This window comes from Marinobacter nitratireducens, assembly GCF_000708045.1.
GTDB classification, from domain to species: domain Bacteria; phylum Pseudomonadota; class Gammaproteobacteria; order Pseudomonadales; family Oleiphilaceae; genus Marinobacter; species Marinobacter nitratireducens.
On sequence record NZ_ANIE01000007.1, the window covers coordinates 1 to 55,693 of the forward strand.

Below are 55,693 nucleotides of genomic sequence, written 5' to 3' on the forward strand. Positions count from 1 at the left end.
GAAATGGCTTAATTTATGGAATTGACACCACAGTCACTTGTTAGGATGTACCACGCTTTGCTACCGCTGAGGGCAACCGCCCGTTGACGAGTGAGAAGAAAAGGGAGCTTTCTTTAGAGAGAGAAACTTCCACTCCGACGTCGTTCACGTGGGGGCGAACCTTTTCCTTGGGATCGTGAACATAGGTTACCTGGCCATTCTTCTTGCTGGGGAAAATCCACCAAGCTTTTACCGTAACTGTGACAGCATCACCAACCCTCACCGGGGTGACCCCATCGCTGTACGTTACTGGTGACATCCAAGTGCTCCTAACGCTGAAATAAGCGGCGGCCCGACAGGGACGTCCGGTGGACGGCCTTTAGGCCTGGAACGAACTTAATTGACTTGTTAAAACCTGGCATCAGGAACCACCGGGCTTAGCCACCCGCACCGCAACGTTGCTGTGTTGCGATCCAGTTTCGGTCTCATGCTGTGAGCCGAAAAGATTGACCCACTGACCCTGAACCAACAGCAACTCGCCGTTGCCAGCACTGTTCCCCTTACTCGTAGTGTGATTGCCAGCATAGTTGAATTGAAATTGGTCCGGCGAGCCTGCAACTGGCTTGAGTTCGTAACCTATGGAAAACTCGCTTGAAGAAGCAAAGCCACTATCCTTGCTCGACACACTAACCTTTAAGAGACTGGACTCTCTGAGAAAACTTGGTAGTAGGTCGGAAGGTGCGCCATCGGTTTTGGTGGCCAGGCACTCACAGTACCGAACCTCCAATACCAGCGGTTTATTAGTGAGATAGTCTTCAGGGGCCGAGTTTTCGGCAAGGGCAATGCTGGGGATCAGAGATAGAAAGAGCAGATTAACCCACAGAGTAATGTGCGATGCGATCCGTTGCATGTGACCTCCTGTGTTTTCGTTTTAACGCTTGCAGCATGCGCGCCCACGGAATGTAGCCGAAGGCGCAATGTAGTGGGCGTCGCCGTGCCTGCACTGGTTAGTGGTAGGCTGTAAAAAAGTTTTACCCATGGCACAGATTATTCCGGCAACTTAAACCCTATAAACACCTACCTGCGCTCTTTAGCTATCAAAAAAATCATTATTATTGCGTAAATAACCGAGACCTGAATCATCTTGTCGGTCAAGGTTGAATACGTCCGCTCCGCGGCTTCCTCGAACTCGTCGATACCATATATTTTTTCTTCTCTAAACCTGAGCGCGGCTATTCTTCTGCCCTCTGTTAAACGTACCTGAACTTCATCAAAATAATCCACTCGGTACCAAAACGTTCTCGCATTCGAATTGGGAAGAGCGATAGGGTAATCAGTGCCATCACTATCAATATAGAAAGAGCCTTGCGGCGTCCTTCTTTTCCCATCTACAACCATTGTCTGCCAGTTTGAATATTCACCCCGATCTTCTGAGCCAGACCTGATAAACATCAAAAGCAGTATCAACACTATAAAAACAAATGAAAAAAGAGGCTTCAGTGAGTTAGAAGTCTTTTGGCTTGCTTTTTTTGACAGAACATAGCGGCTCATCCCGAGCTCCTCAAAAACCTCGATCACTAACGCCGCCAGCATGCGCGGCTACGAAATGGAGGCGAAGCCGCAATGTAGTAGACGTCGCCGTGACTGGCCTGGTTATGTGGCATTGTTTGATCTCAGCGCCAAGATGCCAGCTATTACCATTACTAACCCACTTGGTCCGAAAAAGGTGCCGTAACCTGTCATCCCTATAGCTGCTTGTCCACCAAGCAGCAATGCGCAGATGCCTTCGACAACGGGGCGGATTCCAAGCTTAAAAAATAGCATGGGTAGTAGAGCGATAAATACCGGGGCGATAAAAAGAGGTAAAACTTCAATGCCGTTGACCTCTACAAACGATTTTCTTGTTTTTTCAGTTGTTGACTCGCCGAAAGTGACCCCCGTGGCAGGCTCTATTGATACTTGAGTCCGTGTCTCCGTGCCTTGGTACACTGGAGCAACAAGTAGCGCGGTGAAACCCGCTACAGCTAAAAAAATTGATGTAAGCAGAGCGATGAATTCAGGGCGATTGGCAAATAGTTTTGTTGATTGAGTGCGGCGGAATAAGAAAAAGCCGAGACCGATAAAAATTAGAAGGGCGCCGCCGATAAAAGCAATCGCTGAGCTCACAAACAGAACCTTTAACATGATTCATCTCTTATGACGCATAACGCTTGGCTTTGCGGCGTGCCGGAGCGCCAGCGGAGGTGCGTCCGACAACAGCCACTTGTTATGTTCTCAGTTGCTTGAAGTACCATTCCGCTTGGCCCCACTCAAGGTCCTGTTCCATCCGCCAATCAAAAGGTCGAGGATGCCGATGGTGATCAGCTAAGTATTGAAGGTGTTGGTGGGCAATTTCTGGGTCGTAAACTCTCCAGACTATGCGTCGAGTTTTGTTCCAAGTTTCTCTGACAAGGAACAAAGCGTTTCCACCTGCTTTGATTTCTTCGTCTAATTTGTCACAGAACGGATCAACAATTTCTCTTTCTTCCTCCGAGGGCATTCCATTATCGATCGTTTCCTCAAAGTCGATGATCACCGAGAGGTGCCACCCGAAAATCTGCTTGTGCTCGAAGTCAATGAGTGCAGAATTGAGCATCCCAATACACGGCAAGCTGTCCTCTTTCCATTCCATCAGCGTGTAGGACTCCTCAGGGAGGACCACACGCACCTCATTTTCTTTGAGAGGCTCTTCCTTTTTTCTTCCAAACAACTTCCCTAGCACAACATTTCTCCTGGAACATAACGCCAAGCGAAGCGGCGGCCCGTCAGGGACGTCCGCCTTACGCGGTTGGTTAAGTATTTTGTCGTTTAACACTATTCTCTGGTGGATTTAGTTTGCCGATCAGGAAATCCTCCAACGCAGGAGCGAGGTAGTTTAGTTCCTTCGTAAATCCCAGAGTGGCCACTCTAGTGACTCCCACCGCTTCCCACCGTTCACGGAGGATACTGTCCTTACTGGAACCGGAAGGTGCTGCCTTGATCACGTGCGCCATCAGTCGACGGCTGATGCCGCGATCCTGATAAATGCCTCCACCACGGCTGTTGCCTAAGCCAACGTAAAGAACCTCATCACCCTTTAACAGCGCATAAACTCCACCGACCAGATAATTTGGTACAGGACCACGCCATTCCCAGGAAAAATCCCATTGGGGTAAAGGTGCCTCACTACCCCAGTGTTTAGAAAAGAAGCTTCGTGTGAGAGAAACCAAACCTTCCTTGTCAGACATATTTGCTCCTAGTGACACTTAACGCTATGCGAAGCGGCCGGTTTGGAGGCGCAACCGCACCGGAAAACCGGTCCGCTTGCGCTACTGGTTAGATGCAGCTTTATCGTAGTACTCCAGAAGTAAGCGATCTTTACGCGCACCAAAAATCTGGATCAGAAAGAAAACTGCAAAAAGACCAATAAAAACCGGCAACAGACCCAAAAACATGCCCTTCTCTATGCCTGACGAGTGGGCAAGGCGGACCAACGTTTCTACACCGGAGATCCCCACTTCCGAAACTGGTTCACCCTCCGTCAGGAAGACCTCCACACTGGTCAAACCCGTAACTTCTCGACTCATTTCAACAAATTCAAAATAGCTCCAGACTGCCACCGCAAACACGACAAGCAGACCTATAGATCCACTTAGCTTTCGCTTCTGATATTTTTTCCTGATGATTTCTATGTACTGTTCGTCTGTCATTCTTTCACTTGCATATAACGCTTGCAGCATGTGCGCCCACGGAATGAAGCCGAAGGCGCAATGTAGTGGGCGTCGCCGTGCCTGCACTGGTTAGTGGTAGGCTTTAAGTAGGTTTTACCCATTGCACCGATTATTCCGGCAGCTTAAACGCTATAAACACCTACCTGCGCTCTTTGACTATCAAAAAAATCATTATTATTGCGTAAATAACCGAGACCTGAATCATCTTGTCGGTCAAGGCTGAATACGTCCGCTTCGCGGCTTCCTCAAACTCATCGATACCATATATTTTTTCTTCTCTGTACCTGAGCGCGGCTATTCTTCTGCCCTCTGTTAGACGTACCTGAACTTCATCAAAATAATCCACTTGGTGCCAAAACTTTCTCGCATTTGAATTTTGAAGAGCGATAGGGTAATCATTGCCATCAACATCAATGTAGAAAGAACCTTGCGGCGTCCTTCTTTTTCCATCTACAACCATTGTCTGCCAGTTTGAATATTCACCCAAATCTGATGAGCCAGACCTGATAAACATCAAAAGCAGTATCAACACTATAAAAACAAATGAAAAAAGAGGCTTCAGTGAATTCGAAGTCTTTTGGGTTGCTTTTCTTGACAGAACATAGCGGCTCATCCCGAGCTCCTGTAAAACCTCGATCACTAACGCTGAACGAAGCGGCGCGTCTCACGCGTCCGCCTTCCGTGACTTGTTAAATTTTATCCCACTCTTTGGACAAATAATCGTTCCCGGAGTCTTTCAAAAACTCATCAGCAAAGCCTTTGATCGAGTTGAACATTTCATGGTCACCGAATGCTTTGACGGCAAACGCAAAGGCGAGAATTCCGCGATAAAAGTAGTTCCATAAATCAGCATGGTGTTCAGCATGCTTGGGGGATCCCGCCATCCCTCTCATATGGAATCGCGGCGGGTTTCCACCGAACATCTCCATGATGTGAGGAGATGCCGCATGAACATAACCTGAGTATGCTTTACTGAGAGTTCGAGTTGCCTCTCGGCCTGTACTAGGGTCTTGCACTCCTTCTACAGAAGCAATCCAAGAACGAATCTTCTTACGAGGTATCATTGGCCTTTTCTGTGAAGAGGACATTGCTGAATCTGAATCAAACTCTTCCTCAAAAAATGAGGAAAGGTAGGAATCATGAAGAGCGGTCCAGTCCTCGAAAATCACCCCAAAGGCCAAAAATTGAATATCTTCCTGTAGTTCATCTAGCATGCGCTGCATCGCAGCTTGCTCTTGAACAAAGCCGTATGCCCATAAAAGCCTAGCAGCGTGTAGACTGCTAACTAACCTTGCCAATTTCTGCACAAGTGCCTGGTGAACCGTTTTCTCGACATGTCGAAAGACAAATCCGTCGTTATACGGAACCTTTTCCGGTTGGGGCACTCGCTGTGCTAGGCCCTCCAACGTCTTCTCCATATGGGTCAATGTTTGATCGAGAAACGGATCTACACTCATATTAAATTTAACGCCGGCGTAACGGGCCGGTTTGGAGCGACAGCGAAAAAATGGTCCCGTTGACGCATTGGTTAAGGCTTTTGAAGGAAACTGGCATCCATAGCTTCCCTATCGTATTCGAGTAGATAATCGCCAAAGGCATCGTATAGCTCTTTTAGAAAATGCTGATTTGGACCAACGACATCCATTCCTCGGTCGTCGTATGGGAAAACCATGACATCTTGAGTCAGGTTGAATAAGTACACCGCCGCCATTGGGTTAGGCTTGATAAAGCCGAAGTCGGAGGCAAGCGCGCACCACAAGGCATTGATTAGATATTCTTTTGACGCCTTGAAGGCTATGTAGTGCCATAACGAATCAGCGTAATCCTCATCGCCGCGCCACTCTTCATCGAACTGAGTCCAATGCTCTTTATTAGTTTCTGGAAGTAAGCCAGCCTCTCTTAACTCCCTCAAAGTTGAAAGCCTAGACAGTAGCTTATTACCACCAAAAATCCTCACGCAAATGGTTATATCTTCACATGTACGAAAAACCTGCTGGCAGACTTCCATTGCCTTTTGGTGGGCTGTGAGGAACTGATTTAGGTAGTTTCCATCTCCCGACAGCTCAAACCGAAGGCCTCCTTCATACCTGTAGAAAAGAGGTCTTTCGAAAGCCTTACCGCCAAACTTGTCTTCGATCTGCTCTCGGATAATCATAGGGCCTTAACGTTCATAGCAGGGGCGCCGAAGGCGTCCCGCTGCCTGTGCTTGTTAAATGGCCCACAGCGTCGCGGATAAGCCGGGCGCAGACTTTGGGCTCGGCTTGTAGAATAAAATGCGGGCCAGCCAGCTCAACCACGTCAATATCTGGATAAGCTTGCCTAAACTCGCCGATTTGGTCACCCACAAGAAAGTCGTTTAACGGACGGATGTATGTGGCGCCGACATGAAATGACTGGCCGGTTGAGCGTAATTTAGAAATCTGACGCAGTCGCGCCCTTAAAGTACGAGATGAGACCAGCGCCAGAGACCTACGGAACGTTGCTAGAAGTTCGCCATTCGCGCCGCGCCCAAGCAAGAAAAATCTTATTATGAGAGGCGAAAGAATTGGCAGGAACGCCAGAGCCCGTATGGGCAAGAATGAAGCCAGGCGGGACAGGACACGCGAAGGGCTGACAAGGAATGACGCCACAAACACAACATGCCTAATATGAAGCCGGTGATCGTTTAAGAGAGATCCGACGATGCCACCTGAAAATGACTCGGCCACCAATACACATTCAATGCCTTCTAGGCGAGGTGCGATGCAAGCCGCCAAAGCTGCATAGTCCTGAGGCCCTTGATCCGGCAGGGATATAATCTCGATACCCAGATCACTCAGCTCTGGTAGTAGCGGCTCAAAAAGCAACCCGGTGCCATCCATGCCTGGAAGTAAAACGAGCTTCATGCTCCTCCCCATTTAACGCCAAAGGCAGCGGCGCGTCACACGCGTCCGCTGGCCTGATTGGTTAGGACCTCCTCGGCCCTTATCACTCGCATTTCTCATGGGAGCGAGGTCTCCAGTGCCTGATAATGCTTCCACATGACTTGGCTCACGTCCGCCACTCTCAAAGGTGTTACTGGCTCCCCTGGCAAGAAGCTGTATGTCGCTCCTGAGAAACTCCCTGACCACGAGTCGAAGTTTCGATTGAACACGCCGCCTTCGTGAAGACTATTCCTAGTATTCCTCATTACCTCAAACTCTTCTTTGAGTTCGTCAAAACCTGCCGGCTTCGCTCTTGCGATCAAGTCGTCAAATAGTTCCTTTATTTTGAATTTATTGCGGCCAAAGTGATTCCGGTATTTTTGGCGGAGATATTTCTCATACGTATTCCAGATACACAAGAACTGCCCCATATTACTAAATCTAATGAACTCCGAGAGTAGCTCTGGCTGAGACGCCAACTCATAGTATTTTTCAGCCACTTTCCCGGAAGGCTCTACAAGCTCTTTCTTTCCATCGAGAATTGAGTGAGGCAGAAACTGAAAGAAAACGACAGTAGTGAAATTCATCAACTCACGAGCAAACCAATCTTCTGCCCCAGCTTCTTTTATTTCGTCTTGGAGCGCTTGGATTTGGTTTAAGGTTTGGCCGATTGTTGACATGTCTATCGTCCTAACGACTTGGTCACGCGCTTGTCGCGTGCACCTACTTGTTATGGGTCTACGGTGCCTGGACATGCTTTACCCAGAAACCAGCAGAACCCCCTAGCACCAGTCCCGCTACGATTGTTAAAAAAGCAGGCACCGTGGATAAAACCAGAACTACCCCAAGGGCATATCCAGCGACACCCCCTGCCAGAGACTGAAGCAAAACCGGATATGCGAAAGCCTTACGATCAAACTCTGGTGCGGCTACCGCGCCGATAAACAGACCAAAGCAAGCGGCCCAAGTCAGTCTGTTCCAGTCTCCAAAGTAGACCGTGAGAGAACTCACGGAGAATATCCCTGAAAAGAACAGCATCGACAGGAATGTAATCTTCGCTGCCTTCACTGAATTAGCCCCCATAACGCCCCAAGCAGGGGCAGATTTTGCGTTTTGAGCGCAGTGATGCAAAATTTGTCCCACTGCCTTGGCTTGTTATGAGTCTAGCAGGCATCCCAGACCCAATATTTCCTGTTGTCCAGACTGAACAGATAGACGGATATATCTCCCGCCTCTTTTAGGCTGTTAAGTTTTCTGTCTGGAAGAGTATCCCATATCCATTCAACATCCTCTTTGGCTTGGTCACCTTCGATAAAACAATCCAGAAAATCTTCTTTGCCTGTAAAGTCTTGCTTTGATGCTATGCACTGAAATACAGGCTTTAGACCATTGATAGTTGGCCAAGCAGTATCTTGCCAAGTAGGCAATCCTGGGGTTTTGTAAGTAATGATCTTTGACGCCTCAGAGCCATCATCAAATATCATGTTAGGCTCGATTTCTAAGTCGATCAGCTTCCCAGCCTTAAGACATTCAGAGCAAATACAATCAATTTGGTTAACTCCAGAATAACCACCAGCATCAAAACATACCTTAACATCACAACAAATAGAGCAAGCCACTTGATCGTCAGTTAAAAAAGCAAATCTCTCTGGATATTTGAAGTATTCGAAGTCCACTTTTCTCTCACTCATAACGCTGCAGTCACGGGACCAACGGAGTGGAACAAACATGTGATAAACTGAGCGTAGCGAAGCACATGTTTGTGGAGCGTAGTTGGTTCCCGTGCACTGCCTTGTTATAGCTTTTTACTTATTTCAGATATTTCCCTTTCTGAGACCAAAGAAAACGTCTTCAAGGAATATTTTCTCGCCAAAACACGCGTATCTATCTGAACCAAAAAAGTAACATTTTCTCCACCATCAGTCACAGTAGAGTCCATTACTTTGGTGATACCACTACTAACTTCCTTATAGTTTGATCCATCGGGATTCATAAGGGCTAGAACAATGCCGTCTCGATCAGATAATTCTTTATCACCATTTGAATCCTCCTTAACTACGGACACATAAACAGCCAAAACCGGGTCATCGCCATTATACTTGTTCGATGCTTGAAGCTTGCAAAAGCACGTTATGAGGTAACTATTCTTTTCATACAACCATTTCGCATCCAGCTTTTCCCCAGCCAGAAAAAGTACATTGCGAATATCTGATCCACCGTAACCCGAACTAAAGCCCCTTGAAGGTTTATCCGAAGTTAGGTTAACTGTCTGAACTTCATGACCAGTCATCTCATCAAGATTACCAAGTCTTAGTTCTAGCGATTCTTCACCATTCTCTTCGTCTACCACTTCAACAGTATTTCTGTTTCCCCAACTGTTACTCATGATAGAAAGGGAGAAAACAGCTATAACTGCTCCTACAGCAGCAATTAGAATTAATAAAGAATTAATCCTTGAAACTATAACGAAAAATCGATTCTGCTCCATTTCTTCCTCTTGCTATAACAGCTTATTAGTTTGCATTCGTAGTAAACCGCATCCGTACCAGCGTGTCCAAAACGGCTTCACACCCCTGATAGCATAGATTTTTCATAGCCTTACCTGCTAGTGGCTGGCCGTTTTCGGATTTTTGCGCCCGTGAAAAGTGTGCACGCGGCTTATCCGTGCACGTTTCTGCAAGTTAAATACAGAAGGCCAAAATTTTCCCTTTCTGAAACAGCTACCTACAAAGGTGCTCTGTGAAAAGTGTGCAGAGCCATGCAAATTAAACCGCAAAAAATTTGGCGTTTTTGAGGGCTTTTCATTATAACTGTATGGATATACAGTCATTCAGCCACGGAGGGCCACTGTGTCGAAATCACCGTTTTTGCAATCTGTTCGTACAGAGATCAGGACGAAGCAATACAGCTACCGGACCGAAAAATCCTACCTCTACTGGATCCGTCAGTTCATTCTCTTTAATGATAAGAAACACCCGGAGTTGATGGGCAATCAGGAAATTGAACGCTTTCTGAATCACCTTGCCGTCAATCGGGGAGTCAGCCCGGGTACTCAGAATCAGGCGCTGTGCGCGATCATTTTCGTCTACAAGCATGTGCTGAAACGGGAGATTGAAAACCTCCAGTACACGATGACGAAAACGCCGCGGCGCATGCCGACCGTTCTGAACCCCGACGAAGTCGCTTCTATTCTCAGCAACATGACAGCCGAATACTGGCTCATTACTGCGCTACTCTATGGCTGCGGTTTGAGAATCAATGAAGCCCTCTCGCTTCGCATAAAGGACATCGATCTTAAAAGCCGCAACTTGCTCGTGTTCAACGGCAAGGGCCGAAAAGATCGCTACACACTGATTCCGGGTAACCTCAGAGAAAACCTCGAGCGGCAGGTCGCGCATGCGAGGTCAGTACATGAATCCGATCTGTCCGAGGGATTCGGACTTACGTCCGTGCCAGCTTCCCTTCACAAAAAATATGGACCGGTCATGAGGGACTTGGGTTGGCAGTACCTGTTCCCATCTTCAACAAGATGCCTTCATCCCATCGCTGGTTATGTTTGCCGCCACCATCTTCATCATTCATCGTACTCTCGGCAGTTGAGGAAAGCCGTTCTGGCGAGTGGGATCACCAAACGGGTCTCGGCGCACACCTTCCGCCATGCCTTTGCTACCGAACTATTGAGATCGGGAAGTGACATTCGGACGGTTCAGGAGATTCTCGGGCATAGCGACATCCGAACGACGGAAATTTACACGCATATCATTGGCGATCGACGTGCTGGAACTGTCAGCCCGTTTGATCGTTTGCCGGGTTCTTGAATGTAAATTTTTCCCTTTTTAGGGCGACAAGAACCAGGAATTTGAGGTTCCGTGAATGTTCGCTTCTGTTTAGCTAGGAACACCCATTAGCAAAAAATTCACAAAAGATTGTTTGCGTACACGTGTACGCTGAAGTACCGTACGACCTATGGCTAATACGGACACTTCTGCAATGACACACGCACAACAGACTATGGAAACCATCCACCACCGCATCGAGGAGTGGCTGAACAGCGCCACCCACGGAATTGGTGCTTTGCTCAGCGTGATCGGCACCGTTGCCCTGATCGCGGGCGCCAGCCAATCCGGAGATATCTGGAAAATTGTCAGCTTTAGCATCTTTGGCGCTTCGCTGATTCTGCTCTACCTGGCATCCGCCCTGTATCACGGCGCTCGCGAGCCCGGGCTGAAAAGGCTCTTCAAAACTCTCGACCATTGCGCAATCTTTCTGCTGATTGCCGGCACCTACACGCCGTTCCTGCTCGTCAACATGCGAGGCGCCACGGGCTGGACGCTGTTTGCCATCATCTGGTCCCTCGCACTGACCGGGGTTGTCCTCAAGGTCATTTTCAAGAACCGGTTCAAGCTGGCCCGGGTTGGCATCTACATCGCCATGGGGTGGCTGATTACGTTCGCGTCCTCAGATCTGGTCGCCAATCTCAGCGAAACGGCACTGAACCTCACCATCGCCGGAGGTATTGTCTACACCGCAGGCGTTGCGTTCTACCTGGCAGACCGCATCCCTTATATGCATGCGGTATGGCATCTGTTCGTGATTGGCGGCAGTGCCTGTCATTTCAGCGCCATCTATTATGGAGTTTTGCCTCACACGGCATAATCCAGACTCTCGCGGCCGGCCAATTCGGTGCCGGCCCTGCTACGGAAATGAATGGCTACCTCTTCCGCGCCGCCGCGAAAATTACCTACCACTCACGGCATACCACCGTCATAATTAATTGATTTTAAAAGCATAAGCGACCTGATTTTGCTGCCATTACAGGCGCAAAAATGCTGGATAGTAATTCGCAGTTACCGTCTTTGATTTTTCTCAAGAATCCTCTGCCCCATTGATTTGCACAATGAGCCCATAGCCAGCAAGCCACGAGCAACGAGGCTTCGGGTGTGCAAAACGAGGAGCATGAACCATGGCCAACAGCACCGCAGGCGCCAGTCCGATCGGCGCCAAACCAAAGACCAACGCCGACATCGAGCATTGGGATGTCGAAAACCAACAATTCTGGGAACAGGAAGGCAAGAGCATAGCCACCAGAAACCTCTGGATATCAATCCCCAGCCTGCTCATGGGGTTTGCCGTCTGGCTGATGTGGGGAATGATCACCACCCAAATGAAGAACCTGGGTTTCCCCTTCAGCATTGAACAGCTGTTCACGCTGACGGCCATTGCCGGGCTCTCCGGGGCGACTCTGCGCATCCCGGCCTCCTTCATGATCAAGATCGCCGGCGGCCGCAACACCGTCTTCCTGACTACGGCGCTTCTGATGCTTCCTGCGGCCGGTACCGGCCTTGCCCTGATGAATCCGGACACCCCATTCATCGTGTTCCAGGCCCTGGCACTGCTCTCCGGTATCGGTGGTGGTAACTTCGCCTGCTCAATGAGCAACATCAGCGCCTTCTACCCCAAGAGCAAGCAGGGATACGGGCTCGGTATGAATGCGGGGCTCGGTAACTTTGGTGTTACCACCATGCAGGTGTTGATTCCGCTGGCGATGACCGTCGGCATCTTCGGCGCTCTGGCCGGCGACCCCATGCAGCTTCAGAGCCCGAGCGGAACATTGATTGGTCGCATTGAGGCCGGCACAGACACCTGGATCCAGAACGCCGGTTTCCTCTGGCTGGTGTTCCTGATTCCGCTGGCGTTTGCGGGCTGGTTCGGCATGAACAACCTGAAGGTGGTCACCCCGAACCCCGGCACCCCGATGGCTGCCTTCGGCAAGATTCTTGGCCTTTACGCGGTTGGCATGCTGACATCAATCGCCGGCGTCTGGGCACTCGGCCTGCTGAACATGTGGCTGGCTCTGCCGCTGACCATTGTATTGACCGTTATCCTTCTGCGACTGATTCCCGGCGACATCAAACCCAGCATCAAAAATCAGTTCGCCATCTTCAACAACAAGCACACCTGGTCCATGACCGTGCTTTACATCCTGACCTTCGGCTCCTTCATCGGCTTCTCTGCCGCACTGCCACTGTCCATCAGTGTCATCTTCGGGAACATGATGGAAGTTGCCGCTGACGGTACGGTGACCCGGGTCGTCAATCCGGACGCTCCAAGCGCACTGACCTGGGCCTGGATGGGACCGTTTGTGGGTGCGCTGATTCGTCCTGTCGGCGGCTGGATTTCCGACAAGATGGGTGGTTCCATCGTTACCCAGATCATCTCGGTTGTGATGGTCGTCGCCTCCGTGGCTACCGGCTACGTGATGATGCTGGCCTACAACTCAACAGACCCGAACAGCTACTTCGCTGTGTTCCTGATCCTGTTCATTATTCTGTTCGCCGCCTCAGGCATCGGTAACGGCTCGACCTTCCGTAGCATTGGCTTTATCTTCAACCAGCAACAGAAAGGCCCGGTCCTGGGCTGGACCTCTGCCGTCGCCGCCTACGGTGCCTTCATCGCGCCCCGCGTGATGGGCCAACAGATCCAGGCGGGCACACCGGAGCTGGCCATGTATGGCTTCGCGGTCTTCTACGCCGTGTGCCTGGTGGTGAACTGGTGGTTCTACCTGCGCAAGAATGCCTACATCAAGAACCCGTAATCCCGTCAATTAAATGCCTTACCGCGGCTCTCCGGAGCCGCTTTTTTTCGCCCTCATTCACTGTCCATCGTCCTGCCGCCAATTCCGGACCAGTTCCAGACGCCAGATCCGTTCAGCATGGGAACCGAGGTACCAGAAGCTCGCGGCCAGCAACGCAAAGAAAATGGCTTTGTGGGTATTGTCCCAGAAGTACTCAAAAAACCGCGTGTAGAGGTTGATGAACAGGAAGGTCAGCCCGAATCCACGAGTCATGCCGTCGTCATGTCGCACACCGTGATAAATACAGGCAATGGAGACAACGGCGAAGAGCACGGACCAGTGCAGCAATTCAATCTGCCGGACCTCGAACCAGGCCTCACCATCACCGTAATTGCCAAAAATGGACAGGATCCACAGGGCGATAAACAGATACAGCAGCCCCATGACCCGTGTCGGTTTCAGGAAATCCTCTCGCGCCGGCCAGCGATGGAACAACGCACTGACGGCAAGCAACACCAGCCCGAACAGGACAAACCGCAACGGGTAGTTCATACCCAGATAATAGGCGCCCCACCCGGAGGCGTAGCCGGTTTCTGCGCCGAACCAACTACCAAGCGATAACAACGAGAAGATCCAGACCAGTTTGGAGGGAAACCCGAGACCAAGCGCCCCGTAAATCAGCGCCGCCAGTAGAAGAAGCAGGGAGAAATGGCCAGAACCGGTGTCGATTGCCACACCGAGGAACATGACGGAAACAGCCGTTGCCACCACACCCAGGAAAAACAGGGCCTCATTGCTGTATAACTTCTCAGGGTGTTTACGGCTGCGTCTCAGGCCCGCCCCGTATAAAAGCCCGGCAATGATCGCAAAGACCGCACATTTAACGGAGGCCGGGGCCGCAAATATGCGCTCGAACAACTCCAGAAGCCAGCGGTCCGCCAGCACTGCCGACACGGAAATCACGATGCAGGCGATGGCCATCCAGAACGAGTACTTGGCGACTCGTTTCCAGTCAAACGATGTGATGTCCAGACTGCCGCGAAGCTCATTCGCCTGTCCGCTGTCCAGCAACCCGGAGCTCTCCCACTCCCGGAGCGCCTGAACCAGAAGCTTCCCTTCCTTTTTTGATACCTGCATACACAATTCCCTGCTGTCGGTGAGACCAATGTCCGTTACCGGATTGTTCCACAAAGTCAGGAAACAACAAAAAAGCCCGCAGGGACAGAATCCCTGCGGGCCTCAGTCAGGCGGGAAAGATCAGCTAATAGCGGCGGCCTCCCGTCTACGCTCTTCCTCTTCAATCTGAAGGTCCACCGAAGACACCTGGTACTCATCGGCAAAGCCGGACTCAGGCTCCTTCAGCCACATCACACACAGAACCCAGCTGATGAAGGCACCCGCAGCGATGATGTAGAAGAACTGAGTCGGAGTCACAAAGGTGAAGATGGTCAGGTAAACCACCGCTCCGACATTGCCGTAGGCACCCGCCATGCCGGAAATCTGGCCGGTCAGGCGGCGCTTGATGGAGGGTATGATCCCGAAGGTCGCCCCCTCAGCACCCTGCACAAAGAACGAGGTGAACACGGTGATACCAACCGCGATGATCAACGGCCAGTTGGAGTTCATCAGTCCCATCAGGGCAAAGCCAACCGCGATGCCAAACATGTAGCTGAGCATCACAAACCGGCGATTGCCCAGGCGGTCTGAGACCAGCCCACCCATTGGACGAGCCACCAGGTTCACGAAGGCAAAGGACGCGGCAATCAGGCCTGCAGCCGTGGCGCTCAGGCTCCAGGTTTCTTCAAAGAACATGGGCAGCATGGAAACGACGGCCAGCTCGGCGCCGAAGTTCGCAAAGTAGGTGCTGTTAAGAGCCGCCACGCTGTTGAACGGGTATTTGTCGTCCTCGGGCACACCCTTCTTCAGAATGGGCACATTGACCCGCAGGATCTGGACAATCTGGTAGCAAACAATGGCGACGATGACGGCGTAGCAAATGATGGCTCCGGTCACCCCGAGGTATCCCATGTTCTGGATCCGCCACACCAGGATGCCAAGCACACCGACCAGAGGAATGGTCCACAGGATCAGCTTGATCATATCGCCCCAGGTGCTGACTTCCAGGGCAACGGCCTTTCTCGGCTTACGATGCACCGTTCCCGCAGGGCCATCGGTGATGGCAAACCAGTAGTAGACACCGTAAGCCGCCATGACAATGGCGCTCTGGGCAATGGCCCAACGCCAGCCATCCTCACCACCGTACATGTGCAGTGCGATGGTCGGCAGAGAAATGGCCGCCGCCGCTGAACCGAAGTTACCCCAGCCGGCATAGAAGCCTTCCGCGAAGCCGATGTCCTTGGGCTTGAACCACATCGCGGTCATATGAATCCCAACCACGAAGCTGGCGCCGATGGAGCTCAGTACCAGTCGGCTTACCAACAGTTGCGTCATGGTATCGCCGAAGGCAAAGGTCAGCGCCGGGATGGACATTAGCACCATCAATACGGAAAACACCCGGCGCGGGCCGAAGCGATCCAGCGCCATACCCACGATGATGCGGGCAGGAATGGTCAGCGCCACGTTGCAGATCGCAAACAGGCGGATATCGTCTTTCGTCAGCCAGTCCACGCTCTTGAGCATGCTGGATGCAAGCGGGGCCATGTTGAACCAGACGTAGAAGGTAATAAAAAATGCGATCCAGGTCAGGTGTAACGCCTTGATCTCGGCGTTCCTGAATCGGAACACGTCAGCGACTTTCATGTCAGCCTCCTTGGGCAGTCAATCAGAACAGGTAGCGGGCCGGCTTAGCGGCTGGGCAATATCAGGAGCGGACACTGGATTCGTCGGGCGAGAAAAGAACTCACACTGCCGAAGGTCATGTAATCCAGTTCGTCCACGAAATAAGTCAGGGAGCGGGCGATAAAGCCGCCGTCGGGCTCATGGCTGTGGCGTGCGATCACCAGCATGTCCGGACGGATCTTTTTCTCGGCGGCATAAAGCAGCATCTTTCGGGCGTCGCCATCGAGCAGCATGGTTTCGGCAGCCACTTCCTCCTTCACGCAGACCGCCAGCGCCTCCTCAAGGTGTTCCTTGAGTTCTGCGACTTCCTGCTGGAACAGGTCTTCATTTCCGGAGGTAATGTCGCGGGGGTTTTCGGCCACTGCGACCAACACGATCAGGGGATCAAGGGCACGGAACATGGTCATCGTTTGCGCCAGCGCCAACCTGGCATTCCGTGAGCCGTCATAGGCAATCATGATTTTCATGGGCTTCTCCCAGGACTGGTATCAGCCCCTGTGACCGGGGCCTGTATTGATATCTGTCAGCCATTAGCCCACATTCCACAGCGCCTAATAATTGAGCTAAATCAACGTTTGCAGCGCGTACCCCACGAGAGAAATCAAGTAGCTATCCCCACCCACGCATTTTCCGCCGCTTTTGTACCACCACGGCCTCCAACAGGAGGTACCTCCAATGCCCCGCATGAAAAACCCTTCGTTTTGATATGGTTAAAGCATCGTTAATGGCTGGGATGGAGACAGTAATGACCACGACTCCAACACAATCACAGCAGTACCGCGCACTGGGTTTATCGACGTTCTCATTCACCCTCTGCTTCGCTGTCTGGACCATTTTTTCCATCATCGGGATCCGTATCGCCGAGGATCTGGCACTGTCCGACACCCAGCTGGGTCTGTTGATGGCCACGCCTATCCTTACGGGCTCTATCAGCCGCCTGTTCCTGGGGATCTGGACCGACCGATATGGTGGGCGATGGGTCTTTGGCATCCTGATGCTGACCACCGCGGCCTGTGTCTACCTGCTGACCTTCGCCACCACCTATCCCATGCTGCTGGTGGGCGCCCTCGGGGTTGGCCTGGCCGGCGGCTCGTTCATCGTCGGGGTGGCCTATACCGCCGCCTGGTTTGAGCCCAAACGGCAAGGCACGGCTCTGGGTATCTTCGGTGCGGGTAATGTCGGTTCCGCGGTCACCAACTTCGGTGCCCCGTTCCTGCTGGTGGCCTTCGGCTGGGAGCAGACCGCACAGATATATGCAACGGTTCTGGCGGTGATGGGCGTTGTGTTCATCCTGCTCGCCAAAGAGGATCCGCTGGCTTCTGAGCGCGGTGGTGAGCGGGCAAAGTCGTTCATGGAACAGATGGAGCCGCTAAAGGAACTCCGGGTGTGGCGATTCGCGTTGTACTACTTCTTCGTGTTCGGCGCCTTTGTGGCCCTTGCACTCTGGCTGCCCCACTTCCTGATTGGCGTCTACGAACTGGACATCAAAACGGCGGGCATGATCGCTGCGCTCTACACCATTCCGGCATCGCTGTTCCGTGTTCTCGGCGGCTGGCTGTCTGATCGCTTCGGCGCCCGGCGAGTCATGTACTGGACCTTCGGTGCCTCTGTGCTGTGTACCTTCCTGCTCAGCTACCCGCCCACGGACTATGTGATACACGGCATTGAGGGCGACATCCGCTTCACGCTGGACATGAGCCTGCCCATGTTCGTGGCGCTGATTTTCACCCTGGGTTTCTTCATGTCCCTGGGTAAAGCCGCCGTCTACAAGCACATACCGGTCTACTACCCACTGCACGTCGGCGCCGTTGGCGGCGTGGTAGGGATGATCGGCGGCCTTGGCGGCTTTATCCTGCCTCTGACCTTCGGCGCTCTGAACGACCTCACCGGGGTCTGGCAAAGCTGCTTCATGCTCATGTTCGTGATTGTTGCCGCGGCGCTGATCTGGATGCACTACGCCATCAGAACGGCTGAACGGGTGGAGTGGGCTGCGAATGAGGAACGTACCGACCTGCCCGAACTGGCCTCGCCGCATCTGTTTTTCCCGTTGAGCCACCACCGGAAAGGTCCATTGGACCCTCCCCCGAACCCCTGATTTCCTCCCTCCGTGCAAGGAATAACTTGCGCCTCTGTTGCCCCCGTTTACGGGGGCTTTTTTCGCGTATAATCCAGCCCTGACGTCTGCTTAACCTATGGAAACCGGCCTGGCAAAGTGGCTGGTCAGCAATGAGGAATGGCAGATCATCCTGTCCGAGGCCTGAGCACCCCAAATATCAACGTTCAAACACGATCTGGAGAACCTGAATGTCCCCGGAAATGAATCCCGTTGCGGGTTTCAATCAGCTGCGCCGAATCGAGACCAGCAAATTGTTTCAGGGTATTGTGATTGCCATCATTATCCTGTCGGCACTGACCATCGGCGCCAAAACCTACGATCTGCCTCCGCTGGTTGAGCAGACTCTGACGGTACTGGATAACGCCATTACCGTGTTCTTCCTGATTGAGATCCTGTTCCGGTTCGCGGCCTGCACCGATAAGAAACGATTCCTGCTCGACGGCTGGAACCTGTTCGACACCCTGGTGGTCATCGGCAGCCTGATTCCGCTGGACAACTCCGAAGCCGTGCTGTTGGGCCGGCTCCTGAGAGTCTTCCGGGTACTCCGATTGGTATCGGTGGTGCCGGAGTTGCGCTTCCTGATCAACTCCCTGCTGAAAGCGATCCCGAGGATGGGCTACATCGCCCTGCTGATGTTCATCATCTTTTACATCTATGCCGCCATGGGCGCATTGTTTTTCTCAGAGGTCGATGAAGACCTGTGGGGGGATGTGGCAATTGCCATGCTCACCCTGTTCCGGGTTGCGACCTTCGAGGACTGGACCGACGTGATGTATGCCACCATGGAGCAATACCCACTCAGCTGGCTGTACTACCTCACGTTCATATTCCTCACCGCGTTCGTCTTCCTGAATATGATGATTGGCGCGATTCTGGAAGTGATGGGCGAGGAACAGAATGCAGCTCAGGCTCAGAAAGCCCATGACGAACGGGATGAGATTGCCCGCCAGCTCAAGGCCGTGCAGGATCAACTCCAGGAGCTGACCCGGCACATAACGGACCGGCAACCCTGATTGCGCGACAGGCTCAGGAGAATACGGGCTTGGTCATCGCCAGATGGAAAATGGCGGTGACCTGAACCAGGGCAATGACCGCAGCCGCAACACGTACCGGCGTTTTGACGGTCGTTTTCAAGGCAAAAACGCCGGCAATGATGTAGCCCACCAGAAGGAATATCTTCGCTGTCAGCCAACCATGGACAAACGGCATCCAGGGGGTCACAAACAACAAGCTGATGGCCGCCACCAGCAAGACCGTGTCGTTGGCATGGGGAATCCAGCGCAACGGTGTCTGCCGCCATCCGGGCCGCCCCACCGCATCCAGCAGCAATCTGAGAGCAAACAGGGTTACCGTCAGATAGGCTGCGGTCATGTGAAGGTGTTTCAGAATCAGGTAGGCACTCATAAATCTTTCCTAAGTGAATCAAGACGATACTGCCATTGTACGCCGATCTACCCGCTCGGGGGTATGTCAAACAAGCGCCTTTTTCTATAACATATACTGCAAATATATGTATTGTACCGGAGGCCACCATGCAGGCAATCCCAACATCCGCAGCCGAGCAACCGGCCAGCATCAGCCAGCTTTTTAGCTATCCCTTCCGAATTTTCTTTCTGTCCATGAGCCTGCTTGGGCTTGTGGTGATTCCAATCTGGGTGCTCCAGGTCAGCGGCACGATCAACCTGCCACTGGCACTACCGGGCCTGCTTTGGCACCAGCATGAAATGCTGTTCGGCTTCCTGAGTGCGGCGATTGCCGGATTCCTGTTGACGGCGGTGTGCGTGTGGACCCAGACCGAGAGGATGCACGGGCTGCAGCTGGTCTTGCTCTGGAGCATCTGGCTCGCCGGTCGACTGCTGCTGGCTTTTGGCGCCCCGCTGCCAGAGTGGCTGGTTTTCGGAGTCAACCTGGCCTTCCTGCCACTGGTCATGCTGGACGCCGGCTGGCGTATCCGAAAGGCGCGCCAGAAACGCCAACTCCTGATTCTGGTGGTGCTCGGCCTGCTCTGGGCCATGCAGATCGGTTTTCTACTCAAGCTCGACATGACGTTCAGTTACGGGGCTCTCATCATGGCCATGGCCCTGATCAGCATCATCGGCGGGCGCATCACCCCGGCCTTTACCGCCAACTGGCTGAAGCAACGCGGCGGGGATGCGTCGATCGTCCGAATGATTCCAAAACTGGACCTGGCCGCCTTGTTCAGCATGATCCTGTTGCTGGCGTCATTAATGACCGGTGTCCAGACTGCAACCGGCATCATCGCGATGGCCTCCGGGGCGCTGATGGTGGTTCGACTGGCGGGCTGGAAGGGCTGGCTGGTGCGCAGCGAACCGCTGCTCTGGATTCTGCACCTGTCCATACTCTGGGTCCCGATTGCCCTCTTCCTGCTTGCGGGCAGCCTGCTTGCCGGCTGGCCAACAAATGCCTGGAGTCACGCTGCTGGCACCGGCGCCATCAGCTGTCTGATTCTTGGCGTAATATCCCGCGTGGCGCTGGGCCACACGGGCCGACCTTTGGCGTTGCCCCGGGGCATGATCGCCGCGTTTGTCGCCATTCACCTTGCGGCTCTGGTCAGGGTACTGACCGCGCTTGAGGTCATCCCCTGGCACCCGGGCATTGGCAGCAGCACCGTGCTCTGGCTGTTTGCGTTTGGCATGTTCACGTTCCGATACACCCGTATCCTGGCATCACCAAGGCCGGACGGGCATAACGGGTAAGCCTGGCAACAAAAAAGGCAGGCCAGAGAGCCTGCCTTTTTTACTTAACGATCGAGTTCAGGCGGCCATTTGCTCCTCGGCCAGTCGCTGAAAAACGGCCCGGGCTTCCCGGAAACGTGCGGCCGGAAATGAAATACTGATGCCCTCCAATGCCGCCACCAACATTTCCAAATGGGAATCCCAGCCGGCACAGGAGATCGCAACCAGGTCATCGTCCGGAAGCGACAGCGTCAAACTCAGGAGTGTTCCCTGCCCCGTTGGCGTCAGCGTCCAGGTCAGCGGACGCTCGGGATCGTTACCGGCGCTCCAGGAATAGGCCAGCAAGCGATTGGGCTCCCAGGCCCGGATATGGCAATCAATGGGCGTACCACTGTTGCCGAAATCCAATTGAATGCGGCCACCCTTCCTGGGCTCCATTGAACCCGGCGCCAGCCATTGCCCCAGGTGCACCGAATCCGTCAGCATTCGCCAGACCATCTCCGGAGCATGGTCGATCCGTCGTTCAAGCTTGACTGATACCCGCTCGTCGTATTTTGTGATTTCGCCCTCAATGATCGAGCCGTCATTCCCCATGTACCGTCTCCCGGCGGATTACCCCTATGGCTACCGCGCCTGTTTTCCTGATAAACAAAGCCCCTGAACAGACACAAAAAATACATCTTTAAGGCCGGCAACACGCCATGGCTCATGAGCTGCACAATTCCCCAATTGGCCCCACGCTGGCAGGCTGGCCACCGGTCTGTTCAGGGGAACAGGCCAACCCTAACACTCTGCCCATCCGGGGTCTTTGATGGTCATCAAACCGACAATGCGCACAACCGTACGCCGACAAGTATCCACTAAAGGTCAATAGTGCGCTGTCAGATTCAAGCTACAGTATTAGGAAATCATTCTGTAACTGAGACACTGGCACTATGTACCCGGATCATTTTGAAAAAGAAGACCTGATCAAGTGTGGTCATGGCGAACTCTTCCCTGGCGATATGCGCCTGCCCATCGACGAGATGCTGATGGTCGACCGAATCACCCACATCGCAGGTGATGACGGAGAATATGGCAAAGGCAGCCTGGTCGCGGAGCTCGACATCAATCCCGATCTCTGGTTCTTCAAGGTCCATTTTGACGGCGACCCTGTTATGCCCGGCTGCCTGGGCCTTGATGCCATGTGGCAGCTTGTCGGCTTCTTCCTTGCCTGGAGTGGTGGTGAGGGCAAAGGCCGCGCCCTGGGTGCCGGTGAAGTGAAGTTCTTTGGCCAGGTACTGCCAACCGCCAAGAAGGTTACGTATTACCTGGATATCAAGCGGATGATCAAGCGTAAGCTCACCATGGCTATCGCTGATGCCCGCATGGAAGTGGATGGCAAGGAAATCTACACCGCCAAGGACCTCCGGGTCGGCCTGTTCACGTCCACCGACGACTTTTAATAGAAGCGGAGTTAGCAAGATGCGTCGCGTTGTTATTACCGGTATGGGGATCGTCTCCAGCCTGGGAACCAACCAGAAAGAAGTAGCCGAGTCTCTTCGGGACTCCAAACCCGGCATCGGATTCAGTCAGGAAGCCAAGGACAATGGGCTGCGAAGCCACGTGTGTGGCCAGATTGACCTGAACCTGCCGGAATTGATTGACCGTAAACTCTGGCGCTTCATGTGCCCGGCCTCCGGCTATACCTACCTGGCGATGCGCGAAGCCATCGAACAGGCCGGCCTGACCGATGAGCACATCAAGGCTGACACTACGGGTGTTATCTTCGGGCAAGGCGGCGCCTCCACCGTTGAGCTGCTGGACTCCATCGACACTCACCGCGAAAAAGGCATTCGTCGCGTTGGGCCATATCGCGTGCCCCGCACCATGGGTAGCGCCATTAACGCGTCCATGGCCACCGGCTTTGGTATTCGTGGCATCAACTACGGCATCACATCCGCCTGCGCCACCAGTGCACACGCCATCGGCCACGCAGCCGACCTGATTGCCCTGGGGCGTCAGGACGTGATGTTTGCCGGCGGCGGCGAAGACATCCACTGGACTCTCAGCCTGCTGTTTGACGCCATGGGAGCCCTGTCCACCAAATACAACGACACACCGGAAGTCGCTTCACGTACCTACGATGCGGACCGCGACGGTTTCGTCATCTCTGGTGGTGGTGGCGTTCTGGCTCTGGAAGCCCTCGAGCATGCAGAAGCCCGCGGCGCCAACATCATTGCCGAACTGGTCGGCTTTGGTGCGACGTCTGACGGTGCGGACATGGTTGCTCCGAGCGGTGAAGGCGCCGTGCGCTGCATGAAGCAGGCGATGAAGAATGTGGAGGGTGACATCGGCTACATCAACACTCACGGCACCAGCACTCCGGCCGGTGACGTGACTGAGCTGAAAGCCCTGAAGGAAACCTTCGGTGACAAGATCCCGCCACTCAGCTCCACCAAGCCGCTGTGTGGCCACGCGCTCGGCGCCGCCGGTGTGCATGAGGCCATCTACAGTCTGATCATGATGCGCGAAGGCTTTATTGCGCCCTCTGCCAACATTCAGAACCTGGATGAAGGTGCTGAAGGCTATCCGATTGTTCGCGAACGGATGGACAACCAGGACCTGAATCTGGTGATGAGCAACAGCTTCGGCTTCGGTGGCACCAACGCCACCCTGATCTTCAAGAAAGTCTGAGCGAACGGTATTCAGCCGGAGAAGTGCCCATCCAGCGCTTGAACGCCCGGCTGAATGCACTCAACTCGGAAAAGCCAAGCTGTTCGGCAATCTCTACCAGCGGCTTGGTTTTATCCTGCATATAGGTAAGCGCTTGCTTACGGCGAACGTCCTCCAACAGAGAGGCGAACGTCAGCCCTTCCCGTTTCAGTTTCTTGTGCAGAGTGTAACGGCTCATATGTAACTGCGACGCCACCATCTCAACACCGACTTTGCCACGAGTGAGCTGGACACTGATCAATGAACTCACCCTGGCACTCAGGGAAACGCGAGCGGCCTCAGGCCTCACAGGCTCCGATGCCATGCCAAAACCCTCCTTTCATTTTCTTTTGGCCAGACAAACCATAACAGCGTACATATGTTAGCTGAAGACAATCTATTAGACCTTTGAGCGAGGTCAAGTGCGCGACTCAGCGACTGAGGCACAATTCCCACCCTCTGAATACGGCCCCAGGCCCCACTATCCATAGAACACCCCGGAGCTGACATGATTTCCCCGGAATTGCTTGCACCCGCCGGTACCCAGGCGCACCTGGAGACCGCCTTTGCCTATGGCGCAGATGCCGTTTATGCCGGACAACCCCGGTACTCCCTGAGAGTAAGAAACAACAGTTTCAAAGACATTGCAGCCCTCGGCGCAGGCATTGAACGGGCTCACACTCTTGGCAAGCAGTTTTACCTGGTATCCAACATTGCCCCCCACAATACCAAGGTACAGACCTACCTGCGGGACCTGGCGCCAGCGCTGGAAATGAAACCGGATGCCCTGATCATGTCAGATCCCGGGCTCATCATGTTGGTCCGTGAAAAATGGCCGGATCAACCAATCCACCTGTCGGTGCAGGCGAATGCAGTCAACTGGGCAACCGTTGAGTTCTGGCGCCGCCAGGGACTGAGCCGGGTCATCCTGTCCCGGGAGCTGGCCCTCAGCGAAATCCGCGAAATCCGCGAGCGAGTGCCCGGCATGGAGCTGGAGGTGTTTGTCCACGGCGCTCTGTGCATGGCCTATTCCGGCCGATGCCTGCTCTCCGGCTACATGAATCACCGGGACGCCAACCAGGGCACCTGCACCAACGCCTGCCGCTGGAATTACAAGGAAGTACAGCATAGCCACGATCACACTGGCGACCTCATCGCCACCTCTGGCAGTGCTCAGGTCGAAGCCTTCGAACCTCGGGAAATGCTGCTTGAGGAGCCCAACCGGCCCGGTAGCTTCATACCCGCCTACGAAGATGAGCACGGCACCTATATCATGAACTCAAGGGACCTGCGGGCTGTCCAGCACGTGGCCGAACTCGCAAAAATCGGCGTTCATTCCCTGAAAATCGAGGGGCGAACCAAAAGCACCTACTACGTGGCCCGAACCACGCAGGTGTATCGCCGCGCGATCGATAATGCCGTTCAGGGCAAGCCCTTCGATATGGGCCTGATGGATGAACTGGAAGCGCTCTCGAACAGAGGCTACACCGAGGGCTTTTTGCGACGGCATTTGCCACAGGAGTATCAGACCTACGAGCAAGGCTCTTCTTTCCTTGGCACCCAGCAGGTTGTCGGGGCGATCAGCGATGACGACGACCGGTGGCTCACGATCGAAGTAAAGAACCGCTTTGCCCCCGGCGACCCACTCGAACTGGTCACGCCGGCCGGCAACCTGCGCTTCACCGCGCCAACGATGGAGAACCTGAACGGCGGCTCCCTGGATTGCGCGCCAGGCAGTGGCTATACCGTTCGCATACCCCGCCCGGAAAACATGCCGGATCGCCTGGACCACAGCTATCTGACCCGAATCCTGTCCTGACCGGTGACCACAAAGGGCATTTGAGAGTTTGCGCAACAAAGTCCGACTCCTTGTCGGCTACCCTGATTCGACACTTGAACAGGAGTCCCGGTATGAGCCTCCAGGCCAGGATATTGGCAAGCGCTTTATTGCTATTCCCATCATCCGTCGCATTGGCTGCCGATACGCTGGCCGATCGAGCAGAGATCGACAGCAAAACCGCCGCCTTCATGGCGACGGCCCAAAAGGGCAAGATTGAAAACGCCTACCAGTCCCTGGAACCCTTCCTGGGCGTGGACGCCGCGCCCTATCAGAGTTCAGCCAAGGAGGCCGCCAGCTACTTTACCCGCGTAATTGAGAGTGTTGGCCACCCCATTGGCACGGCCCATGTAAAAACGGAAGTCATTGGTGAGCACTTCACCCGCCAGACCTGGCTGCAGAAGTTTGAGGCCGCAGCCATTGCCTGGCGCTTCACCTACTACCAGCCAGACTCAAACGGCTGGAAGCTCGTCGGCGTCAGCTACTCCACCGAATTGGAGTCGCTCTACCAGACCGCAGATTAGCCATTGGTCAAAAAACGGCCTTTTCCTTTCCGCTAGGGGCGCCAGCCTTGGTGCCCGACACCGTGATTACGGTATAATCCCTACACAACCAATTTAATACCTGACTATTTTACTCTGGTATTGTATAATCGCTCGCCAGAAGCAGCGGTACCACCGCAACACCCTAATCAAAACATTCGATCGGGAGCCCGCAACTGGCTTCCGACACACCAAGGGCCCCCGGCCCGCGATGAGAGAATACGGAGCGACGATCATGGCGACCACCGATAAAGAGGTGAACGAGCTGATCAAACGGGAATACGAGCACGGTTTCGTGACCGAAATCGAAGCCGAAACGTTCGAACCCGGTCTGAATGAAGATGTCATTGCCCGCCTTTCCGCGATCAAAAATGAGCCGAAATGGATGCTGGAATGGCGCCTGAAAGCCTATCGTCGCTGGCTCGAAATGGATGAGCCGGATTGGGCGCATGTGGGTTACCCGAAGATCGACTACAACTCGATCTCCTACTACTCAGCCCCGAAGCGCAAAGAGGACATGCCGCAAAGCCTGGATGAAGTCGATCCGGAACTGCTGAAAACCTATGAGAAGCTCGGCATTCCTCTCCACGAGCGGGAGAAGCTGGCGGGTGTCGCCGTAGACGCGGTGTTCGACTCCGTTTCGGTGGCTACCACCTTCAAAGAGCCGCTGGCCAAAGCCGGTGTCATTTTCTGCTCGATTTCCGAAGCGATCCGGGACTACCCCGAGCTGGTACAGAAGTACCTGGGCAGCGTAGTACCTGCCGGCGACAACTTCTTCGCCGGCCTGAACTCGGCGGTCTTCTCTGACGGCACCTTCGTGTATGTGCCTAAGGGCGTACGCTGTCCCATGGAGCTGTCCACCTATTTCCGGATCAATGCCGCCAACACAGGCCAGTTCGAACGGACACTTATTGTCGCCGACGAAGGCAGCTACGTGAGCTACCTGGAAGGTTGTACCGCACCGATGCGCGACGAAAACCAGCTGCACGCGGCTGTCGTGGAACTGGTGGCACTGGACGATGCCCAGATCAAGTACTCCACGGTACAGAACTGGTACCCGGGTGATGAGAACGGCAAAGGCGGCATCTACAACTTCGTCACCAAACGCGGTGCCTGCATCGGCAAAAACTCCAAGATTTCCTGGACCCAGGTCGAGACCGGATCCGCGGTTACCTGGAAGTACCCCAGCTGTGTCCTGCGCGGCGAAAACAGCGTCGGCGAGTTCTACTCTGTGGCACTGACTCACAACTACCAGCAGGCCGATACCGGCACCAAGATGATTCACATGGGGAAAAACACCCGTAGCACGATCATCTCCAAAGGTATCTCCGCCGGTAAGAGCTCCAACGCCTATCGTGGCCTGGTGAAATTCGGCCCGGGGGCCGAAGGTGCGCGGAACTTTACCCAGTGCGACTCGCTGCTGATCGGAGATCGCTGCGGCGCCCACACCTTCCCGTACATCGAGAGCAAGAACAAATCGGCCATCGTGGAACACGAAGCCACCACCTCCAAGGTCAGCGACGAACAGATGTTCCTGTGTCGTCAGCGTGGTATCGACCCGGAACAGGCGGTGTCCATGATCGTGAACGGCTTCTGCAAGGAAGTGTTCAAGGAACTGCCGATGGAGTTCGCGGTAGAAGCGGGCAAGCTCCTGGAAGTCAGCCTTGAAGGCTCCGTGGGCTAACCAGAGCCGGCGCTACTGGCAACGAATTCATACAGATTCAGAGATAGAGAGAAGCAACAAATGCTGAGCATCAAGAACCTGCACGCCTCTGTTGAGGGCAAAGAGATCCTCAAAGGTATCAATCTGGACGTAAAGGCCGGGGAAGTTCACGCCATCATGGGCCCGAACGGCTCGGGAAAGAGTACCCTGTCCCAGGTGCTGGCAGGCAACGAGGCATTTGACGTTACCGACGGCTCGATCACCCTGAACGGCGAAAACCTTCTGGAACTTGAAACCGAAGAGCGCGCCCGGGAGGGCATCTTCCTGGCTTTTCAGTACCCCGTCGAAATCCCCGGCGTCAGCAACCTGCAATTTCTCCGCACGGCGGTGAATGCCATGCGCACCCACAAGGGTGAAGAGGAAATGAATGCGGCTGAGTTCATGAAGCTGGCCAAGGAAGTCTCCAAACAGGTCGACCTTGATCCGTCCTTCCTCAAGCGGGGCGTCAACGAAGGCTTCTCCGGCGGTGAGAAAAAGCGTAACGAAATCATGCAGGCACTTCTGCTGCAACCGCAGCTGGCCATTCTGGATGAAACCGATTCCGGCCTGGACATCGATGCCCTTAAAGTTGTCTCCGACGGCGTGAACGCCCTGCGCTCCGACGATCGAGCCATCCTGATGGTCACGCACTACCAGCGTCTGCTGAACCACATCGTGCCGGACTATGTGCACGTGTTGGCTGGTGGCAAGATCATCAAATCCGGCGGTCGTGAGCTGGCGCTTGAGCTGGAAGAGAAGGGCTATGGCTGGCTTGGCATCAAGGACGAAGACGCCGCCACGGACGCAGCCAACTAAGGAGGTCGCGGAATGAAAGCAGCACCCACTCTTCCTGCCGCGTTTCTCCACCCGGCCGGCCAGTCCCTGCCCCAGCCATTGCTGGAGCTGCGCAAGCAGCGGGGCACTGCCCTCGTGGACATGCCCCTGCCGACCCGGAAAACGGAAAACTGGAAGTACTCCAGCAAGTACCTGAAGCTGACCGACGATATGGGCATATCCCTGCCCGCGGACGAAAAAACCGGCAGCAGCCTGGCAGTTCCCGGCTACAAGGTCGCATTCCTTAACGGCGTCATGCTTCCCGAAGCCAGCGAGTATCCGGACCTCGAAGGAATCCGGATCCAGAGTTTCGGCGATCTCGACGATGACGAGGCTGCCCGCCTGGCGGAGCGACTGGACAGTAATCTCGACGGCAAAGCCGTGCAGCTTGCACAGCTGAACTCGGCCCGATTCGAAGACGGCCTGTTCATCAGCCTTGCCCCCGAAGCCGTCCTGGACCAGCCTCTGCACATCGTGCACGAGGTAACTGCGGATGCCAGTGGCTCTGCATTTCCGCGCATCTATGTGGACGCGGGCCGGCACAGCCAACTAACTCTGGTTGAAGAGTACATTTCCAGCGGTACAGCTGCGGTCCTGGTCAACACCGTTACCGAGGTTGAAGTCGCGGAAGGCGCTAGTGTCACCAGCATCCGCCTGAACATGGAAGGCGAGAATGTGCAGCACGTCGGCGCAACCGGTGTGCGCCAGCAACGCAGCTCCCGTTTTGAAAGCCATACCGTTGGCTTCGGCGGCCCTCTGCGCCGCCACGACCTTCAGGTCCGCCTGGAAGGCGAAGGAGCAGAGTGCAAGCTCAATGGCGTGGTAGTTACCCAGGGTAAGCAGCACTACGACAACCACACCACCATTGAGCACATAGCTGCTCACTGCAACAGCGAAGAGACCTATCGCAACATTGCCGCGGATCAGTCCCATGCAGTGTTCAACGGTCGCATTCATATCCATCAGGATGCGCAGAAGTCCAATGCGGATATGAACAACAAGAACCTGCTACTGTCTAACGGTGCAGAAATCGACACCAAGCCCGAGCTGGAAATCTACGCCGACGACGTCAAATGCGCCCACGGCGCCACCATTGGCCAGCTGGACGAAACCTCCGTGTTCTATCTGGTTTCCCGGGGCATCGGTCGTCGTCAGGCTAACGTATTGCTGACTATGGCATTTATCAACGAACTGGTTGATCAAATTCCGGTAGAGTCGGTGCGGGAAACTGCCCACACTCGCCTGAACCAGTTTTTCGATCAGACCTTCGAGGAGGCGTAAGTCAGTCATGACGGATCTGTCCGTGGCAAACACCGCCAACCAGCCGGCATTTGATGTAGACAGCATCCGCCGCGATTTCCCGATCCTCTCTCAGCAGGTGAACGGGAAGCCGCTGGTCTATCTGGACAATGGCGCCTCAGCCCAAAAGCCGGCTGCGGTGCTGGATGCCATGGATCGCTACTACCGCGAAATGCACTCCAATGTGCACCGGGGCGCCCATACCCTCGGCGATCGTGCTACTGCCGCGTTTGAAGGTGCCAGAGAAACTGTTCGCAGCTTCCTTAACGCGGAAAGCACCCGCGAAATCATCTGGACCCGGGGTACCACCGAAGCCATCAACCTGGTGGCCAACGGACTGGCTCCAAGGCTGCGGGCAGGTGATGAAATTCTCGTCACCCACATGGAGCACCATGCCAACATCGTGCCCTGGCAAATGGTGGCGGAACGCACCGGCGCGAAGGTAGTTCCCATTCAGGTCACGCCTGCCGGCGAACTGGATCTGGATTCGTTCCACAGCCTCCTGAATGACCGCACCAGAGTCCTGGCACTGACCCACGTATCCAATGTGCTTGGTACCGTTAACCCGGTGATGGAGCTGGTTGGCGAGGCGAAGAAACGCGGCGTTCTGACGCTGCTCGACGGTGCGCAGGCAGTGCCTCACTACCAGCCGGACGTACAGGCTCTGGACTGCGATTTTTACGTGTTTTCATCCCACAAGCTATTCGGCCCAACCGGCATCGGCGTGCTGTACGGCAAAGCTGAGCTGCTGGAGGCAATGCCTCCCTATCAGGGCGGTGGCGAGATGATTGAGCGCGTCTCGTTCGAACGCACCACCTGGAATGTTCTGCCGTACAAATTCGAAGCCGGTACACCGGCGATTGCCGAAGCCGTCGGCCTTGGCGCCGCCATTGATTATCTGGGCCGCCTCGACCGGCAGGCGATGGAGGCCGCAGAGTCCGCTCTGCTGGCGCGCGCTAACGACTTGGTAGCAACGGTTCCGGGCATGGAGATCATCGGTACTGCGGCGAAGAAAGTGCCCGTCATGTCCTTCAAGATCGCCGGACTGCATCCCAGCGATATCGGTACTCTGCTCGACCAGCAGGGCATCGCCATCCGGACCGGCCACCACTGCGCCATGCCGCTGATGGATTTCTACGGAGTTCCCGGTACAGCCCGGGCTTCCTTTGCGTTTTACAATACGCTGGACGAGGTGGAGCAATTGTTTACCGCCCTTCAGAAAATCCAGCGACTGTTTGCCTGATGGAGGTGGAATCATGACAGCAGAAGTCTTCACCCCAAACGATGTGACCGTGACCATGACGCCCACGGCGGTCCGGCACGTCCGAAAGCAGCTGGACAAAAAGCCGGAGGCCAAGGGCATCCGGCTTGCCATTACCCGTAGCGGGTGCTCCGGCTTCAAGTACGAAACCCAGTGGGTGGAAGAATCGGCTGGCGACGACCGTGTGTTTCACATCGACGGTGTCGACGTCTTCGTTAAAGAAGAACACCTGCCGATGGTCAATGGCATTGAGATCGATTTTGTCACCGAGGGTGTGAACTCCCTCTTCCGTTTCCGCAACCCCAATGCGACAGCAGAATGTGGGTGCGGCGAAAGCTTTACCATAGCCTGATACACCAGACGACAGCGAGGCCAGCTTGGGCATGCAAGAACGGGAAGTGGTTCTGACCAAACGTGAGGTGGAAGCCCGCCTGGTACCTGCCGGAACCGAAATCATGATTCCGGCCGATACATTTGTGACCATCACACAATCGCTTGGTGGCACCTTCACCGTGGCCGTCAACGGCAACCTGGCCCGCATTGAAGGCCATGATGCAGATGCCCTCGGCAAACAGCCACTGGAAAGCAGTTTCGAGACACCGGAAGACGGCACCGTCAACGAGAACCAGGTCTGGGAAGCCCTGCGCAACTGCTACGACCCGGAAATTCCGGTCAACGTTGTGGACCTGGGACTGATCTACGAGTGCAAGATTGAGAACGGCACCGAGGATGGCAACCACGTCTACATCCAGATGACCCTGACGGCCGCCGGTTGCGGCATGGGCCCGGTTATCTGTGACGACGTGAAGCGAAAGGTCGAGCATGTGCCCAACGTGGACAAGGTCACGGTCGATCTGACCTTCGATCCACCCTGGAGCAATGATATGCTCACCGACGAAGCCAAGCTCGAACTGGGAATGCTTTGATGACTGCAAGCGAACAGGATTTTCTGAACAATCCGCTGGGTACCAAGACCACATTGGAAGATGTGCTGGATGCCTTTGAATTCCTGGACGACTGGGAAGAGCGGTATGCCTACATTATCGATCTGGGCAAGCAACTGCCGTCCTTTCCCGACGATGCCCGCACCGAAGAAAACTATGTTCACGGCTGCCAGAGCCAGGTTTGGTTGATCCACTATTTCGACGAGGCAAGTGGGAAGCTTTATCTGCTGATCGACTCCGACGCCATGATTGTTCGCGGGCTTGCGGCGATCATCCTCGTCGCCCTGAACGGTAAGGCCCCCAGGGAGCTCCTGACGACCGATATCGACGAGCTGTTCGAGCAGCTGGACCTGTTCCGCCACATTTCCCCCACCCGGGGTAACGGCCTGCGGGCCATGGTCGGCAAGATTCGGGATATTGCGGCCGCTGAGGCAGCCTGAGGATTCAGGTTCAAGCTAGCCAAAGCGGCTCAGCGCCACGACTCACCAGATAATGGCCACATCGTCGCGCTGAACATTCACCCGTTCCCCCGGCACAGACATGCGCCCGTTGCTGAAATCCGGGTGCACGTTGTTCAGCGTCATCGTCAATCGGGCATCACTGAGCTCCGGCGTTCCATCGAGAGAGCCCCAGTGCCGCGCACTGCGATAAACGTGTAACTCGTCCCCAGGCCTCAGCCCTGCTGTTGCTCCGGATTCCAGTGTGACTGCGTCTCCCTCAACCCGGGTTATACGTGTCATGAAGGGCTGACAGGCTACCGCCTCATTCACCGCCGCCGCCATCTCACCGATCACGCCTTCAACCGCCTGCCCATATGCAGACGCCAGAAGTCCTCCTGAGCCCAAACCGTCGGATGTGCCTGCTCCGGCATTCCACTCAGCCGACGTGGAAAATCGTTGCCGGTAGACTGGCGAGCCACTGAACCCATCAAACACCATCAAGTCCGCGACAAACCTTCTCGATTCATCCACCGTTCCCACAGCGCGCTTAACGCCGTCCCAAACCGACGATCCCCAGGCCGCCGGGTCATTCATGCTCACATCCCGGATCACGCCCGCAACCACGAACTGCACCCCCAGCTCCCGGGCTATTCGAAGGATATTGGACAGTCGGTTGTCACCGCCCATGGTGGTCGGGGCATTTGTGAGATCGCCAAACAGGCTCAATGCACTGGCGCCAAACACCTGCAGTTGCCGAGTATCTCTTAGTCGCTGCTGGAGAAGCTGAGATAAATCCTGCCCGGCGTTACCGAGATTACCCATCCGGGCCTGGGCCGGATCCAGCAACGGGAATCCGGTTACCGCAACACGCTTTCTCAGCCTGGCTGACTCGCCCGCCTGGCAACTCTTTGCGCTCTGGGTGACGTCTGCCCGAACAACAATTCGCAAACGGTTGCCCGACTGGGATTCATTAACAACACGGACGTTGCGGGCCCTTGCCCTTGAAGCCACCTGTGTGCGGGAGTCAGTCAATACGCCGTTTTCCATCGTATCGCTGGTACTCACCCGCGCTTCGTACTGCAGGGACAGATCCCTGAGTGCCGCCTGTCGGGCTTCGGACCTGGCAGCGTCAAGGTCACCATCGCGAATTACGGCATGCCCGACACCCTCCATCATCACGGCGTGGGCCGTGCCGGAGAACACCAGCAGAATGACTAACAGGCGTCGCATCGCATTCATATTCGGTAACCTAGCCTCACTCGTTGCGCAGACCGCAAGGGCCCTGAGTCTCAATAGTCTTGATCAGTCCAGATAGTACAGGGAATCAACACCCTGACTCTGCACATCACCCATGCTGTCGTTGCCCCTTGGCATGGGAATCGGGCACAGATCCTGGACCTGATCGTCAGCCACCTCGGAGACACAGGCCCGGAACCGCGGCTCCAGCTTGAGCTCCATGACAGTCTCGACAACCCCATCACTGTGCTCATTAACCGCGACCATCTTGGCACCGCGAATATAGCTGTCCACATAGGTCCGGAAGTTGTCGTTTCTGAGCACAAAGTCATTCACCGTGGAGCTGCCGTAGATAACCGTGCCATATACCCGTTCAGCCAGATTGCGGTAGGCATCAAGTTGCGACGCACGGCGCGCCAACAATCGCTTCCGGGTATTCAGACGGTCCTTGGTCGCATCCTCATAGGTGCCAAACCCGGACACACGCACGGTGATCGGCTCCAGCTCGGTTCTGGCCTGCGGCTCCTGATCGTTGTTTTCCCTGGAACCGTTAGCCGCACAGGCCGTCAGCACCAGAAGCAGGAACGGTACAGTTATCCACCGAAGGGTCATTTTTCGTCTCCGAACATACATTTTCAGGAGATCATGAAAATTTCACGCCAGGTTTCGTAACCCTCTGATTATTGGAACGTTGACTTACACGAGCACACATCTCCCTCCGATTGGCGGCAAAAAAATGCCGTCACTTACACATTAAAAACAAACCGTTACCCCTTTTGTCATGTAGCTGAAAGCGTTCTGTCCTAACCTTTCCTGCACGTAATGTCGGAACAATCTGAATAAAACGCTCAATAAGGACCCTTCATGAACGGAAACCGTCTGACCAAACTCTCTCTGGCTATCGGCCTCTCGGTTGCGACCACCTCCGCACTCGCCAGCCCGCAGCAATTCATGTCTTCCCGCTCGTTTGCTATGGCGGGAACCGGTGTTGCCGTGTCAAGCCCGGTCGAAGCCACTGCGAAAAACCCGGCACTGATGGCGGGCTCCCACCATGAGTGGTCTGATGATTTCGGCCTGATCCTGCCCTCCGTCAATGCCCGCGCGGCAGACGAGGAAGAGACCGTTGATCAGGTAGACGATATTCAAGACACCATTGATGCTCTCGAAGTCGCTATCAACAATACCGATCAGGCAGAAGCCCAGAAGCAGGCAGGCATTCTCAGAGACCAGCTACAGGCTTTTGATCGTGACACCGTACGGGTGAACGCCGGTCTGGGACTTGCACTCGCATTCCCCCGCAAGGATCTGTCCGTCGGTGTGTTCACCAACGGCAACCTGACTGCCACCGTTCGAGGTGAATACGACCAGGACGATGACGCCACACTGCAGGCCATCGAAAATGGCGCTTTGGTCCCGGGTGCCACCGACAATCTCGAATCCCGCGGCAAAGTCCTCGCCTCTGCCGTTGCCGAAGTCGGCATCGCATTCGCCCGTGAGTTCGAACTCTCCAACGGTGAAAAGCTTCAACTCGGCGTGTCGCCCAAGTATGTGAACCTGCAGACGTTCCAGTACACAGAAACCGTCTCCGGCTTTGAAGATGACGATTTTGATAGTGATGAATCCCAGACCGACAAGAGTGGCTTCAACCTGGACCTCGGCGCTGCCTACAGCTTCGGTGAGGAGCAGGAGTGGACCGTGGGTGCCGCGGTCAAGAACCTGATCCCCATGGAGCTGGATTCCGCCGCCAGCAGACCGGCGCTGGGCGAGGAAGTCCGCACCCTTAAGCTGGATCCAATGCTGACCGTCGGTATTGCCCACAGAAGCGACTATCACGTGGTGACTGCGGAAGTGGATCTGACCAAGAAAGAAGCCTTCGGTTACGAAGACGACACCCAATGGCTGGCGCTCGGTGCCGAGTTTGATGCCTGGCGCTATGCCCAGCTTCGCGTCGGCGTTCGCCAGAACCTGGCCAGCAACGACGACAACAACGGAATCGAAGAGAAAACCCAGTTCACTGCGGGCTTCGGTCTGAACATCGTTGGTGTTCGTCTGGATCTTGGCGCCCTGTACAGCGATGCGGATGTGGGCGCAGCGCTGGAACTCGGAACCGCGTTCTGATCTGACAGCACCGAAGACAAAAGCCCGCCCGGCAGCATCCTGGCGGGCTTTTTTGTGCCCGCAGATTCAGCTTGAGGTTTGCCTCTGCATCCGGGGAACCGGATAATCCCCGAAACACACTCAAAGGACCCCATCCCTTCATGCAAACCTTTCTGGTCGGCGGCGCCGTGCGCGATAAGTTACTCGGTCTTGATGTTGAAGACAGGGACTGGGTTGTGGTGGGTGCCACGCCGGAAGAGATGCTCGAGAACGGCTTCAAGCAGGTTGGTGCAGACTTTCCGGTATTCCTGCATCCCAGAACCCGGGAGGAATATGCGCTTGCCCGGACGGAGCGCAAGCAGGGCCGCGGTTATCATGGTTTCAGTGTCTACAGTGCCCCGGATGTCACCCTGGAAGAGGATCTGAGGCGGCGCGATCTCACCATCAATGCCATGGCGATGAACGAGCAAGGCGAGGTGATTGATCCGTTCCATGGCCAAAAGGACATTGAACTCCGGCAACTCAGGCATGTCTCGGACGCCTTCGCCGAAGACCCTCTGCGAATACTTCGAACCGCTCGATTTGCAGCCCGTTTCCAGCCGCTGGGCTTCCGGGTGTGCCCCGAGACTCTGTCGCTGATGCAATCCATGGTGGCCGATGGCGAGGTCGACCACCTGGTTCCGGAGCGGGTCTGGCAGGAAATCCAGCGCGCCCTGCATGAAAAAGAACCCGGCACGTTTTTCGAAGTGCTGCAGCAATGCGACTGCCTGGGCGTGCTGATTCCCGAACTCGATCAACCTGATACCCTTCCGGCGGTCCTCGATGCCCTTCGCCGGATACATCGACAGAACGGCTCCACCGAAGAGCGCTTTGCCGCGCTGATGTCTGCACTGCAACCTGACGAATGTCTTGAGCGTGCGAGGGCCCTCAAGGCACCCAACGACTGTCGGGACCTGGCTCACCTGACAACGACCTACGCTCAGAAGACGTCGGCCGCTGGCAACGGCATGGGGCCAGACGCTGCCCTCTCTATGTTCAATCACGCGGACTTATGGCGTCGCCCGGAGCGGTTTTCATCGTTGATTGTTGTCCTCAACAACGTGGTGCCTGATTCTCAGAGGCCGGTCATAGAAAGACTGAAGCGAGCAGCCAAGGCAGCAACCGGCGTACAGCCGAAAGAACTGATCGAACAGGGCTTCAAGGGCAAAGCACTGGGAGAAGCCATCCAGAGTGAGCGCCTTGCACGTATACAGCAGGTATTCACTCACGCTTCAGGACCAGACAACCATGACTGATACCGCCCCAGTAGCACTGATCACCGGTGCCGCCCACCGGCTTGGCGCCCACACTGCCCGAAAACTCCATCAACGGGGCTGGAACGTCGCGATTCACTGCCGTAGCCGTCGAGAACAGGCAAACACCCTGGCCGACGAACTGAACACCCTGCGGCACGATTCCGCCAGGGTCGTGCAGGCTGACCTGAGCCGGGCAGCCGAGGTGGAAGCACTGGCGCAAGAGGCCATGGCACAATGGCAGCGACTGGACGCGTTGGTAAACAATGCCTCGGTGTTTTATCCCAACCCGGTGGCCGAGGCCACGCTAGCAGATTGGGACACCGTCATGCATACCAATCTTCGGGCACCGTTTCTATTATTGCAGGCCTGCCTGCCAGCGCTGAAACAGCACAGTGGCGCCGTGGTCAACCTGATTGATATCTACAGCGAACGTCCACTGCCCGATCACCCCCTTTACTGTGCGAGCAAAGCCGGCCTGGCCTCCATGACCCAGTCATTGGCCAAAGACCTGGCGCCCGACATTCGGGTGAACGGCGTTTCCCCTGGCGCCATCCTGTGGCCGGAAGGGGATGCAGCCATCGACGAAAGCTACCAGCAATCGATCCTCGCCAAGACCCCCCTGGCCCGCACAGGTACTCCCGACGACATCGCGGGCGCCATTGTGTTCCTCATCTGCGATGCGCCATTCGTCACTGGCCAGATACTATCAGTGGATGGCGGGCGCAGCCTGAACATGTAGAACGCACCGCTATAGCAAGACGCACAATTTTTGGCCCAATCCGCCTTTCCGGATACAATGCTCGCCTGCATTTTCATCCTGCCGGCACAAACTATTCCCTTTGTGCCCTTGAATCGGAGAAACACCATGCGCGATGTAGTCATTGTTTCCGCCAAGCGGACGGCCATCGGATCCTTTGGCGGCGGGCTCTCCAGCCTGCGCGCGGATCAACTCGGCACTGCGGTTATCAAAGCCATTCTGGAAGAAACCAGGGTCGCCGGGGAACAGATTAACGAAGTGGTTCTGGGGCAAGTGCTTACCGCCGGTTGCGGCCAAAACCCCGCCCGTCAATCCGTGATCAATGCCGGACTTCCTGCTTCGGTACCAGCGATGACTATCAATAAGGTCTGCGGTTCCGGCCTGAAGGCTGTACACATGGCCGTCCAGGCTATCCGCTGCGGCGACGCTGACATCATGATCGCCGGCGGCCAGGAGAGCATGAGCCAGGCGCCTCACGTACTACCCAACAGCCGTAACGGCCAGCGCATGGGCAACTGGTCCATGATCGACACCATGATTAACGATGGTCTGTGGGACGCTTTTAACGACTATCATATGGGGATCACCGCCGAAAACATCGTCGAGAAATATGGCATCAGCCGGGAAGAACAGGATGAGTTCGCGGCCGCTTCCCAGCAAAAAGCAACCGCAGCCATCGAGGCTGGCCATTTTGACGGCCAGATCGTTCCGGTCACCATCCCCCAGCGCAAAGGCGATCCGGTTGTAGTCGACCGTGACGAGGGTCCCCGCGCCGGCGTTACCGCAGAAAGCCTTGGCAAACTCCGCCCGGCCTTCAAAAAAGATGGTTCAGTCACCGCCGGCAACGCGTCTTCACTGAACGATGGCGCGGCCGCCGTCATGGTGTGCAGTGCAGAAAAAGCCAAAGAACTGGGCCTGACCCCGCTTGCCACCATCAAGGCACACGCCAATGCGGGCGTCGACCCCACCATCATGGGCACGGGCCCGATTCCAGCCAGCAAACGCTGCCTGGATCTGGCCGGTTGGAGTGCAAACGATCTGGACCTTGTTGAGGCCAACGAAGCATTTGCGGCTCAGGCCATTTCCGTCAACCGTGATCTGGGCTGGGACAGCAGCAAGGTGAACGTCAATGGCGGAGCCATTGCCCTCGGCCATCCGATTGGCGCTTCCGGCTGCCGGATCCTGGTCAGTCTCCTGCATGAAATGGTTCGCCGCGATGCCAATAAAGGCCTGGCAACCCTGTGCATCGGCGGCGGCATGGGTGTCGCGCTGGCTGTCGAGCGCTAATTTCCATGCTCCACGTGGTGCTCTACGAGCCGGAAATACCGCCAAATACCGGCAATATCATCCGGCTCTGCGCCAACACCGGCTGCCAGTTGCATCTGATTGAACCCCTGGGATTTTCCCTGGAAGATAAACAGATGCGACGAGCCGGCCTGGACTACAGCGAGTACGCCAGCGTCCGCGTCCATCCAGACTATTCGTCATTTCTGGACAGTGAGTGCCCGCAAAGGCTGTTCGGAATGACGACCAAGGGTAGTCGGCACTACCATGAAGTAGCGTTCCAGGACGGGGACTATCTGATGTTCGGCCCAGAGACGCGGGGCCTACCGGTCGAGGTACGGGAAGGACTCCCACCGGAGCATTGTCTTCGCGTTCCCATGCGGCCGGAAAGCCGCAGCCTGAACCTGTCCAATACCGCCGCGCTCGTTGTCTACGAGGCCTGGCGGCAATTGGGCTTTGACGGCGCGCTCTGACGCACGGCAGCACGGGCATAAAAAAAACCGGCCAATGCCGGTTTTTTTTATGCCGTCAGGATGTCACAGCCACTCAGTGAGTCTGTTCTTCCTTGGCTTCGCCAGCGGCTTCTTCCTGCTTGCGCTGGAGGGCCTGGGCATAGATCGCATCGAAGTTCACCGGAGCGAGCATCAGCGCCGGGAAGCTACCCTTGTTCACAACACCGTCGATCGCTTCACGGGCGTACGGGAACAGGATGGTCGGGCAATAGGCGCCGAGCATCTGGCCCAGCTGCGGGCCTTCAATCCCCTGAACCAGGAAAACACCCGCCTGCTGGATCTCGACAATGTAAGCCACCTTCTCACCGATCTTGGCGGTCACCGTCAGAGACAGCACCACCTCATACTGGTTGTCACTGACTTTGTCGTGGGAAGTGTTCAGATCCAGATTGACCTGAGGCTTCCACTGCTCCTGGAAGACGGCCGGAGAATTCGGTGACTCGAAAGACAGGTCCTTCACATAGATACGCTGAAGGGCAAACTGGGGTTGAGTCTGGTTTTCGCTGCCTGCTGCGGCTTGCTGATTATCAGCCATGTTCAGTCCTTTCGTTCTTGATCGTGGGCTCTGGCCCGTCATTATGAGGTACGCTGCCGGACCAGTTTACTGCCTGTCCCGGACGGCTAATGTGAAACAGTGCGGCAGATTTCACTTCAGATCAAGGCTAACCGCCCTTACTTTTTGACCAGCGGCAAGTTGCTGCTTTTCCAGTCTGCGATTCCGCCGTTCAGACGCACAACATTGGTGAAGCCTTCCGCGTTCAGCTGCTTCACCGCCATGGCCGAATGCTGCCCCATCTTGTCGGCAACAATAATCTGCTTTTCCTTGAACTTGTTCAGTTCAGAAACACGGCTTTTCAGACTGCTCAGAGGGATGTTGACCGATCCGGTGATCCGCCCCTCGCCGAATTCCTTGCGATCCCGGATATCCACTACCACAGCTTCATCCTTGTTGATCAGCGTAATGGCGCCCTGCGCAGAGATCTTGCTACCGCCACGACGGGACTCCAACACCAGAATGGCCACCAGAAATGCGACGAACAACGACGCCAGAACATAGTGGTTAACAACAAATTCGAACAAGCGGTCCATGAAACTACCCCGAAAAATAATTTGGCAGGATTATACACACCCGGCAGCGCTCACAGAAGGCAGTGGAAATGGCTTGTGAACGCCAAAACGGTTAGAATCTGCACTCCTGATTATCAAGACTTCTTTTACCTGACCGGATGAACTGATGACCGCGACGCGAAAGCCGACTGCACTGATTATTCTGGATGGCTGGGGACACCGTGACCCGGCTGACGACAACGCCATCAGCAATGCCAACACCCCGTTCTGGGACAAGCTTTGGCAAAACCAGCCGAAAACCCTGATCAATACGTCTGGCATGTTCGTTGGCCTGCCCCAGGGTCAGATGGGCAATTCCGAAGTGGGTCACATGAACCTCGGGGCTGGCCGGGTGGTCTATCAAAGCCTGACCCGGATCGATAAGGATCTCGAGGACGGCGCATTTCAGAAGAACGACGTCCTGTGCAACGCGATCGACAAAGCCGTCTCCGGCGGTCGAGCTGTTCACCTGATGGGACTGCTGTCGCCTGGCGGCGTGCACAGCCACGAAGACCACATTCTCGCAGCCGCTGAAATGGCCGCCGCCCGTGGAGCCAAAGAAGTCTATATCCATGCATTCCTCGATGGTCGCGACATGCCTCCCCGCAGTGCTTCACCGTCGCTGGAAAAAGCTTCCGCGAAGATGAAAAGCCTGGGCGTGGGCCGGGTTGCCTCCATCGTCGGTCGCTACTATGCAATGGATCGCGACAATCGATGGGATCGAGTTGAAGCGGCATACAACCTTATGACCCAGGGCACGGCAGAATTTACCGCTGCCGACGCAGTGACTGGCCTTGAAGAAGCTTATGAGCGCGGCGAAAACGACGAGTTCGTCAAGCCAACACGAATCCGTGGCGCCGGAGAATCCGAAGCCACCATCAACGATGGCGACACGGTGCTGTTCATGAACTTCCGTGCCGACCGGGCCCGGGAAATGACCCGTACCTTTGTCGAGAAGGACTTTGACGGCTTTGACCGCCTGAAACACCCGGAGCTGGCGGACTTCGTCATGCTTACCGAGTACGCGGCGGACATCAAGACCTCTTGCGCCTACCCGCCGGAGCAACTGGTCAATGGCCTGGGCGAATACATGGCCAACCAGGGCAAGACCCAACTGCGCATCGCCGAGACCGAGAAGTACGCTCACGTCACCTTCTTCTTCAATGGCGGTCTGGAAACGCCGTTCGAGAACGAAGACCGTATTCTGGTGCCCTCCCCCAAAGTCGCCACCTACGACTTGCAGCCGGAGATGAGCGCCCCAGAAGTGACCGACAAACTGGTTGAGGCAATCAAGAGCGGCAAGTACGACCTGGTGGTTTGCAACTATGCCAACGGCGACATGGTCGGCCACACCGGCAAGCTGGACGCTGCCATCAAGGCCGCCGAATGCCTCGATCAGTGCATAAAGCGCGTTGTTGAAGCACTGGACGAAGTCGGCGGTGAGGCCCTGATCACGGCTGATCACGGCAACTGCGAACAGATGACCGACCCCAACTCCGGCCAGGTGCATACCTCACACACCATCGGCCCTGTGCCCCTGGTATACACCGGCCATCGCAACGTCTCCCTGCTGGACGACGGCGCCCTGAGCGATGTAGCTCCGACGCTGCTGGCGCTCATGGGTGTGGAACAGCCCAGCGAGATGACCGGGCACAGCCTGGTCAAGATAAACTGATCGACAAGCCAGCCGTTTTGTTAAGACTACTGATCACTGCCGTGCTGGCCCTTTTCCTGGGGTCAGCACCGGCAATGGCCGAAGACGTCACACCAGCCCAGATCGAAGACCTCAAGGAACGCATCGAGGACATTGACGACTGGCTGGCCGATGCCGAGGAAGACCGTTCCGACCTCGAGCGGCAGCTTGTCAGTACGGAGCGAAAAATCAGCCGCCTGACCCGTGAACGCCGCACGCTCCGGCAAAAGGCGTCGGATCAAAAGCAGCGGCTGTCAGCGTTGGAATCCGAAGAGCGGGAGCTGACTCGAACCCTCAATAACCAGCGCGAAGGCCTGAAACAGCAGATTCGGGCAGCCTGGATGGAAGGCGACGCCCCAGCCGTCAAAGTGCTCCTTAACGAAATCAATCCGGATCAGGTTGCCCGGACCATGACCTACTACGAGTATCTCAGCCGAGATACCGTCCAGCGCCTGGAAGCCTTCCGCGCCAGCCTGCAGAAACTGAAACAGACCAAAGCCAGCGTGCAGGCGACCCGGGTTGAGCTCGCCAACTCCGAGGCTCGCATTGCCGAACGACAGTCAGAACTCAAGGACTATCGCCAACAGCGCGAGCGGACTCTGGCGGCACTGAACGCCGATATCAACAACCGGAAAAGCGAACGCAACGAACTGGAATCCGACCGCAAGCGCCTGCAGAAACTCCTCGACGAGGTGCAACAGGCCATCGCGAGCATTCCGGCACCGAATGAATCCCAGCCGTTTAAAAGCCTTCGAAAAAAACTTCCCTGGCCGGTTAAAGGCCGGGTGGTCAGCAGCTACGGCACCCCTTACGCCGACGGGAAACTCCGGCGCAGCGGCATACTCATCAACACCAGTGAAGACGCGGAAGTCCGCGCCATTCACTACGGCCGGGTGGTTTTTGCCAACTGGCTGAGAGGGTTCGGACTGATCACGATTATTGATCACGGCGATGGCTACATGACACTCTATGGCCACAGCAGCAGCCTGTTCACCAGTCCCGGAGACTGGGTGGCGGCAGGCGAGGCCATTGCCCTGACGGGCCGCACCGGCGGCACCAACGATCCGGCGCTGTATTTCGAAGTCCGTCACAACGGCAAACCCGACAATCCGCGCCGGTGGCTCGCCAACTGACGCGAGGGCTGACAAAAGACGGCCCGGGCGCCATACTGTCGGGAATAAGGGAAACCAGTCCAACTATTGGAATAAAAACGGGATAAGTGAATGAAACGGGTCAGAAGTATTGCCAACACCTCACCGCTGCGCACCTTGATTCTTGCCACCTGTTTCGCCACCGCTCCCGGACTGGCTCTCGCCCAGGCTAACGAGGCAAACAGCAGACAGCTACAGGAAAGCCTACAGAACGGTGAGCAGGTAGAAATCACCCTGCCAGATCCGGAAAAGCAGCTGCCCCTGGATGACCTGCGCAAGTTCACGGAAGTCTTCAGCCGCATCAAGGACGCCTACGTCGAAGAGGTTGATGATACCCAGCTCCTGGAGAGTGCCATCAAAGGCATGCTTTCTGATCTCGACCCCCACTCCACTTACCTCGCCCCCAAGGACTATGAAGAGCTTGAGGAAAGCACGTCTGGCGAATTCGGCGGCCTCGGCATCGAGGTCGGTATGGAGAACGGCTTCGTCAAAGTCATTTCACCAATTGACGACACACCCGCCTCAAAAGCCGGCGTTCAGGCCGGCGACCTGATCATCAAACTGGATGAAAAGCCAGTCAAGGGCATGGGTCTTGAGGAAGCGGTCCAGCTCATGCGTGGAAAGCCCGGGACCATCCTGACCCTGACGATCATGCGTGAGGGCGAAACCGGCCCTATCGAAATCGATGTTGAGCGCGATGTCATCAAGGTTACCAGCGTCAAGTCCCGGATGATCGATAACGGCTACGGCTACGTTCGTATTACCCAGTTCCAGGCCGATACCGGCGGCCAGTTCCGCCAGGCCCTGGACAAACTGGAAGACGAGCACGGCAGTGACCTGGACGGCCTGGTTATTGACCTGCGCAACAACCCGGGCGGCGTTCTTCAGGCCGCCGTCGAAACGGCTGACTCGTTGCTCGAAGAGGGTCTTATTGTCTATACCGAAGGGCGAATCCAGAGCTCACGCCTGCGTTTCAGCGCGAAGGCCGGTGACGTCATGGAAGGCACGCCCATTGTGGTGCTGATTAACGGGGGCTCCGCGTCCGCCTCCGAGATCCTCGCCGGGGCCCTGCAGGATCACCAGCGGGCTGTCATAATGGGCACTCAATCATTCGGCAAGGGCAGTGTCCAGACGGTTATTCCACTCGATGAAACCCATGCCATCAAGATGACCACCGCGCGTTACTACACGCCAAACGGCCGCTCCATCCAGGCAACAGGCATCGAGCCGGACATCCTCGTTCGCCCGGCCGAGCTGAAGGAAATCGACAGCCAGCCTTTCTTCACCGAAGCCGACCTGAGTGGCCACCTTGTGGGTCAAAACGAGAAGGATAAATCGGAGCGGGACGAAGGCCAGCAGTCGCAGGCTTCTGCAGCGGATCGGGATTTCCAGCTGCGCTCCGCTTTGAACCTGCTCAAGGGTTTGCGCATCCTCAACCAGAAAGGACAGGAAAGCGGCCAGTGAGATTTGTTTTCCTGCTAGCAGCCCTACTGGCAACGCCAGTTGTAACTGCCGGACCTGACGTCAATACCAGTCGAGGGGTGCCCCCGACCATCGCCATCATCATCGATGACATGGGGCATAATCGTGTGGAGGGGGAACGCCTGATTGCGCTGGATCAGCCCCTGACCCTGGCCTTCCTGCCTTATCGACGGTTCACCCGCAGTCTTGCTGAACAGGCTCACCGCAACAACAAAGAGATAATGCTTCACGCACCCATGGCCAACACCCACAACTTTGGCCTGGGGCCTGGCGGCCTCACCAGTGACATGGGGCGCACCGACACCATTCAGACCCTGCGCCGGGCACTGCAATCCATCCCCCACGTCACCGGCGTAAACAACCACATGGGCAGCCTGCTAACCCAGCGCTTCGAGCCCATGGAATGGGTGATGTCCGAGCTGTACAACTACCCGCTCTATTTCGTTGATAGCCGTACAATTGCCAGCTCCATTGCAGCAGACGTTGCGCAGGCTTACCAGATCCCCACCATGACCCGGGACGTGTTCCTCGACCACCAACAGACCGAAGCGTTCGTGGATAAACAGTTCCGGCGCCTGATCAAACTCGCCCGGGAGAACGGCACGGCCATCGCGATCGGTCACCCGCATAAGGTAACGGTAGACTACCTCGAAAAGCACTTACCAGAGCTCGACAGGCAGGGCATTGGCATCGCGACCGTCAGCGGTATCTGGGCGCTCAGAAACAACAATCAGGAAATGTTTGTGGAAGGCGAAAAGCAGGCGATTACGCCCATGCTGGCCCGCACCCCCCAGGATTCAGCCCCTCATCCCTGAGGGGCCTTCGCAGCCTCAGATATTGGCCATACCGCCATCCAGGAGCACACTCTCCCCCACCATGTAGGCGGAGTCATCACTCGCCATGTACAGGACCGTTTTCGCCACTTCATCGGCTTGGCCCAGGCGGGCGGCTGGCACCTTTGTCAGGAGCTGACCGGCCCACTCGGAAACCGCCTCCTCGGACATACCCAGCTTGCTGTAGATCGGGGTTTCGATCAGGCCAGGACTGATACAGTTAACACGGATACCACGGCCAGCAAATTCTGCTGACAGGGTTCGCGCGAGGGAACGGACCGCAGCCTTGGTCGCAGCGTAGACGCTCATGCCGGCAACTCCCTTCTCGATCAGGGTTGTCGAGGTGATCACCACGCTGGACGGATTTTTGAGAATCGGCAGAGCGCTCTGGATGGAGTAGATGACGCCTTTGAAGTTCACGTCGATCTGGTTGTTCATGTTGTCTTCGTTCACGTCGGAGAACGGCATTGGGCATGCAATACCGGCATTGGCAAACAGTACGTCGAGTTTGCCGAACTTGTCCTTGATCTGCTGAACGAGCCGAGCCATATCGTCCATTGAAGAAACATCGGCCTGGATCGCAAGCGCGCCATCACCGAGGCTCTCACCAGCACTCTTCACCCGCTCTTCGTTCTGCCCGGTAATCACCACGTTGGCCCCTTCGTCCAGAAAAAGCCGGGCGGTCGCGTAGCCAATGCCCGTTGTTCCACCAGTGATCAATGCGGTTTTGCCTGTCAGTTTGCTCATGTTCAAAATCCTTTTTTTGGTCATTGCATTAGACAGCCCCACTGGACTATCCCTAGTCGGCTCAATATTTGTACCGATCGGTACATAATTTAGTGAGTGCTATACTTAGTGTCAATAAAACTGTTGAAACAGAGCGAGAATATGCCCTTGGAGCGAGGTAGACCCCGAAGCTTTGACGAAGACGCGGTGCTCGATGCCGCCCTCGACGTTTTCTGGAAACATGGATTCCAGAGCGCATCGCTGAGTGAACTGACCAGAGCAACCAATCTTAGCAAGCCCAGCCTTTACAGCGCTTTCGGCGACAAGAAGTCGCTGTATCTGAAGGCTCTGAAGCAATACCTGAACAGGCTCGCAGGGAGCCATGGCGAAGCATTGAATGGTGAGAAAGACAGCAGGGAAGCCGTAGAGGCCTACCTTGGATCGATAGCCCGGATGCTCACCGATCCCGAGTTGCCGGGAGGCTGCTTCATCGTCACAGGCACTGCCGATATCGGCTGTACCATCGTACCGGAAGAAGTTGAAGACGCTCTCAGAGAGGCCTTAAAGGACAGCGAAGCAATGCTGAGGGAGCACCTGCATCAGGCCCAGCGCAAAGGAGATTTGCCGAAGAGCGCCAGCCCCGAGCATCTGGCAGCTCTGTTCTTTACCGTGATTGCAGGCATGGCCGTACAAGCCAAAAGTGGTGCCCGGGAAGACAAGCTAAAGGACATCATCAACACAGCCATGACCGCATGGCCTTGCAGTAAACCACCTGCAGCCTGACCCGAAGAGCTTAACGAATCAGGCTTGCAGATGGCTCCTGCTCAGTACTCCTGGAAGTAGCTACTGACCGGATCGGCCTTCAAATGACCCGCAATAAATTCCCAGTCGCCCGACTGGACAACCGAGTCAATGTGGCTCTGGTGCGCCTGTTGAGAATCCCAGGATTCCACCAGAGTAAAGACGGCCGGATTTTCCACGTCGTTGTAGACGGTAACCGAACTACAGCCATCAACTTGTGGCAGGCTCGATTTCACATCGGACATAATTCCCCGAAAGGAATCCAATTTCTCTTCCTTAACGTCAAAAGTGATGATCACGTTCACCGGTTTTCCCTCCCGTCACTTTCCATGTAGTTTGGTTACGGGGCCATAGTGGCAAGCGCAAAACCGGCATGTAAACACCTTAAGGGTCAACCCGATACATTTATTTTCAAGCCTGAAAATATCCTTCTACTCTTGAGGAAAACGGACTATCCAGAGCCCTGGAATTGGCAGAATAATGGAGCAATCCTGATACCGGCATTGTCGGATCGAATTTGATCTGCCATCAAACATTTTAGCCATCGACACACGGAGGTGCTCGTCCATGATCCTGGAGATAATTCCAAAAGCACTGTATTCGCGTCCTAACATCAGCCCTTTACTGATCGACGGACGCTCATCGGTGCTTCATAAAACGCTGGGCGGAGATCTGGTGGGGAAGGAAATCTATATCTCGACACCGCTGATCGTCTACATCCTCAAAGGCAAGCAGATCATTGAGCGCTCAGATCTCGCCGCGACGACCATTCCTGAAAACCACCTACTCTTTCTTCCCAAAGACCTTTATCTGGTTTCCGACTATGTTCGTGACGGTTGGGGCGAGTTTGAAGCCATCCTGTTCTTTCTGGACGAGCGAGTCATTGAGAAGTACCTACAAAGCAGTGCTGCGCACTACGATCAGCCCATAAGGTCCAGCACTCAGGTATTATTCACCACACCCGCCACCCCCCAGATTCTCCGTTTCATCGATGCCCTAAAACAGGTTTATGGCGACGGTCACCAGAGCCACGACTTGCTGGAACTCAAACTGCTCGAACTCCTTCATTTGCTCGCTATTCAGGACGGAAAACGCAGTTTCCTGACAGCCCTGACCAAGTTCAACAAACCCAACGGCAAGCGCGACATTCGCAGCTTCATGGAGAAGCACTACACCAGTAACTTGAAGCTGGAGGATTATGCCCAACTGACCGGCCGCAGCCTGTCGACATTTATTCGTGACTTCAAGCAGGCATACAAGGCAACGCCGAACCAGTGGATCATAGAGAAACGCCTGGAAAAGGCTCGCGAGCTGCTGACAGCAAAAAATCTGAGCGTGAGGGAAGTGGCCTCAGAAGTCGGCTACGACAACGTGTCGTACTTCATCAGGGCGTTCAAGAAAAAATATGGGGTGACACCGAAGCAGGAGCAAAGCCTGGGGATCGCCTAATCCCCAGGAGGTACCGGAGGGAAGTCCGGCCTCAAAGCCGGACTTCAATCCCCTGCTCCCGCATGGCTTCTTTCGCCTCGGGAATGGTGTGCTGGCCAAAGTGGAAGATGGAGGCGGCCAGCACCGCATCGGCACCGCCCTTGGTAACGCCATCCGCCAGGTGCTGCAGTTCACCGACACCTCCGGAGGCGATCACCGGTACGGACACGGCATCGCTGATCGCCCGGGTCAGCCCCAGGTCAAAACCAACCTTGGTACCGTCCCGATCCATGGAGGTCAGCAGCAACTCGCCTGCCCCCAGTTCAGTCATCTTCTTCGCCCATTCGACCGCATCGAGGCCGGTGGGTTTACGACCGCCATGGGTAAAGATCTCCCAACGATCCGGCTCGCCTTCGCCGCTGACTTTCTTGGCGTCGATGGCCACCACAATGCACTGACTGCCGAATCGCTCGGCCGCCTCCCGCACAAATTCCGGGTTGAACACCGCGGCGGTATTGATGGACACCTTGTCGGCACCGGCGTTGAGCAGCTTGCGAATGTCCTCGACGGTACGCACACCGCCGCCGACGGTCAGCGGGATGAAGACTTCCGCCGCCATCCGTTCCACGGTTTCGTAGGTGGTGTCACGGCTTTCGTGACTGGCCGTGATGTCGAGGAAGGTAATCTCATCGGCACCCTGCTCGTTGTACTTGCGGGCCACTTCCACCGGATCACCGGCATCCCGGATGTCCACGAAGTTCACCCCTTTTACAACACGCCCCTTATCAACGTCGAGGCAGGGAATGATGCGTTTGGCCAGAGACATAGTTGTGAACTCCGCTGAATGAAATAAATCGACTTACAGGCTGTCGCAGTAGGCCTGGGCCTCTGCCACATCCAGTGTGCCTTCGTAGATGGCGCGGCCGGTGATAGCACCGAGGATGCCCTTGTCGGCTACTGTGGCCAGTCGCTTGAGGTCGTCCATGTTGGTGACACCGCCAGAGGCGATCACCGGGATGCCACCCGCTTCCGCCAGCGCGGCGGTCGCCTCAACGTTCACCCCCTGCATCATGCCGTCGCGGGCGATGTCGGTGTATACAATGGAGTCAACGCCATCGCTGGCGAAACGTCTGGCCAGATCGGTGGCCATCACTTCAGACACTTCCGCCCAACCATCAGTTGCAACACGGCCATCTTTGGCGTCCAGGCCAACAATGATGTGCCCCGGGAACTGCTTGCACATGTCGGTGACGAATTCCGGCTCCTTGACCGCCTTGGTACCGATGATCACCCACTGCACGCCAGCCTTGAGATAGGCCTCAATGGTTTCCGCCGAACGGATACCACCACCGATCTGGATCGGCAGGTCCGGGTAGCGCTTGGCAATGGCCTGCACAATCTCCCCGTTCACCGGCTCACCGGCAAAAGCGCCATTCAGATCCACCAGGTGCAGGCGACGGGCACCGGCTTCCACCCAACGAGTTGCCATATCCACCGGGTCATCTCCGAAAACGGTGGAATCATCCATCCGGCCCTGGCGCAAGCGTACACATTTGCCGTCTTTGAGGTCGATGGCAGGAATAATCAGCATAAGACAGTGTCCGTGTTAATCGTTCAGATGCTCCGGCGTTACTTGCCGGACCAGTCAACAAAGTTTTTCAGGAGCTGCAGACCAGCCCGGGCACTTTTCTCCGGGTGGAACTGCACGGCAAAGATGTTATCCCGGGCGACAGCCGCAGCCAGGTCCACGCCGTAATGGCAACGGCCGGCAATGTCGGCGTTGCCCTCGGCTTCCGCGTAGAAGCTGTGCACGAAGTAAAACCGGTCACCGTCCGGGATGTTGTGCCACATGGGGTGATCAACGGTCTGGTATACCTCGTTCCAGCCCATGTGCGGGACTTTCAGACGCTCACCGTTCTCAACCAGATTATCCCCGAAATAACGCACCTGGGAGGGGAACAGGTTAATGCAGTCCACACCGCCGTTTTCCTCGCTTCGGGACATCAATGCCTGCATACCGACGCAGATACCGAGGAACGGGCGATCCCGGGAAACTTCCCGGACGAGCGTATCCACGCCAAGGCGACGGATTTCGTGCATGCAGTCGCGAATGGCGCCCACACCCGGAAGGATGACATGGTCTGCCTCGCGAATCTGGTCCGCATTGTCGGTAACCAGCACCCGGACGTCGGGTGCCACATGCTCTACCGCCTTGCGCGCCGAGTGCAGGTTACCCATGCCGTAGTCGATTATGGCAACGGTCTTCATAGTCTATCGCAGTGTCCTGTTGGCTAGCGGCTTACAGACAGCCTTTGGTGGAAGGCATGATATCGGCCATCCGCTCGTCTGTTTCGATGGCCATACGCAGGGCGCGGCCGAAGGCCTTGAAGACCGTTTCGATCTGGTGGTGGGTATTCTTGCCCTTCAGGTTGTCGATGTGCAGGGTCACCATGGAGTGATTGACGAAACCGTGGAAGAACTCCTCGAACAGGTCCACATCAAAGCCACCTACAGCACCACGGGTATAGGGTACGTCCATCATCAGGCCGGGGCGGCCTGAAAGGTCGATAACTACCCGTGACAACGCCTCATCCAGCGGAACATAAGCGTGGCCATAGCGACGGATACCTTTCTTGTCACCCACCGCCTGTTTGAACGCCTGACCGAGGGTAATACCGATGTCCTCAACCGTGTGGTGGTCGTCAATATGGAGGTCACCATTGGCGACAATATTCAGATCCACAAGGCCATGGCGTGCGATCTGATCCATCATGTGATCAAGGAAAGGTACACCGGTCTCAAAGCTGGACTTGCCGGTGCCGTCGAGATTGATCTCAACGGTGATCTGGGTTTCGAGGGTATTTCGTTCTACCCGAGCCTTACGTTCGGCCATGGGGACTCCGTTGCAATGGGGCGATACAACGCCGGAAAACATTTAATTCCGGATTATACCTTCTTAGCCCGCCGGAGTCCCACAAAGGCGTTAATCGCCCCGATAGCCAGGGCCGTCTCAGAATGCCTGTTTGAGGTTGCTCATGTAGGTGTCCACGAGGCTGTTGAACTCGTGCTTGATCACCGGGCTGATCGCCAGCTTGAGCAGACTTGGCAGGGGAACGGTCAGCTCCGCACTGGTTTTGAATTTCACTGCGGTAGCACTGTCGCCTTTGGCTGTCAGCGTCCAGGAACCACTGACGACGCCATTGCCTTCGCCTTTGACCGGCTCCCAGGTGATTTTCCCGGCGCTCTTGTCTGAGTGGTAGGTACAGGCGTAGACAGACTGAATCGCGTGCTTGTCCACACCCACTTTTTCCATTTCCCAGCGATAGCTGTTGTTGCCCAGGTCTGTCAGCTTATCGACCTTCGGAAAGTGACTGGCCGAACGCGGAACATCCGCCAGCAACTCGAAAACGTCATCGTAGCCCGCCGGTATTTCAAGCTCCCGGTTCAGCTCAATCGAAACGGTAATAGCCACAGCCAACTCCTTCTTATGGTTATACGTAGTAATGTAGTCGGAAAAAGAAGACGTGTATTCTGGCCCATCACTACGGCATTGTCATATTCCTGCGCTGTTAATTTGTAAACCCTGAGTTATCCTCTCACGTATCAGAGTCAAAGATTCAAAGCCATCCTGACAAGCGCCCGGGAACAAGGAAGCCTCAATCATGAAAGCTGTACGTTACCTGCTGATTGCCATCATCGCGGTGATCGTCCTCGCCGCAGCGGCTATCGCCATTGCCATGGCGGTGATCAACCCGAACGATTACAAACCACAGATAGAAAAGGCCGTCGAGGATCAAACCAACCTGGACCTGATCCTGGACGGAGACATCGGCTGGTCATTTATTCCTCTCGGCCTGGAACTGAATAATGTCGAGGCCAAGCTTGAAGACAACCGATTTGTCGCCCTCGAGCAACTGGTGGCCGAGATCGATTTCTGGTCACTGATTTCCATGTCGCCACAGGTGAACACCTTTACGCTGAACGGATTGGAAGCGAACCTTGAAGTGAATGAGCAGGGCCAGGGCAACTGGACCCGGATCATGCCCGAAAAATCCGCGGACGATGCGGGCACCTCGGGCACTGACGAGAGTGACAAGAGTGACGAGCCAGAAACAACCGCTTCTGCCGATAATGCCGAAAGCCGTGAGCCCCTTAACTTCAACGTTGAGAATATCCAGATCGGAGATGCCAGAGTTCACTACGAGGACAAGAGCACCGGCCAGTCTGTGACTCTCGAAAACTTCACGGTCAATGCCAGCAACATCACCCTTGGCAAGGAATTTCCACTCGAGATCGGCTTCCGCGTGGAAACAGCGAAACCACAGCTTGAAGTGGATGGCAGCATCAGCGCGCGCCTGGCCGCAAACGAAGCCCTTAATGATTTTGCCGTATCCGGCCTGAACGCGGTGTTTGATATGGCGGGCGAACCGTTTGGTGGCAAGTCAGTGACTGCGGAAATCAGCGGCTCGGCCGCAGCCAACCTGGACAGCGAAACCGCCAGCCTGAGCGGACTCGAAGCGAAGCTGGCAAACCTCACGCTGCAGACCGACCTGAATGTGAAGGGCTTCGGAGACAAAACGACGCTCAGTGGAAAACTCGCCATTGCGGAGTTCTCCCTCAAGAAGCTGCTGGACAGCCTCGGCCAGGCACCAATCGAAACCAGTGATCCCGATGTACTCAACGCTCTGGCATTCTCCACAGGCCTTGGCGGCGAACCGGGCAAAATCGCGCTGAGCGACCTGAGCCTGAAACTGGACGACACCACCTTCACAGGTTCAGGCAGCTACACGCTTTCCAACACCGGCGTGGTTTTTAATCTTCAGGGCGACAAGCTGAACGCTGACCGCTACCTGCCCCCGACCACCGAAAGCGAGCAGGACGCCAGCACAGAGGCACCCGAAAGCCAGCCCCAGACTGCTCAGAACCAGCCTGAAAGTGATCTGCTGCCACTGGAGACGCTCCGCACTCTGCTGCTGGACATAGACTTCGGCCTCGGCGAACTGGTGATCAGCAATCTGACCATCAACGAGGTAAAAGCCAGCACCACTGCCAAGAACGGTGTACTGAAGCTTGATGAGTTCAGCGGCAAGATGTACGAAGGCAGCTTTGGCGCCAACGCCACGCTGGACGCCCGCACCGACAATCCGACGTGGAACCTCGGCTCCGACGTCAGCAACATTCAGACGTTGCCACTGCTCACAGACCTCGCAGAAGTCGACATGCTTTCCGGCGGCGCCAACCTGAAGGTGAACGTGAGCAGCACCGGCAACCGCATCTCTGCCCTGCGCAACAACGCCGATGGCCAGATCAGCTTCAACCTCGCGGAAGGCCAGTTCCGCCGAATGAATCTGACCCGTATGGCTTGCCAGGGCATTGCCCTGGTCAATCAGGACAGCCTGACAACCACCGATTGGGGCACCACAACCCCCTTCAACGACATGCGCGGAACCCTGGATATCAACGGCAACATACTCAACAACACTGACCTGGTCGCCTCCCTGGCCGGGATGAAGCTTGAAGGCAACGGCACCGTCGATCTCTCCAAAACCGAGCTCGACTACGAAGCCGGCCTTCGCATTGTCGGTGAGATTCACCGCGATCAGGCCTGCCGCGTGACCGAGTACGTCGAAAACGTGGTGATTCCGGTGGAATGCCGCGGCAACTTCTCCGAAGACCCGGCCGGCCTGTGTTCGTTCGATGGCTCGCGCTTCCGCGACACCCTGAAAACCATCGCCGCCAATGCGGCCAAAGCCAAGGCGAAGGAAAAAGTCGACGAAGCCAAGGCCAAGGCCGAAGAAAAGGTCAAAGAGAAAATCGGAGAAGAGCTCGGGGACAAACTGAAGGGGCTGTTCAAGTAATGACCGACAGTGTCGCCAGCCGATTGCTGGCCTGGTACGACCAACACGGCAGGCACGACCTGCCGTGGCATTTCAACCGCAACGCCTATCGGGTCTGGGTCTCTGAGATCATGCTTCAGCAGACCCAGGTCACCACCGTGATCCCCTACTTCAATGCCTTTATGGAACGCTTCCCGGATGTGCACAGCCTGGCATCCGCGCCCGTTGATGACGTGCTGGGACACTGGTCCGGGCTGGGCTACTACGCCCGCGCCCGGAATTTGCAGAAAGCCGCGATCACAGTGGTTGACGACTTCGAAGGTGAATTTCCACAATGCCAGGAACAGCTGGAGAGCCTGACAGGCATCGGCCGCTCAACCGCGGCGGCCATTGTGGCTCAGGCCTTCGGGAAACGCGCCACAATTCTGGATGGCAACGTCAAGCGCGTGCTCGCCCGGTACCACGCCGTTTCCGGCTGGCCCGGCCAGACGGCCGTTCTCAAAAAGCTCTGGGAACATGCGGAGACACACACACCGGAGGAACGGATCCGGGACTACACCCAGGCCATCATGGACCTGGGCGCCATGGTCTGCACCCGCAGCCGACCGGATTGCGAGCATTGCCCGCTGAGCAGTGACTGCCAGGCCTATGCCCGGGGAGAGACCAAACTCTACCCCGGCTCCAAGCCGAGGAAGGAAAAGCCTGAGAAGAGCACCTGGATGATCATCCTGGAAGACAGCGAAGGCCGGGTCCTGTTGGAGCGGCGCCCACCCAGTGGCATCTGGGGCGGACTCTGGAGCTTGCCGGAACTTGATTCGGCCCTGGGCGCGGATGAACTGCAGGAAGCCTGCGAAAGCACCCTCGGCCTGACCTGCTCCGAGCCAGAACTGATCAGCGGTTTTCGCCACACCTTCAGCCACTACCACCTGCACATCCAGCCGGCACGATTTGGCATTACCCAAACAACTGTCGTTGCCGATGACGACCAGCGCCAGTGGTTTCATCGCGATGAAGCCCTGAGCCTCGGGTTACCCGCGCCAATCCGCACACTGCTGACCGAACCGGAACAAGCCGCCCTGCTCTGA

At 55.7% G+C, this 55,693-nt stretch carries 61 protein-coding genes; 30 read left to right on the forward strand and 31 right to left on the reverse strand.

All coding sequences use genetic code 11. The annotated features are described in order from the left end of the window. Positions 1-40: 40 nt before the first annotated feature. The 14 genes from D777_RS11125 to D777_RS11195 all read right to left on the reverse strand — a co-directional run bounded on the left by D777_RS11125 (position 41) and on the right by D777_RS11195 (position 9,119). The gene (locus D777_RS11125; protein WP_036132104.1) at positions 41-298 is read right to left on the reverse strand and encodes a hypothetical protein; all 258 of its coding nucleotides are present in this window, start codon (positions 296-298) and stop codon (positions 41-43) included. Positions 299-400: 102 nt separating this feature from the next. Further along, complete coding sequence (locus D777_RS11130; protein WP_036132106.1) at positions 401-889, reverse strand: hypothetical protein; 489 nt, start codon at positions 887-889, stop codon at positions 401-403. Between the two features lie 167 nt (positions 890-1,056). Beyond that, positions 1,057-1,530: a hypothetical protein gene (locus tag D777_RS11135; protein ID WP_150112641.1), complete on the reverse strand. Its 474-nt coding sequence runs from the start codon at positions 1,528-1,530 to the stop codon at positions 1,057-1,059. 102 nt (positions 1,531-1,632) lie between these two features. Then, complete coding sequence (locus tag D777_RS11140) at positions 1,633-2,163, reverse strand: hypothetical protein (RefSeq protein ID WP_036132112.1); 531 nt, start codon at positions 2,161-2,163, stop codon at positions 1,633-1,635. 82 nt (positions 2,164-2,245) lie between these two features. Then, positions 2,246-2,740 carry a DUF695 domain-containing protein gene (locus tag D777_RS11145; RefSeq protein ID WP_036132115.1) on the reverse strand — a complete coding sequence of 165 codons (495 nt, stop codon included), beginning with the start codon at positions 2,738-2,740 and terminating at the stop codon, positions 2,246-2,248. A 70-nt stretch (positions 2,741-2,810) separates the two neighbouring features. Beyond that, on the reverse strand, positions 2,811-3,245 hold the full coding sequence (locus D777_RS11150) for a hypothetical protein (protein WP_051669072.1): 435 nt from the start codon (positions 3,243-3,245) through the stop codon (positions 2,811-2,813). Between the two features lie 81 nt (positions 3,246-3,326). Further along, positions 3,327-3,707 (reverse strand): hypothetical protein, encoded by a 381-nt coding sequence (locus tag D777_RS11155; protein WP_036132118.1) that lies wholly within the window; start codon positions 3,705-3,707, stop codon positions 3,327-3,329. Positions 3,708-3,867: 160 nt separating this feature from the next. Beyond that, on the reverse strand, positions 3,868-4,341 hold the full coding sequence (locus D777_RS11160; RefSeq protein ID WP_036132121.1) for a hypothetical protein: 474 nt from the start codon (positions 4,339-4,341) through the stop codon (positions 3,868-3,870). 76 nt (positions 4,342-4,417) lie between these two features. After that, complete coding sequence (locus D777_RS11165; RefSeq protein ID WP_201443367.1) at positions 4,418-5,185, reverse strand: hypothetical protein; 768 nt, start codon at positions 5,183-5,185, stop codon at positions 4,418-4,420. Positions 5,186-5,256: 71 nt separating this feature from the next. After that, entirely contained in the window at positions 5,257-5,883 is a 627-nt protein-coding gene (locus tag D777_RS17680; RefSeq protein ID WP_036132124.1) for a DUF3885 domain-containing protein, read from the reverse strand. A 13-nt stretch (positions 5,884-5,896) separates the two neighbouring features. Further along, positions 5,897-6,613, reverse strand: a complete 717-nt coding sequence (locus tag D777_RS11175; protein ID WP_036132126.1) for an alpha/beta fold hydrolase — start codon at positions 6,611-6,613, stop codon at positions 5,897-5,899. Between the two features lie 95 nt (positions 6,614-6,708). Beyond that, a complete protein-coding gene (locus D777_RS11180; RefSeq protein WP_036132129.1) occupies positions 6,709-7,311 on the reverse strand; it encodes a hypothetical protein in 603 nt (200 codons plus the stop codon). 483 nt (positions 7,312-7,794) lie between these two features. Continuing rightward, on the reverse strand, positions 7,795-8,322 hold the full coding sequence (locus D777_RS11190; RefSeq protein WP_036132135.1) for a CbrC family protein: 528 nt from the start codon (positions 8,320-8,322) through the stop codon (positions 7,795-7,797). Positions 8,323-8,426: 104 nt separating this feature from the next. Continuing rightward, positions 8,427-9,119 carry a hypothetical protein gene (locus D777_RS11195; protein ID WP_036132137.1) on the reverse strand — a complete coding sequence of 231 codons (693 nt, stop codon included), beginning with the start codon at positions 9,117-9,119 and terminating at the stop codon, positions 8,427-8,429. A 361-nt stretch (positions 9,120-9,480) separates the two neighbouring features. Here D777_RS11195 and D777_RS11200 point away from each other — a divergent pair, with 361 nt between their 5' ends. The 3 genes from D777_RS11200 to D777_RS11210 all read left to right on the forward strand — a co-directional run bounded on the left by D777_RS11200 (position 9,481) and on the right by D777_RS11210 (position 13,226). Next, positions 9,481-10,449 carry an integron integrase gene (locus tag D777_RS11200; protein WP_036132140.1) on the forward strand — a complete coding sequence of 323 codons (969 nt, stop codon included), beginning with the start codon at positions 9,481-9,483 and terminating at the stop codon, positions 10,447-10,449. A 172-nt stretch (positions 10,450-10,621) separates the two neighbouring features. Further along, positions 10,622-11,287, forward strand: coding sequence for a PAQR family membrane homeostasis protein TrhA (gene trhA / locus D777_RS11205; protein WP_036132142.1), 666 nt, complete (start codon positions 10,622-10,624; stop codon positions 11,285-11,287). A 307-nt stretch (positions 11,288-11,594) separates the two neighbouring features. Next, positions 11,595-13,226, forward strand: coding sequence for an MFS transporter (locus D777_RS11210; protein ID WP_051669073.1), 1,632 nt, complete (start codon positions 11,595-11,597; stop codon positions 13,224-13,226). Between the two features lie 57 nt (positions 13,227-13,283). On the opposite strand, the gene D777_RS11215 is transcribed toward D777_RS11210, so the two are convergent. From D777_RS11215 to D777_RS11225, 3 genes are all read right to left on the reverse strand, one after another. Continuing rightward, positions 13,284-14,342 carry a hypothetical protein gene (locus tag D777_RS11215; RefSeq protein ID WP_036132144.1) on the reverse strand — a complete coding sequence of 353 codons (1,059 nt, stop codon included), beginning with the start codon at positions 14,340-14,342 and terminating at the stop codon, positions 13,284-13,286. A 120-nt stretch (positions 14,343-14,462) separates the two neighbouring features. After that, positions 14,463-15,965, reverse strand: a complete 1,503-nt coding sequence (locus tag D777_RS11220; RefSeq protein ID WP_036132146.1) for an MFS transporter — start codon at positions 15,963-15,965, stop codon at positions 14,463-14,465. A gap of 44 nt (positions 15,966-16,009) precedes the next feature. Beyond that, complete coding sequence (locus tag D777_RS11225; protein ID WP_036132148.1) at positions 16,010-16,471, reverse strand: universal stress protein; 462 nt, start codon at positions 16,469-16,471, stop codon at positions 16,010-16,012. Positions 16,472-16,749: 278 nt separating this feature from the next. Between D777_RS11225 and D777_RS11230 the strand changes: the two genes are divergently transcribed. Beyond that, the gene (locus D777_RS11230; RefSeq protein ID WP_036132151.1) at positions 16,750-18,099 is read left to right on the forward strand and encodes an MFS transporter; all 1,350 of its coding nucleotides are present in this window, start codon (positions 16,750-16,752) and stop codon (positions 18,097-18,099) included. 209 nt (positions 18,100-18,308) lie between these two features. Continuing rightward, a complete protein-coding gene (locus D777_RS11235; protein ID WP_036132155.1) occupies positions 18,309-19,133 on the forward strand; it encodes an ion transporter in 825 nt (274 codons plus the stop codon). 13 nt (positions 19,134-19,146) lie between these two features. Here D777_RS11235 and D777_RS11240 read toward each other — a convergent pair whose 3' ends face one another. Then, positions 19,147-19,524: a SirB2 family protein gene (locus tag D777_RS11240; protein WP_036132158.1), complete on the reverse strand. Its 378-nt coding sequence runs from the start codon at positions 19,522-19,524 to the stop codon at positions 19,147-19,149. A gap of 128 nt (positions 19,525-19,652) precedes the next feature. On the opposite strand from D777_RS11240, the gene D777_RS11245 reads away from it, so the two are divergent. After that, on the forward strand, positions 19,653-20,837 hold the full coding sequence (locus D777_RS11245; protein WP_036132160.1) for an NnrS family protein: 1,185 nt from the start codon (positions 19,653-19,655) through the stop codon (positions 20,835-20,837). Between the two features lie 57 nt (positions 20,838-20,894). Here D777_RS11245 and D777_RS11250 read toward each other — a convergent pair whose 3' ends face one another. Beyond that, the gene (locus D777_RS11250) at positions 20,895-21,410 is read right to left on the reverse strand and encodes an SRPBCC family protein (protein ID WP_036132162.1); all 516 of its coding nucleotides are present in this window, start codon (positions 21,408-21,410) and stop codon (positions 20,895-20,897) included. A gap of 341 nt (positions 21,411-21,751) precedes the next feature. On the opposite strand from D777_RS11250, the gene fabA reads away from it, so the two are divergent. Next, entirely contained in the window at positions 21,752-22,261 is a 510-nt protein-coding gene (gene fabA, locus D777_RS11255; RefSeq protein ID WP_036132164.1) for a bifunctional 3-hydroxydecanoyl-ACP dehydratase/trans-2-decenoyl-ACP isomerase, read from the forward strand. 19 nt (positions 22,262-22,280) lie between these two features. Then, entirely contained in the window at positions 22,281-23,492 is a 1,212-nt protein-coding gene (gene fabB, locus D777_RS11260; protein ID WP_036132166.1) for a beta-ketoacyl-ACP synthase I, read from the forward strand. Here fabB and D777_RS11265 read toward each other — a convergent pair. Next, on the reverse strand, positions 23,479-23,835 hold the full coding sequence (locus tag D777_RS11265) for a helix-turn-helix transcriptional regulator (RefSeq protein WP_036132168.1): 357 nt from the start codon (positions 23,833-23,835) through the stop codon (positions 23,479-23,481). The genes fabB and D777_RS11265 overlap by 14 nt on opposite strands. 183 nt (positions 23,836-24,018) lie before the next feature. On the opposite strand from D777_RS11265, the gene trhP reads away from it, so the two are divergent. From trhP to D777_RS11310, 9 genes are all read left to right on the forward strand, one after another. After that, a complete protein-coding gene (gene trhP, locus D777_RS11270) occupies positions 24,019-25,329 on the forward strand; it encodes a prephenate-dependent tRNA uridine(34) hydroxylase TrhP (protein ID WP_036132171.1) in 1,311 nt (436 codons plus the stop codon). A 92-nt stretch (positions 25,330-25,421) separates the two neighbouring features. After that, positions 25,422-25,871, forward strand: coding sequence for a hypothetical protein (locus D777_RS11275; RefSeq protein WP_036132173.1), 450 nt, complete (start codon positions 25,422-25,424; stop codon positions 25,869-25,871). 253 nt (positions 25,872-26,124) lie between these two features. Beyond that, positions 26,125-27,573 carry a Fe-S cluster assembly protein SufB gene (gene sufB, locus D777_RS11280; protein ID WP_036132176.1) on the forward strand — a complete coding sequence of 483 codons (1,449 nt, stop codon included), beginning with the start codon at positions 26,125-26,127 and terminating at the stop codon, positions 27,571-27,573. 60 nt (positions 27,574-27,633) lie between these two features. Then, positions 27,634-28,407: a Fe-S cluster assembly ATPase SufC gene (gene sufC, locus D777_RS11285; RefSeq protein WP_036132179.1), complete on the forward strand. Its 774-nt coding sequence runs from the start codon at positions 27,634-27,636 to the stop codon at positions 28,405-28,407. Positions 28,408-28,419: 12 nt separating this feature from the next. Then, positions 28,420-29,706: a Fe-S cluster assembly protein SufD gene (gene sufD, locus D777_RS11290; RefSeq protein WP_036132182.1), complete on the forward strand. Its 1,287-nt coding sequence runs from the start codon at positions 28,420-28,422 to the stop codon at positions 29,704-29,706. 7 nt (positions 29,707-29,713) lie between these two features. Beyond that, entirely contained in the window at positions 29,714-30,967 is a 1,254-nt protein-coding gene (locus tag D777_RS11295) for an aminotransferase class V-fold PLP-dependent enzyme (RefSeq protein ID WP_036132184.1), read from the forward strand. A 13-nt stretch (positions 30,968-30,980) separates the two neighbouring features. Beyond that, a complete protein-coding gene (locus D777_RS11300) occupies positions 30,981-31,337 on the forward strand; it encodes a HesB/IscA family protein (RefSeq protein ID WP_036132187.1) in 357 nt (118 codons plus the stop codon). Positions 31,338-31,368: 31 nt separating this feature from the next. Then, positions 31,369-31,911, forward strand: coding sequence for a putative Fe-S cluster assembly protein SufT (sufT, locus tag D777_RS11305; protein WP_036132189.1), 543 nt, complete (start codon positions 31,369-31,371; stop codon positions 31,909-31,911). Next, on the forward strand, positions 31,911-32,369 hold the full coding sequence (locus D777_RS11310) for a SufE family protein (protein WP_036132193.1): 459 nt from the start codon (positions 31,911-31,913) through the stop codon (positions 32,367-32,369). The genes sufT and D777_RS11310 overlap by 1 nt, the downstream gene beginning before the upstream one ends. 42 nt (positions 32,370-32,411) lie before the next feature. Here the strand turns inward: D777_RS11310 and D777_RS11315 are convergent, their stop codons facing one another. Continuing rightward, the gene (locus tag D777_RS11315; protein ID WP_036132195.1) at positions 32,412-33,608 is read right to left on the reverse strand and encodes a flagellar assembly protein T N-terminal domain-containing protein; all 1,197 of its coding nucleotides are present in this window, start codon (positions 33,606-33,608) and stop codon (positions 32,412-32,414) included. A gap of 63 nt (positions 33,609-33,671) precedes the next feature. Next, positions 33,672-34,217 carry an LPP20 family lipoprotein gene (locus D777_RS11320; protein ID WP_036132198.1) on the reverse strand — a complete coding sequence of 182 codons (546 nt, stop codon included), beginning with the start codon at positions 34,215-34,217 and terminating at the stop codon, positions 33,672-33,674. A 252-nt stretch (positions 34,218-34,469) separates the two neighbouring features. Here D777_RS11320 and D777_RS11325 point away from each other — a divergent pair, with 252 nt between their 5' ends. From D777_RS11325 to trmL, 5 genes are all read left to right on the forward strand, one after another. After that, a complete protein-coding gene (locus D777_RS11325; RefSeq protein WP_036132200.1) occupies positions 34,470-35,723 on the forward strand; it encodes a conjugal transfer protein TraF in 1,254 nt (417 codons plus the stop codon). Between the two features lie 140 nt (positions 35,724-35,863). Next, positions 35,864-36,997, forward strand: coding sequence for a tRNA nucleotidyltransferase (locus D777_RS11330; RefSeq protein ID WP_051669074.1), 1,134 nt, complete (start codon positions 35,864-35,866; stop codon positions 36,995-36,997). Beyond that, entirely contained in the window at positions 36,990-37,736 is a 747-nt protein-coding gene (locus tag D777_RS11335; protein ID WP_036132203.1) for a pteridine reductase, read from the forward strand. The genes D777_RS11330 and D777_RS11335 overlap by 8 nt, the downstream gene beginning before the upstream one ends. 126 nt (positions 37,737-37,862) lie before the next feature. Beyond that, entirely contained in the window at positions 37,863-39,041 is a 1,179-nt protein-coding gene (locus D777_RS11340; protein ID WP_036133008.1) for an acetyl-CoA C-acetyltransferase, read from the forward strand. Between the two features lie 5 nt (positions 39,042-39,046). Beyond that, positions 39,047-39,511, forward strand: a complete 465-nt coding sequence (trmL, locus tag D777_RS11345; protein ID WP_036132206.1) for a tRNA (uridine(34)/cytosine(34)/5-carboxymethylaminomethyluridine(34)-2'-O)-methyltransferase TrmL — start codon at positions 39,047-39,049, stop codon at positions 39,509-39,511. Positions 39,512-39,584: 73 nt separating this feature from the next. Here trmL and secB read toward each other — a convergent pair whose 3' ends face one another. Next, entirely contained in the window at positions 39,585-40,085 is a 501-nt protein-coding gene (gene secB / locus D777_RS11350) for a protein-export chaperone SecB (RefSeq protein ID WP_036132210.1), read from the reverse strand. A 137-nt stretch (positions 40,086-40,222) separates the two neighbouring features. Beyond that, positions 40,223-40,639 (reverse strand): rhodanese-like domain-containing protein, encoded by a 417-nt coding sequence (locus D777_RS11355; RefSeq protein ID WP_036132213.1) that lies wholly within the window; start codon positions 40,637-40,639, stop codon positions 40,223-40,225. 145 nt (positions 40,640-40,784) lie between these two features. On the opposite strand from D777_RS11355, the gene gpmM reads away from it, so the two are divergent. From gpmM to D777_RS11375, 4 genes are all read left to right on the forward strand, one after another. Continuing rightward, complete coding sequence (gene gpmM, locus D777_RS11360) at positions 40,785-42,332, forward strand: 2,3-bisphosphoglycerate-independent phosphoglycerate mutase (protein ID WP_036132216.1); 1,548 nt, start codon at positions 40,785-40,787, stop codon at positions 42,330-42,332. Positions 42,333-42,406: 74 nt separating this feature from the next. Further along, the gene (locus D777_RS11365) at positions 42,407-43,483 is read left to right on the forward strand and encodes a murein hydrolase activator EnvC family protein (RefSeq protein ID WP_051669104.1); all 1,077 of its coding nucleotides are present in this window, start codon (positions 42,407-42,409) and stop codon (positions 43,481-43,483) included. 90 nt (positions 43,484-43,573) lie between these two features. Further along, positions 43,574-44,965: a S41 family peptidase gene (locus D777_RS11370; RefSeq protein WP_036132219.1), complete on the forward strand. Its 1,392-nt coding sequence runs from the start codon at positions 43,574-43,576 to the stop codon at positions 44,963-44,965. Further along, positions 44,962-45,798 carry a divergent polysaccharide deacetylase family protein gene (locus D777_RS11375; RefSeq protein ID WP_227501750.1) on the forward strand — a complete coding sequence of 279 codons (837 nt, stop codon included), beginning with the start codon at positions 44,962-44,964 and terminating at the stop codon, positions 45,796-45,798. Before D777_RS11370 ends, D777_RS11375 begins: the two co-directional genes overlap by 4 nt. 15 nt (positions 45,799-45,813) lie before the next feature. Here the strand turns inward: D777_RS11375 and D777_RS11380 are convergent, their stop codons facing one another. Beyond that, on the reverse strand, positions 45,814-46,563 hold the full coding sequence (locus tag D777_RS11380) for an SDR family oxidoreductase (protein ID WP_201443368.1): 750 nt from the start codon (positions 46,561-46,563) through the stop codon (positions 45,814-45,816). Positions 46,564-46,704: 141 nt separating this feature from the next. Between D777_RS11380 and D777_RS11385 the strand changes: the two genes are divergently transcribed. Continuing rightward, the gene (locus tag D777_RS11385; protein WP_036132222.1) at positions 46,705-47,325 is read left to right on the forward strand and encodes a TetR/AcrR family transcriptional regulator; all 621 of its coding nucleotides are present in this window, start codon (positions 46,705-46,707) and stop codon (positions 47,323-47,325) included. Between the two features lie 41 nt (positions 47,326-47,366). Here the strand turns inward: D777_RS11385 and D777_RS11390 are convergent, their stop codons facing one another. Next, positions 47,367-47,648 (reverse strand): putative quinol monooxygenase, encoded by a 282-nt coding sequence (locus D777_RS11390; RefSeq protein ID WP_036132225.1) that lies wholly within the window; start codon positions 47,646-47,648, stop codon positions 47,367-47,369. 262 nt (positions 47,649-47,910) lie between these two features. Between D777_RS11390 and D777_RS11395 the strand changes: the two genes are divergently transcribed. Continuing rightward, positions 47,911-48,792 carry a helix-turn-helix domain-containing protein gene (locus D777_RS11395; RefSeq protein ID WP_036132228.1) on the forward strand — a complete coding sequence of 294 codons (882 nt, stop codon included), beginning with the start codon at positions 47,911-47,913 and terminating at the stop codon, positions 48,790-48,792. Positions 48,793-48,823: 31 nt separating this feature from the next. On the opposite strand, the gene hisF is transcribed toward D777_RS11395, so the two are convergent. The 5 genes from hisF to D777_RS11420 form a co-directional block, all read right to left on the reverse strand. Next, the gene (gene hisF / locus D777_RS11400) at positions 48,824-49,597 is read right to left on the reverse strand and encodes an imidazole glycerol phosphate synthase subunit HisF (protein ID WP_036132232.1); all 774 of its coding nucleotides are present in this window, start codon (positions 49,595-49,597) and stop codon (positions 48,824-48,826) included. A gap of 33 nt (positions 49,598-49,630) precedes the next feature. Next, positions 49,631-50,362 carry a 1-(5-phosphoribosyl)-5-[(5-phosphoribosylamino)methylideneamino]imidazole-4-carboxamide isomerase gene (gene hisA, locus D777_RS11405; protein ID WP_036132236.1) on the reverse strand — a complete coding sequence of 244 codons (732 nt, stop codon included), beginning with the start codon at positions 50,360-50,362 and terminating at the stop codon, positions 49,631-49,633. A gap of 38 nt (positions 50,363-50,400) precedes the next feature. Next, positions 50,401-51,039 (reverse strand): imidazole glycerol phosphate synthase subunit HisH, encoded by a 639-nt coding sequence (gene hisH / locus D777_RS11410; protein ID WP_036132238.1) that lies wholly within the window; start codon positions 51,037-51,039, stop codon positions 50,401-50,403. 31 nt (positions 51,040-51,070) lie between these two features. Then, positions 51,071-51,664 carry an imidazoleglycerol-phosphate dehydratase HisB gene (hisB, locus tag D777_RS11415; RefSeq protein ID WP_036132239.1) on the reverse strand — a complete coding sequence of 198 codons (594 nt, stop codon included), beginning with the start codon at positions 51,662-51,664 and terminating at the stop codon, positions 51,071-51,073. A gap of 117 nt (positions 51,665-51,781) precedes the next feature. Beyond that, entirely contained in the window at positions 51,782-52,243 is a 462-nt protein-coding gene (locus tag D777_RS11420) for an SRPBCC family protein (RefSeq protein WP_036132242.1), read from the reverse strand. A 190-nt stretch (positions 52,244-52,433) separates the two neighbouring features. On the opposite strand from D777_RS11420, the gene D777_RS11425 reads away from it, so the two are divergent. Then, positions 52,434-54,629 (forward strand): AsmA family protein, encoded by a 2,196-nt coding sequence (locus tag D777_RS11425; RefSeq protein WP_036132244.1) that lies wholly within the window; start codon positions 52,434-52,436, stop codon positions 54,627-54,629. Continuing rightward, on the forward strand, positions 54,629-55,693 hold the full coding sequence (gene mutY, locus D777_RS11430) for an A/G-specific adenine glycosylase (protein WP_036132247.1): 1,065 nt from the start codon (positions 54,629-54,631) through the stop codon (positions 55,691-55,693). Before D777_RS11425 ends, mutY begins: the two co-directional genes overlap by 1 nt.

Excerpts from the sequence above, each read along its gene's own strand:
- D777_RS11395 (WP_036132228.1), top strand. The coding sequence starts at position 47,911 with ATGATCCTGGAGATAATTCCAAAAGCACTGTATTCGCGTCCTAACATC.
- D777_RS11235 (WP_036132155.1), top strand. The coding sequence starts at position 18,309 with ATGTCCCCGGAAATGAATCCCGTTGCGGGTTTCAATCAGCTGCGCCGA.
- sufD (WP_036132182.1), top strand. The coding sequence starts at position 28,420 with ATGAAAGCAGCACCCACTCTTCCTGCCGCGTTTCTCCACCCGGCCGGC.
- D777_RS11135 (WP_150112641.1), bottom strand. The coding sequence starts at position 1,530 with ATGAGCCGCTATGTTCTGTCAAAAAAAGCAAGCCAAAAGACTTCTAAC.
- D777_RS11315 (WP_036132195.1), bottom strand. The coding sequence starts at position 33,608 with ATGAATGCGATGCGACGCCTGTTAGTCATTCTGCTGGTGTTCTCCGGC.
- D777_RS11230 (WP_036132151.1), top strand. The coding sequence starts at position 16,750 with ATGACCACGACTCCAACACAATCACAGCAGTACCGCGCACTGGGTTTA.
- D777_RS11425 (WP_036132244.1), top strand. The coding sequence starts at position 52,434 with ATGAAAGCTGTACGTTACCTGCTGATTGCCATCATCGCGGTGATCGTC.
- trhA (WP_036132142.1), top strand. The coding sequence starts at position 10,622 with ATGACACACGCACAACAGACTATGGAAACCATCCACCACCGCATCGAG.
- D777_RS11335 (WP_036132203.1), top strand. The coding sequence starts at position 36,990 with ATGACTGATACCGCCCCAGTAGCACTGATCACCGGTGCCGCCCACCGG.
- D777_RS11195 (WP_036132137.1), bottom strand. The coding sequence starts at position 9,119 with ATGGAGCAGAATCGATTTTTCGTTATAGTTTCAAGGATTAATTCTTTA.
- D777_RS11150 (WP_051669072.1), bottom strand. The coding sequence starts at position 3,245 with ATGTCTGACAAGGAAGGTTTGGTTTCTCTCACACGAAGCTTCTTTTCT.
- D777_RS11295 (WP_036132184.1), top strand. The coding sequence starts at position 29,714 with ATGACGGATCTGTCCGTGGCAAACACCGCCAACCAGCCGGCATTTGAT.
- gpmM (WP_036132216.1), top strand. The coding sequence starts at position 40,785 with ATGACCGCGACGCGAAAGCCGACTGCACTGATTATTCTGGATGGCTGG.
- D777_RS11175 (WP_036132126.1), bottom strand. The coding sequence starts at position 6,613 with ATGAAGCTCGTTTTACTTCCAGGCATGGATGGCACCGGGTTGCTTTTT.
- D777_RS11330 (WP_051669074.1), top strand. The coding sequence starts at position 35,864 with ATGCAAACCTTTCTGGTCGGCGGCGCCGTGCGCGATAAGTTACTCGGT.
- hisA (WP_036132236.1), bottom strand. The coding sequence starts at position 50,362 with ATGCTGATTATTCCTGCCATCGACCTCAAAGACGGCAAATGTGTACGC.
- D777_RS11300 (WP_036132187.1), top strand. The coding sequence starts at position 30,981 with ATGACAGCAGAAGTCTTCACCCCAAACGATGTGACCGTGACCATGACG.
- D777_RS11165 (WP_201443367.1), bottom strand. The coding sequence starts at position 5,185 with ATGAGTGTAGATCCGTTTCTCGATCAAACATTGACCCATATGGAGAAG.
- D777_RS11240 (WP_036132158.1), bottom strand. The coding sequence starts at position 19,524 with ATGAGTGCCTACCTGATTCTGAAACACCTTCACATGACCGCAGCCTAT.
- hisF (WP_036132232.1), bottom strand. The coding sequence starts at position 49,597 with ATGTCTCTGGCCAAACGCATCATTCCCTGCCTCGACGTTGATAAGGGG.
- D777_RS17680 (WP_036132124.1), bottom strand. The coding sequence starts at position 5,883 with ATGATTATCCGAGAGCAGATCGAAGACAAGTTTGGCGGTAAGGCTTTC.
- D777_RS11320 (WP_036132198.1), bottom strand. The coding sequence starts at position 34,217 with ATGACCCTTCGGTGGATAACTGTACCGTTCCTGCTTCTGGTGCTGACG.
- sufC (WP_036132179.1), top strand. The coding sequence starts at position 27,634 with ATGCTGAGCATCAAGAACCTGCACGCCTCTGTTGAGGGCAAAGAGATC.
- sufB (WP_036132176.1), top strand. The coding sequence starts at position 26,125 with ATGGCGACCACCGATAAAGAGGTGAACGAGCTGATCAAACGGGAATAC.
- D777_RS11210 (WP_051669073.1), top strand. The coding sequence starts at position 11,595 with ATGGCCAACAGCACCGCAGGCGCCAGTCCGATCGGCGCCAAACCAAAG.
- D777_RS11220 (WP_036132146.1), bottom strand. The coding sequence starts at position 15,965 with ATGAAAGTCGCTGACGTGTTCCGATTCAGGAACGCCGAGATCAAGGCG.
- D777_RS11365 (WP_051669104.1), top strand. The coding sequence starts at position 42,407 with ATGGCCGAAGACGTCACACCAGCCCAGATCGAAGACCTCAAGGAACGC.
- D777_RS11140 (WP_036132112.1), bottom strand. The coding sequence starts at position 2,163 with ATGTTAAAGGTTCTGTTTGTGAGCTCAGCGATTGCTTTTATCGGCGGC.
- D777_RS11385 (WP_036132222.1), top strand. The coding sequence starts at position 46,705 with ATGCCCTTGGAGCGAGGTAGACCCCGAAGCTTTGACGAAGACGCGGTG.
- secB (WP_036132210.1), bottom strand. The coding sequence starts at position 40,085 with ATGGCTGATAATCAGCAAGCCGCAGCAGGCAGCGAAAACCAGACTCAA.
- fabA (WP_036132164.1), top strand. The coding sequence starts at position 21,752 with ATGTACCCGGATCATTTTGAAAAAGAAGACCTGATCAAGTGTGGTCAT.
- D777_RS11325 (WP_036132200.1), top strand. The coding sequence starts at position 34,470 with ATGAACGGAAACCGTCTGACCAAACTCTCTCTGGCTATCGGCCTCTCG.
- D777_RS11250 (WP_036132162.1), bottom strand. The coding sequence starts at position 21,410 with ATGGGGAATGACGGCTCGATCATTGAGGGCGAAATCACAAAATACGAC.
- D777_RS11275 (WP_036132173.1), top strand. The coding sequence starts at position 25,422 with ATGAGCCTCCAGGCCAGGATATTGGCAAGCGCTTTATTGCTATTCCCA.
- trhP (WP_036132171.1), top strand. The coding sequence starts at position 24,019 with ATGATTTCCCCGGAATTGCTTGCACCCGCCGGTACCCAGGCGCACCTG.
- D777_RS11225 (WP_036132148.1), bottom strand. The coding sequence starts at position 16,471 with ATGAAAATCATGATTGCCTATGACGGCTCACGGAATGCCAGGTTGGCG.
- trmL (WP_036132206.1), top strand. The coding sequence starts at position 39,047 with ATGCTCCACGTGGTGCTCTACGAGCCGGAAATACCGCCAAATACCGGC.
- D777_RS11340 (WP_036133008.1), top strand. The coding sequence starts at position 37,863 with ATGCGCGATGTAGTCATTGTTTCCGCCAAGCGGACGGCCATCGGATCC.
- D777_RS11310 (WP_036132193.1), top strand. The coding sequence starts at position 31,911 with ATGACTGCAAGCGAACAGGATTTTCTGAACAATCCGCTGGGTACCAAG.
- D777_RS11355 (WP_036132213.1), bottom strand. The coding sequence starts at position 40,639 with ATGGACCGCTTGTTCGAATTTGTTGTTAACCACTATGTTCTGGCGTCG.
- D777_RS11160 (WP_036132121.1), bottom strand. The coding sequence starts at position 4,341 with ATGAGCCGCTATGTTCTGTCAAGAAAAGCAACCCAAAAGACTTCGAAT.
- D777_RS11370 (WP_036132219.1), top strand. The coding sequence starts at position 43,574 with ATGAAACGGGTCAGAAGTATTGCCAACACCTCACCGCTGCGCACCTTG.
- D777_RS11215 (WP_036132144.1), bottom strand. The coding sequence starts at position 14,342 with ATGCAGGTATCAAAAAAGGAAGGGAAGCTTCTGGTTCAGGCGCTCCGG.
- D777_RS11130 (WP_036132106.1), bottom strand. The coding sequence starts at position 889 with ATGCAACGGATCGCATCGCACATTACTCTGTGGGTTAATCTGCTCTTT.
- D777_RS11265 (WP_036132168.1), bottom strand. The coding sequence starts at position 23,835 with ATGGCATCGGAGCCTGTGAGGCCTGAGGCCGCTCGCGTTTCCCTGAGT.
- mutY (WP_036132247.1), top strand. The coding sequence starts at position 54,629 with ATGACCGACAGTGTCGCCAGCCGATTGCTGGCCTGGTACGACCAACAC.
- D777_RS11190 (WP_036132135.1), bottom strand. The coding sequence starts at position 8,322 with ATGAGTGAGAGAAAAGTGGACTTCGAATACTTCAAATATCCAGAGAGA.
- hisB (WP_036132239.1), bottom strand. The coding sequence starts at position 51,664 with ATGGCCGAACGTAAGGCTCGGGTAGAACGAAATACCCTCGAAACCCAG.
- D777_RS11125 (WP_036132104.1), bottom strand. The coding sequence starts at position 298 with ATGTCACCAGTAACGTACAGCGATGGGGTCACCCCGGTGAGGGTTGGT.
- hisH (WP_036132238.1), bottom strand. The coding sequence starts at position 51,039 with ATGAAGACCGTTGCCATAATCGACTACGGCATGGGTAACCTGCACTCG.
- D777_RS11380 (WP_201443368.1), bottom strand. The coding sequence starts at position 46,563 with ATGAGCAAACTGACAGGCAAAACCGCATTGATCACTGGTGGAACAACG.
- D777_RS11155 (WP_036132118.1), bottom strand. The coding sequence starts at position 3,707 with ATGACAGACGAACAGTACATAGAAATCATCAGGAAAAAATATCAGAAG.
- D777_RS11180 (WP_036132129.1), bottom strand. The coding sequence starts at position 7,311 with ATGTCAACAATCGGCCAAACCTTAAACCAAATCCAAGCGCTCCAAGAC.
- fabB (WP_036132166.1), top strand. The coding sequence starts at position 22,281 with ATGCGTCGCGTTGTTATTACCGGTATGGGGATCGTCTCCAGCCTGGGA.
- D777_RS11245 (WP_036132160.1), top strand. The coding sequence starts at position 19,653 with ATGCAGGCAATCCCAACATCCGCAGCCGAGCAACCGGCCAGCATCAGC.
- sufT (WP_036132189.1), top strand. The coding sequence starts at position 31,369 with ATGCAAGAACGGGAAGTGGTTCTGACCAAACGTGAGGTGGAAGCCCGC.